The organism is Sorlinia euscelidii (genome assembly GCF_036452135.1).
Lineage (GTDB): Bacteria > Pseudomonadota > Alphaproteobacteria > Acetobacterales > Acetobacteraceae > Sorlinia > Sorlinia euscelidii.
Genome location: NZ_JAWJZZ010000002.1, coordinates 345,231 through 402,901, shown reverse-complemented (window position 1 = coordinate 402,901; position 57,671 = coordinate 345,231). Strand labels below are relative to the sequence as shown.

Genomic DNA, 57,671 nt, shown 5'->3' with positions numbered 1-57,671 from the left:
ACGGCATCCGGCGCCCGCATCATGCTTTTGACGTTGAGACGGCGCATCCAGCTGACATCAAGGGCGGAACGAATCGTCTCGCCACGCAGATGAAAGCGCCATGTCGCGAAGGAATAGCCAAAGAGGCGCCGCACTGTCAGCATGGCCATCACATTTGCAAGCAGGACACCGATGGCGAGCGCGAAATCCCCGGTCATTTCAAGCGCGAGACACACCATAGCCATCGGGCTGCCAATGATGGCAGTGGCCATGGCGGCCATCCCGACCGTGATCGCAAATTGGGGGGAAAGATGGGCCGCCCCCAACGAACGCAAAATGGCGTGAAAAATATCCCCTGTCAGAACGCCAATATAAAGTGACGCAAAAAACAATCCGCCACGAAAGCCCGCACCGATGGAAATGCAGGATGCGATGATTTTGACGAGCAGGAAGCTTGCCGCGACAAGCAGGGTGAATTGACCGTCATAAACCAACCCCATCGCCGCATGTCCGCCGGAAAGGACAGTCGGTGTGTAAAGGGCGAGGCACCCGACGACGATGCCCCCCATCATGGGCCGAAGCCACGACTTCGCGACGAACTTCTGAAAAATCAGCTCCGCCTGCGCGACGCCTTTCATGATCACGATCCCCAGGAGAGCGCAGATGATGGCCAAGGCGATGACAGGGGGGACATCCTGCCACTCAAATGTTTCGAAAGCCGGTAGAGTCAATAATTGCGTTTCATAACCGAGAAGATGCGTCATGCCGATCGCGGAAAGAGTTGCAACAACGATGGGCGCGACATTGGCGAGGGAATAACTGCCAAGAATCAATTCGAAGGCATAGAACGAGCCTGCCATCGGCGCGTTGAACGCCGCACCGATCGCCGCGCCAGCCCCGCATCCGACAAGGATGCGCAGATCTTCCTTTCGCACGCGAAAAGCTGTTCCGACCCGGGAGCCGAATGCGGCGGCGAGCTGCGTGAAACCGGCTTCAAGGCCCAAAGAGGCGCCGCACCCGTTGGAGAGGAACGTTTGAAAGGCGACGACGCAGCTATCCCGCACGGACATGCGCCCTCCATGGAGCGCATTGGCTTCAATGGGGTCGACAGGTTGCGCGCCCCGCCTTTGAAGTCGGCTCCGATTATAAAGCCCCAAAACCAGCCCACCGAGGGCGGGGATGATCAGGACACGCCACCACATGATATGCTCCACGCCTGATAGACGCCCACTTCCCGAAATATTGAAGAGAATTTTATGGGCAAGGCGCGTTGTCAGCGTCATCAGCCACACGCATAAACCCGCCAACGCCCCAACCGACACGGCGAGTGCAACCAGCCAGACCTCATGACGTCGCACGAGCGCGCGCAGGTGAAGCGGCGCAAGGAAGCGTTGGGAGGCAGGTTTCGTGCGATGATCATCAAGCGACATGGAAGTTTGTCCTCTGGCGCGCTTGGGCGTTGAACTGCCCCGCCTGACGCAGTACTACTTATCCTCAACGTCCTGGGAAAGGACGATGCCAGGTGGCTGGAAAACCGGAGTTCAGACCGACCGTGTTGTTAAACGTGATAGAACGCAAGCCAGAAGTCGAAAATTCACGCCCGCCCGTGGTTTTTCTGCACGGCCTTTATGGTCGCGCGCGTAATTTAGGGTTTTTCCAGCGGCGCATTGCTGAAAAAAGACGCACACTCGCCATTGATTTACGCAATCACGGTGACAGTCCGCATGGTCCGGGAGATTACCCGGCCATGGCGCAGGATGTCGCAGAGACAATCATTGCCCATCATGCGATGCCAGCCGCCATTATCGGACATTCAATGGGGGGAAAAGTGGCGATGCTCCTCGCCGTTGAGCACCCGGAACTCGTCTCCTCCCTCGTCATCGGTGATATGGCTCCGGCACGGACCGGGCATGGTCAGGGCAAGCTGGCGCTCGATCTGCTTCAGCTCAAATTCCCTAAACGCCTGGATCGGGCGAACGCGAACAATCTTTTGAGCACCGTCGTTGAGTCGCAACAGGTCCGTGATCTGCTTCTTCAGAATATCCGACTGGGCGATGACCCGGGTTGGACGATGGGGTTGCAGGAAATTGCCGAGTCCATTGTCAACATTGAAAACTGGCCTTACGTGCCGGAGGGGCACGTCTATGATGGGCCCGTACTTTTCATCCGGGGTGAGAATTCGCCTTACGTCTCGGAAAAGCATTTCGATATCATGAAAAAACTTTTCCCCAATCACCAGCTTGAAACGATGAGGAAGGTCGGTCACTGGCTGCACGCCGAGGACCCTGAAACCTTCAGTTCATTTTTAACGACTTTCCTCGACGCGTACTGAAATCAGCTCCGCGCCGTTAAAGGCAGGTAAAGCGCCGGTGACGTTTCAGAGGGCGCATCGACGGGTATTAAATACGGGCGGTGACGCCATATCGACCCTTGGCCGGACGCGGTAAAAAGCGCGCTGGCCCTGTTATGATTTTTATGACGCAGGTGCTCCGCTGAACCGCACGCCGGACTTTAAATCGACCGAAACCCGTTCGGAGCTCCAGAGGCGTCACAGCGACGCGGCGCGCCGCGTTGAGCCGCGCCTGTTTACACAACGCTCTGCACCTGTAGCTGAAGCGCCGCTGAAGGCGACGATCAGGAGCCGGTTTGCGCAATATGTGCCGCCGATCCCCGCCATCGCCCGCTTGCACCCGAGCCGCACAAAACTCACGCCACGCGCCGCGCCCGAAAATTCTTTCTCAGGGCCGTTCTTCAGCACGATCATCCTGCATTTATGTCTTGTCACCCTGCTGATCTGGCAATCGCGGCATCTTGATTTCCGCGGGCACGCGCAAGGCGATCTGCCGGATGAGGTGGAAGTGACGTTCGATACCCCCATGCAGGGCGCGATGCAGGGGCCTCAGAATAACAGTGATGCAGGCGCGCAGAATGCCGGTTTGCCGTCGCATGGCAAGCCCGCGCGAAGTTCTGAAGACCTTCAGGATGAGGTTGCGCGGGACGCGGCATCCGGCAGCGCGACACCGCAACCCATGTCTCCGCTCTCGCCGCCCGACGAGACGAGTGAACCCGCCCGCCCCGCCACGACAGATGCGGCCATCCCGACCGACGCGCCGCACCCGACGCCGCCTCTTCCGCCGCGTCATGCCCAGCGTCGCCGAAGCGCGCCGAAATCCAGAAATCCCTTCGAGAACATGGCGAGCCTGGATTATAATGACGCTTCACCCTCTCCCCGCCGCCGCACAGGACGCTATGGCGGCGCACACGGGCCCGTCGATATGTCCTACGGGCCTCTCGTCAAAAATGGGACGGTGAATTCGCCCAACCTTTCCGTCCGGAAAATCCGTGGCGTCAGTGAAGATTACGGGGAGGAGCTCTCACGTTGGATCCGAAGTCGGCTCTTCTACCCTGCCGACGCCGTGGCCAATGGGGAGGAGGGGGAGTCGTCCCTTCATGTCGTGCTGGACCGACAGGGTCGCGTGAAGTCCGTCCGCGTGACGGGGCAATCAGGTTCTTACGCGCTGGATGCCGCTGCCATGAGTATCTTCAGTATGCATGCGCAGCTCCCGCCGATCCCGCCGGACATGGTCGGTGACCATTTTGATATCGACATGACCATCAACTACATTCTGATACGCGGGTAACAAGAGACCCACCGACATCAATCCGTAGCCGGCACATCCTCATAGGCTGAGGGATCAGGGCAGGCGCAGACGAGGTTCCGGTCTCCCCAGGCATTATCGATGCGATTGACGGGCGGGAAATATTTGTCCGCGTCACCCCCCCCCATCGGGCAACATCCCTGCGCACGCGTATAGGCGCGCTGCCAATCGCGCGTGAGGTCACGCAACGTATGAGGGGCGTGGCGGAGCGGGCTTTCCGCCAACGCGATATCGCCCCTGGTAATCTCCGCAATTTCAGCGCGTATGGCGATCATGGCATTGCAAAAGCGATCCAGCTCCGCGAGGCTTTCCGACTCTGTCGGTTCAATCATGAATGTGCCCGGCACGGGGAAGCTGATGGTCGGCGCATGAAAACCGTAATCAATCAGGCGTTTCGCGATATCGTCGACAGTGACACCGGTTTCATCTTTGATCGGGCGCAGATCAATAATGCATTCATGCGCTGTGTAACCCTGTCGACCACGATAGAGGACGGGGAAATGAGGTTCAAGCCGATGCGCGATATAATTGGCGTTCAGTATGGCGAGTTCCGTCGCGCGCCTTAGCCCAGCATCGCCCATCATCATGAGATAGGCAGCTGATATCGGCAGAATGGACGCTGAGCCATACATGGCCGCCGACACGGCGTGCGCGCCGCCTTTTTCAGGCCGACCGGGCAGGTAAGGTGCAAGATGCGCTTTGACGCCGATCGGGCCCATGCCTGGCCCCCCGCCCCCATGCGGGATGCAGAATGTTTTATGCAGGTTGAGGTGGGAGACATCCGCGCCAAACAGACCCGGGTAAGCGAGCCCGAGCTGGGCATTCATATTGGCGCCATCCAGATAGATCTGCCCTCCTTCCGCGTGCACCAGGTGGCACAGGGCCACGATGTGATCTTCAAACACGCCATGGGTTGAGGGGTAGGTGATCATCATCGCCGCCACGGCGTTTTTGTGGATGGCGAGTTTCGCTTTGAGGTCATCAAGATCGACATTGCCCTGCGCATCGCAGGCCACAACGACGACTCGCATCCCCGCCAGATGGGCCGAAGCCGGGTTCGTACCATGCGCCGATGCGGGGATCAGGCAGATATCGCGCTGCGATTCCCCGCGCGCCCTATGATAGGCCCGGATGGCCAGCAGCCCTGCATATTCCCCCTGCGCCCCGGAATTCGGCTGGAGTGACACAGCGTCATAGCCCGTGACACGGCAGAGCGCCTGCTCAAGATATGCAAAAAGCGTGTGATATCCTTTTACCTGATGCGCGGGCGCGTAAGGATGGATGGCGGCAAAACCGGGCCAGGAGACCGGCATCATTTCGGTCGCCGCATTGAGCTTCATGGTGCAGGAGCCCAGCGGGATCATCGTCCGGTCAAGCGCAAGGTCACGATCCGCGAGGCGACGCAGATAGCGCATCATCTCCGTCTCTGATCGATATTGATGAAAGACAGGGTGCGTCAAAAGCGCCCCTTCCCGTTGCAGAACCGAAGGGAAACACGTTTGCGGCACGGTGATTTCGGCCGCCAGCGCCTCCACATCTGCATCTGGCGCGAAAGCCCGCCATAATATTTTGATATCTTCTGACGACGTGACTTCATCGCAGGATAAGCCGATTTTGCCGCCGCCCGCATCCCGCAGATTGATGCCGCCCACTTCCGCGCGCTTCAGGATTGCATCAGCATCGTCACCGACTGAGACGGTGATCGTGTCGAAAAAATCATCCGAAACAGGCGGGACACCCAGTTTGCGCAACCCCGCTGCCAGGATCGACGCCAGGCGATGCACACGTTGCGCGATGGCGCGCAGGCCTTCCGGGCCGTGATAGACCGCATACATCGCCGCGATCACGGCAAGCAGAACCTGCGCGGTGCAAATGTTCGAGGTCGCTTTTTCCCGCCTTATATGTTGCTCACGCGTTTGCAGGGCCAGACGATAAGCAGGGCGCCCCGCTGAATCGCGCGAAACACCGATCAGCCGCCCCGGCATATGCCGCTTGAAGCTTTCCCTGACCGCCATGAAAGCCGCGTGAGGGCCGCCAAAACCCATCGGCACGCCGTAACGCTGCATGGAACCGACAGCAATATCCGCCCCCATCTCCCCGGGGGGTTTCAGCAGAAGCAGCGCCAGCGGGTCCGTCGTCATGGTGATGATGACGTCGCGATCCCGCAGGCGCGCGATGAGGTCCCGATCATCCCGCACCGCGCCGGAGCTACCGGGATAGGAAAGCAGAATTCCGAAAATATCGTCGCGCGATGCGGCGTCCTCTGGCCTGCCGACAATGATTTGCCAGCCCAGCGGTGCGGCGTGCGTTTGCAGGACAGCGATAATTTGCGGGTGCGTGTCCGAATCGACGAAGAAAACATTGCCTTTCACGCGGGCGACACGATGCGACAATGTCATCGCCTCCGCGCAGGCCGTGGCCTCATCCAGTAAAGATGCGTTGGCAATATCCAGCCCGGTCAGATCTTTGACCAGGGTCTGAAAAGTGATGAGCGCCTCAAGGCGGCCCTGGCTGATTTCCGGCTGGTACGGGGTATAGGCCGTATACCAGGCCGGGTTTTCGAAGATATTGCGCTGGATTACCGCAGGCATGAGCGTGTCGTAATATCCCTGCCCGATCATGGAGCGCATGACAATATTCTGTTGGGCCATCTCCCGTAATTTTGTCAGAGCTTCCGCTTCTGTAAGCGCCTCACCAATGCGGCGCGCTGATTGGCGCGGCCCGTCGCGATCAAGGATTTCAGCCGGTATTGTGGCGTCAATCAGCGCGTCCAGACTGTCAAGGCCAAGCGTTTGCAACATAGCGTCGATATCGCGCGAGCGCGGCCCGATATGGCGGTCGATAAAGGGCGCGTCCGCAGACGCAGGCCAAAGGGGAACGCGTTGCGACACGGAAACGAAACTCCTTGCGGGCAGAATCACGAAGGCAGGCCGACATAATCGCCTGGTCGGCAGACTGGGTTAGAGGGAGGCTTTATAGGCCGTTGCATCCAACAGGCCGTCCAATTGGGTGCGATCCGTAATCCTGAGCGTGAAGATCCACCCCGCCCCCTCAGGATCTTCACTGACCAGATGCGGGGAGTCGGAAAGTTGCTCATTAAACCCGGCAATCTCACCCGCGACCGGCGCATAAATATCGGAAGCCGCCTTGACCGATTCCGCAACAGCCGCCGCCTCACCCTGTGCAAGTGATGTCCCGGCATCCTTGGCTTCAACGAAGACGAGCTCTCCCAATTCTTCCGCAGCGTGGCGGGTGATGCCCACCGTCGCAACATCACCATCCAGACGGACCCACTCATGGGACGGGGTGTAAAAAACCATCATATTCGGCATTCTCCGCTCATTATCGCTTGTAACCGGGGGGGACAAAATTCAGGCCGACAATGTGGACGTCCATCACCTTCCCGCGGAGGGCCGCGTAAATCGTTTGCCCGACCTCTTTGAAAGCCGGCGTCACATAGCCCATGGCAACCGGCCCGTTAAAAGATGGGCCATAAGCGCCGGAAGTCACTTTGCCGATCGGTGTTTTCGCTTCCGGGTCCGCGTAAAGCATCTCCCCGGCGCGGATCGGTGCGCGTCCCGTTGCAGCAAGGCCAACGCGACATTGCGCAGGCCCTCCTGCCAGCTCTTTCAGGATCACGTCGTCTCCGAGGAAGCCCCCTGCCCGCGTCCCACCGGCACGGCGGCATTTCGGGATCGCCCATTGGAGGGACGCTTCGATAGGGGTGGTGTTTTCATCAATGTCCTGCCCGTAAAGGCATAATCCGGCCTCAAGCCGCAAACTGTCACGCGCGCCCAGACCGATCGGCAGGACACGCGGATCGGACAGGATTTTCTCCGCGACGGCAGTGGCCTGCGCGGCGGGGAGGCTGAGCTCAAACCCATCCTCACCCGTATATCCCGACCGGGTGAGAATACAGGCAACGCCATCAATTTCCGTATCAATAACGTCCATGAACCGCATGTCATGGCTTGGCGGGCATAGCGCGCTCATGATCTCCGCGGCGAGAGGCCCCTGCAAAGCGAGAAGCGCGCGGTTTTTGAGAGGGGTGACGATGATGCGGTCCTCAAGATGCGCCCGAAGATGCGCGAGATCCTTCTCCTGACGGCTCGCATTGACGACCATGAAAACGGCCTCGCCACGTCGCGCCACCATGAGATCATCAAGGAGACCCCCATTTGGCAGGGTGAAGAACCCGTATCGCTGACGGCCATTTTCCAGACCCGCAATATCGATTGGAATGAGTTTTTCCAGAGCGGTCGCCACGGCAGCGAACCCGCCTTCACGCGCGGTGATTTCGATCTGCCCCATATGGGAGACGTCAAATAATCCGGCCGCACGGCGTGTGTGGAGATGCTCCGCCATCAACCCCGCTTTAAAATGAAGCGGCATGTCAAACCCGGCGAAAGGCACCATTTTTGCGCCGAGACGGAGATGGAGGGCGTGGAGAGCTGTGCGACACAATGTTTGGGACAAAGACGAACGCCTCCTGAGAGAGGTTGAAATCTTTGCCCCTTCTGTCGGTTCGCCTGAGATCGCTATCCCTTCGGCGGACGCCTTAAAGACGCCTCTTTCCAGAAGTAAAACGATTCCGGTCCTTTTGCCTGAGAGTTTCCGGGGCGGTTGCTCCTTCGGCGCTGGTCAAAACCAGCCTCTCCCGTAAATCGAGGCTTTACTCTTGGCAGAACTCCGGTTCTAAATCAACTATCGAAAACTTAAGGAAATGATTGTGTCAAAACCTTTCATCGTACTCGCTGAATTTTCCGTCGCGCCAGATTCATTTGACGCGTTCTTTGAACTCTGCCTGTTCGACAGCCGCCATTCTCTCGGTGATGAGGAAGGTTGCCTCGGTTTCGATGTTCTGACGGATAATGACGACAAATCCGCCATCGTCCTGCACGAAACCTATAAAGACCGTGCCGCGTTTGACGCGCATCTGCAAATGCCGCATTTCAAGAAATTCGCGGAAGCGCTGAAAGAGCTTGAAGTTGAAGAGAAATATGTCCGGTTTTTCACCCATCAGGCACCAGCGCACTGATATCGTTCCGTTCAGGCGCGCCGCGATGATCGGCGTTGCCCTGGCGGCGCCGCTTCTCGTCGCGTGCTCCCGCGAGGATTTTCTGCTTTCCAACGCGCACACGGGTATGCGCAATCCGGCATCGACCTGGTGCATCCAGAAAGGCGGCGGACTGCAGATGGTCCGGGACGAAAAAGGCGTGCACGCTTTGTGCCACCTTCCCGACGGGCGCATCATTGAAGAATGGGATCTCTTCCGCCAGGATCATCCGGCGCAAAATCAGGGTGAAAAGGCGACGATGCCATCGCAACCGGACAAAGTCGGAAAATAAGTCTGCGCGCGTCAGGGGGCGCCACCGCAGCGCCTCTTAAACTCTGTGACGACCGCCTGACGCGGTGCAGGCGGCCGTCAGGCAGGGCTTCAGTTTCGAGCTTTATCCACCAGTTTGCCCTTCGCGATCCAGGGCATCATGGCGCGCAGTTTCTCACCCGTTTTTTCAATCTGATGCGCGTCGTTACGTGCGCGAATGGCCTTGAAGCCGATCCCACCTGACTGATTTTCCTGAATGAAATTCCGTACGAACGTGCCATTCTGGATATCCGTCAGGACGCGTTTCATCTCAGCTTTCGTTTCCGGGGTCACGATACGGGGGCCGGTGACGTATTCACCATATTCCGCCGTGTTGGAAATCGAATAATTCATATTGGCGATACCGCCTTCATAAATCAGGTCAACGATGAGTTTCATCTCATGGAGGCACTCAAAATACGCCATCTCGGGCGCATAACCGCCTTCGACAAGCGTTTCAAATCCGGCCCGGATCAGCTCCACCAGCCCACCGCAGAGAACCGCCTGTTCACCGAAGAGATCCGTCTCGACCTCCTCCTTGAAGCTTGTCTCAATAATGCCGGCCCGGCCACCGCCATTGGCCGAAGCGTAAGAGAGCGCGATATCGAGCGCATTCCCGGATGCATCCTGCGCCACCGCAACAAGGGACGGCACGCCACCACCCCGCTGATATTCTGACCGCACCGTGTGGCCCGGGCCCTTCGGCGCAATCAGAAAAACATCCAGATCAGGACGTGCTTCGATGAGGCGGAAATGGATCGACAGACCATGCGCAAAAGCGAGGGCGGCCCCCTGTTTCAGGTTTTTCTCCAGATGCTCTTTGTAAAGATCGGCCTGCCCCTCATCGGGTGTCAGCACCATGACCACATCAGCCCAGGATGCGGCCTCGGAGGGGGACATTACTTTAAATCCGGCCTCCTGTGCTTTCGCGACAGCTTTCGAGTCTGGCCGCAAGGCGACGACAATGTCACGGACGCCGCTATCACGGAGGTTATGCGCGTGGGCATGTCCCTGACTCCCGTAACCGATAATGGCCAGTTTTTTACTTTTGATTAAGCCGAGATCGCAGTCACGGTCGTAATAAACACGCATCGGTGTTCTCCCTCACTTTGTAAATCAGTCTGCCTGAAATGATTTCTGTGCGCCGCGTGTCATGGCGACGATGCCGGTCCGCGCGACTTCTATCACGCCGAGCGGAAGCAACAGCTCGATAAAAGCCGTCACTTTATCGCTCGATCCTGTGACTTCATACACGCAGGATGTCGCGGAAACATCGACGATGCGGGCATGAAAAGCATCGGCGATGCGCATGGCCTCCGTCCGCGGGTCACCGCGATTGACCACTTTAATCAACGCCAGCTCCCGCTCGACATGCGGCCCCGGTTCACTCAGATCAAGCACGCCATGCACCGGAACGAGACGTTCCAGCTGTGCCTTGATCTGCGCGATGACCATCTCCGTGCCTGATGTCACGATGGTGATGCGTGACATATGATGGGCCGAGTCGATTTCCGAGACGGTGAGACTCTCAATATTATAGCCGCGGCCTGAAAACAGCCCGACAACCCGGGCCAGCGCCCCGCTCTCATTTTCGATGATCACGGCGATGATCGCCGTTTTTATGCGTTCTTCTTTCATCAAACCAACATCATGCCTTCATCGGTGATCCGCGCAGCGTCCGTCTGACGGTCCGGCCCGAGAAGCATCTCATTATGCGCCGCCCCTGACGGAATCATGGGGAAACAATTTTCATCAGGGCTCACACAGATTTCAGCAACGACGGAGCCCTTATGCGTCAGCATCGTCTCAATCGCTTCATCCAGCTCCCCGACGCAGGTCGCCCTGACGCCTTTACCATGAAACGCCTCGGCAAGACGGGTGAAATCCGGCAGGGCCTCGCTGTAGGAATGGGCATAGCGTGCGCCGTGCAATAATTCCTGCCATTGCCGCACCATGCCCATATAGCGGTTATTCAGGATGAAGATTTTGACCGGCAGATCATATTGCGCCATCGTCCCGAGCTCCTGAATATTCATCAGGATAGACGCCTCGCCCGCAATATCAATGACCAGCCCCTCCGGGTGGGCGATCTGCGCGCCGATCGCGGCGGGCAAGCCATAACCCATTGTTCCCAGTCCACCCGACGTCAGCCAGTGATTCGGCGCATCGAAATGAAAATGCTGTGCCGCCCACATCTGATGTTGTCCGACTTCCGTCGAGACATATACATCTTTTTTGACCGCCTGCGTGGCCTCGTAAAGGCGTTTGATCGCATGTTGGGGCCGAATGATGGCCGCCGGGTCCATATCCTGTTTAAAGGCAAAACTATCGACGGCGCGCCAGCCATCAATTATCTGCCACCATTCAGACAGTTCATTTGGCCCACCGTCCCACATCTCGTTCAATGCCTGAAGGGTCAGACCGACATCACCAATAAGGGCGTGGTCCGCGCGGATGATTTTATTGACCTGCGCGGGGTCAATATCTGCGTGGATCTTGCGTGACCCCGGAGAGAATGCGTCGACCCGCCCCGTCACGCGGTCATCAAATCGCGCGCCCAGCGCGATGAGAAGATCGCAACCATGCGTCGCCAGATTGGCCTCATAACTGCCATGCATCCCCAACATGCCGAGGAAATGGGGGTCCGTCGTCGGGACAGCGCCGAGGCCCATCAAGGTTGAGGTAACGGGGAAGCCGGTTTTACGCACCAATTCACTTAAAGCGGCGGAGGCACCCGGCCCTGCATTGATTACCCCGCCCCCTGTGTAAAAGAGAGGTCGACGCGCCTTCTTCATCATCGCGACCGCTTCCCGGATCGCGGAAGGGTCAGGCTGGGTCTGCGGCGCGTAAGGGCGTCTCCGGCTATCAAAGCGCGAGGGCGCCGCCTCAATCTTACCGACTGAAATATCCTTGGGGAGGTCGATCAGCACAGGGCCGGGCCGCCCCGTCGTCGCGACACGAAAGGCCTCCCGAACGATCGGTGCAAGGTCCTTACCGTGTTTGACGAGGTAATTATATTTCGTGGCGGGACGCGTGATGCCGGTTGTGTCCGCTTCCTGAAACGCATCATTGCCGATCAGTGCGGAAGGGACCTGCCCGCAAATACAGATGATCGGGATGGAGTCCATCAAGGCATCGACCAGACCGGTCACGGCGTTTGTCGCGCCCGGGCCGCTTGTCACCAGCACGACACCGGGCCTGCCTGTGGCGCGGGCATAGCCCTCCGCAGCATGGACGGCCGCCTGCTCATGCCGGACAAGAATGTGGCGTATATCGTCACGCTGGTGCAGCGCATCGTAAATCGGGAGGACCGCGCCGCCGGGATAGCCGAAAATAACATCAACACCGTGCTCAACCAGCAGGTCAAGAAGCTGTTGCGCGCCATTTTGTGCCGTTTTTGACGATGTCGCGACCGGATGATCTGAATCGGACATAACCGACCTCCCTTTTGAGAAAGGGGGATTACCGCAAAATTCAACAGCGCGTCAATCGCATCCGTATAAATATTTCTAAATCTTCTAACGTTCTTTCCGAAAATTGCGTAGATTGCTCAAATCTTTGCGATAAATTATACGTGAACGAATCGCTCGCAAGTTCGTGATGTCGAAACCACGTGGCCTGCCGCCTTGTGTATTGTCCCGTCGCCAGGGTCGCGCGTTCACGCGCCATGGCCAGGGTCATGTTTCCATCGAGGAATGCCACCAATTCCGGCACGCCATGTGCGCGCATGGCAGGGAGGGAAGGCGCTAAATTGCGGGCACGTAAAGCGGTGACCTCCTCAATCGCACCGTGATCCAGCATGACATCGAAACGGGCCGCGATGGCCGCGCGCAACGCGTCCCTCGGTGGGTCGAGTCGCAGGGCGATGAAGCGACATGACGCCGCGGGAAGGCGCGATTTCTGACGCCACCAGCTCAGGGTTTTGCCTGTGCCGCGCCACACCTCCCAGACGCGTGCCAACCTCTGACCATCTGCCGGCGCGATTCGCCTGATCGCATCGGGGTCAATCGACTGAAGCGCAGCGTAAAGCGCCTCGGGTCCTTCAACCGCGAGTTTTTCGCGGGCTTGCGCGCGGGCTTCCGGCCCCGGTTCAGGCACTTCCACCAATCCTTCAATAAGAGCTCGCAGATACATGCCCGTCCCACCGCAGAAGATCGGCAATTTGCCCAGTTCCAGGGCCGCCTCCATCTCATTGAGCGCGCGGCGACGCCACCAGGCGACACTTCCATTTTCCGCTGCGTCAAGGACCCCGTAGAGGCGATGCGGCACGGCTTGCATTTCCGCCTCTGACGGGCGCGCGGTCAATACGCGCAGATCCCTGTAAACCTGTATGGAATCCGCGTTGATGATGACCCCGTCAAAAAGCTGCGCGAGGGAAAATGCCAGAGCCGACTTGCCGGAGCACGTCGGTCCGGCCACAATAAGCGCGGTCGGCGTGTGTTGCATGCGTCGTTTGTGACACAGAAAAGAAGTTTCCGCGAGTTCATGACCCACCCTTACGCACTCGTCCTTATTTTTGACCGCAAAGCGGGGACCCTTCCCCCGGAAGCCATTGATATTGCCCGCGCCATGGTCAAAGGGGCGCGGCCCGTCATTTTGTCAGAGGGGGAAGCTGTTGAGATCCCCTGCGGCAAACCCGGCACGGGCGCCGCGACCCCGGCCACGATCCGCGCCGCGCTGGCCCCTCATCAGGTTGATGCGCTGCTTGTCAAACAGCGCGGCCGACGTAAAGCCGTCCTGATTGCTGATATGGACAGCACCATCGTCGCGGATGAAACGCTGGACCAGCTCGCTGCCCTAATCGGGTGCGGGGACGCGGTAAAACGCATCACGGACGCGACGATGAACGGCGCGCTCGATTTCGCAGCCGCTTTGACGGAGCGCGTCGCCCTGCTGCGCGGGCACCCCGCCGCCTTGCTTGAAGATGTCTGGAAGACGACGCAAATCAATGAGGGTGCTCAAACGCTCGTTAAAACCATGCGCGCCCATAATGCCCGCACCGCCCTCGTCTCGGGCGGTTTCACGTTCTTTACCTCCCGCGTCGCAGAGGCTTGCGGGTTTGATGAGCATTATGGAAATGTGCTGGGGATTGAGGATGGCACGCTCACCGGACGCCTCGCCGCGCCCATCCTCGGACCTGACAGTAAAAAGGCGCATCTGACTCGCCTCCTCGCTGAGCGCGGCGCACAGAATTCCGCGGCGCTGGCAACCGGTGATGGCGCCAATGACCTGCCGATGCTGCACCATGCCGGTTTCGGCATCGCCTTTCACGGTAAGCCGAAATTAAGGGCGGAAGTATCGCTTCAGGTCAATTTCACCACGTTGCGAAGCCTTCTTTTCGCGCAGGGCTACCGGGCCGAGGATTTCGTCGAATAGGTGAGAGGTGAGGCTGGCATTAACGTCAAGCGCGACGAAAGCGGATTTTGTAAGAATTCGCCCGGATGCCCCCACCCCTTTTTTTGTGACCCCCAAATTTGCCCCCAAATTCGTGCGCTTGCATGACAAGGGGCGAGAAGCCATGAGAGAAGTTTATGGCGGAAAACCGGGGGAAATCAAGGGTTGTGAGTAGGGATGAGAAACCGTGATAACGGATCATGGTGGAGAGGGTTGGATTCGAACCAACGTAGGCGTACGCCAGCGGATTTACAGTCCGCCCCCTTTAGCCACTCGGGCACCTCTCCGTTCGGTCGTTGCGGGATATGGCTTTCTACACGATCTGTCAACGCCCTTCCGTCAAAGCAGGCCGCTTTTGTCACATGACGGCGGGCGCGACTTCGCTTATAGAGTGAACCATGTCGAGACAGAATAAACGCGATCGCCACACGGAGCACGCAGCCGCCCCCCGCCAGAAGGGACAGGCCGGTTATTGGATGTACGGTTTACATGCCGTGTCATCCGCGCTCAAAAATCCGCAACGTCAGGCCCATGAACTGCTCGTGACACGAGAAACTGCGCAAGCGCTCTCTCAAGTCGAGATCATGCAGGCCGTGGCCCCGCAGATTGTCGATCGCAGCCGCATTGACCCTCTCTGTGGTCGCGATGCGGTGCATCAGGGCATCGCCTTGCGCGTCGCCCCTCTAGCGCCATCCGCGATTGAGGACCTGTCCGATCGGGAGGGGACGATCCTGATCCTCGACCAGGTGACCGACCCACGCAATATCGGGGCCATTCTGCGTTCTGCCGCTGCCTTCAATGCGGCGGGCATTATCCTTCAGGACCGCCACGCCCCGCAGGAAAGCGGGGTCATGGCAAAAGCCGCGTCCGGCGCGCTGGATGTGATTCCGGTGGTGCGTGAGGTCAATCTGTCCCGCGCGATCGCGCAACTGCAGAAAGCGGGTCATTGGGTGATCGGCCTGGATACCGGCGGCAGCATCCTGTCGCGGGAAGGTTTGGGGGAGAGACGCGCGGCGCTCGTCCTCGGGGCGGAGGGGGAAGGTTTACGTCGCCTGACCCGGGAACATTGTGATGAAATCGCGCGATTGCACATGCAAGGTGATATGGAAAGTCTCAATGTCTCTGTCGCCGCCTCTGTCGCGCTCTACGAGCTTGCACGGCCTTAGATTCAGTTCAAATTAGCGGGATGAGGAGATGCTTGCACGGCATCGCGCTGTGAGGGGCTCGCCACCTTTCAGCATGGAACCCGTAAAAAGAGTTCAGCAGGCCGACACCTGGGCCGCCGCGTCTTGATCAGGCTTCTCATTTCAAAGGGCAATCGGCCTTTACAATCATCGAGCAGGTCGTCACCGCATCAACAGCGTAAAGATTTTATGCTATTAAGGTTCTTTGCCAGCACGGCCAGACGATGAACGCAGGTATTGAGGCAATGTCGAAAATGAAATCTCTTTCTCTTGTCGTGCCGTTCTACAATGAGAGCCGGAATGTGGAACGCTTTTCAGACACGATCACACCAATTCTTGAAGATCTCGCTTTAGAAGAATGGGAAGTCATCTGCGTCGATGATGGGAGTCAGGATGACAGCCTGGCACGTTTGATTGCGCTTCATGGCAAAGACGGACGCTTCAAAATCGTGGAACTATCCCGCAATTTTGGTAAAGAGGCGGCCATGACCGCAGGTTTGCTGGAGGCGAAGGGCGATGCCGTCATCGTCATGGATGCGGATCTCCAGGACCCGCCGGACCTCATCCCTGAGATGCTTGCAAAATGGCGTGGCGGTGCGGATGTCGTTCTCGCGCGACGTGTGGACCGGTCATCTGACGGCCATGCGAAGCGTCTGACCGCTGCCTGGTTTTATCGCGTCCATAACGCTCTTTCCAAAGTGAAAATTCCTGAAAATGTAGGTGATTTTCGCCTTATGGACCGCGCCGTCATCAACGCGCTGGCGCAATTGCCGGAACGCCAGAGATTTATGAAGGGCCTGTTCGCGTGGGTTGGATTTCGCACCGAAACAATTGATTATACGCGCCCACCCCGCCTCGCGGGTAAAACATCCTTTTCCGGGCTCGCCCTCTGGAATCTCGCGCTTGAAAGCATAACGGGGTTTTCAACGATTCCACTGAGAATCTGGACATATATTGGTTTTTCCGGCGCCTGCATGGCGGCCTTATATGGATTTTTCATCCTCGTGCGGACCCTGATCACCGGGACCAATGCACCCGGCTACCCGTCCCTTTTCTGTGCCGTGATCTTTTTCGGGTCCGTGCAGATCATGAGTATCGGGATGTTGGGGGAGTATATCGGGCGCATCTATATGGAGGCAAAACAACGGCCTCTCTTCATAAAGAGGCGCGTCTACGCAAAGTGATCATCGGATGGGACAGGCGCGGCTGAAATCGATCAGAATGCGGTCGCCTGCCTGGTAAAGGCTGTAATAACGCCGGGCGATCTGATGTTCAAAACGGCATGAATGACGCATCGCCGCGGCCTCCGTCATCGAAAAGACAGGACTCTCCTCATCAAAGCCGAGATATGTCGCGTTGCTCTGCAAGCCGAATTCTTTGAGGATGACACCATTCCATCCCCAGATTTTGAACATCGGTAAAAGCGCGTCCAGATGGAGTGAGGCGCGATGATCAAAAATCACGCGCGCTTTTGGATCAACCGGGACGGGGTCTGAATCCCCCCAGGATGAGAAGACGCGCAGCGCGACGGGCCGCCCGTGACTGGCCGTGTATACATCCTCCACAATCTCCGCGGCGAGCCTGTTTTCAAAAAGCGCCTGGGCGTGTGCAGCATTGCCCCACTCGTAAGCCATCATCAATTGGGTAAGCAGCATCCATCCACTTAGCAAAATCGGCACGCGCCGCCAGCCTCTGAATGCCGCATCCCGACCGAGGAGGAAGCATATTGCCAGGCCCAGAAATGCGCCACCACTCATCAGCACGCGTGCATCGAAGACGGGTGAAGCGAGGACCAACATGACGCCCGGCATGGAGAGTATGGCCAGCCCCAATAAAAAACCCGCGAAGATACCGCCCCGTATGCCGCGGGATATGTAAGCCTGAAACCCGAGACCTGTGACACCGCCGACCAGGCCGATGAGAAGGATCCGCGCGTGATTACCTCGCGCATACTCATTGAGATATAATTTGAGGAATTGGACGATGTGGCGCGCGACGAGGTGGGGATTGGATGTCGTCGCAGCGTGCAGGTGCAGATAATCGAAATTAAATCCTTCCAGATGCAGAAGAAATGTCTCGGCCTTATAGGCGCAAAGCGCCGCGACAAGACAGAGAAGATTTTTGACGTAATAAAGCGACGCGACCTTGATGCCACCTTCCAACATCTGAAAAAGCGTGCCGAGGCAAAGCAGGACGAGGAACACATTCACCGCGGGCTGATATAAATTGACGGTCAGAAACAGGATCAGCGCCACGGTCAGATAGCGACGCAAGCCCGTCATCGGCACGGAGAGAGAAAGGGCTGCAATCGCCGTCGCGAGCGCCAAAGATTGGTAAAGCGAGTCGACACGGTAAGAAAGATTTTCAAGGAAATAGGGCGAGCAGACAATGAAACTGAGGGCGAGAAGGCCCGAAAGACGATTAAAGCGCCATGCCATGGAGAGCGATGTCAATGAGAGAGACAGGATCGCGACGGACAGGATCTGCGTGAGTGGGGCAATATCATGCTGATGGCACGACGTATTCAGGGCGATGAAAAGCAGTTCGGAGAGGTATCGCCCGTTCGCGGCCATGCCGATATAGGGGTTCAGAGCGCGCCCGTGATCGTCGATGAGGTAAAAATTCGCGTGAATGATCGGATAAACAAATAACCCGATGAGAAGCAGAAAAAGGCAGTAACGTAGCAGGAATTCTTCCTTATCGGAAACGCGCGCGAAAAACATAATGCCCTCGGCTGAAATATTGTCATTGAGAGTTTTTTAAGGTTTATGCATCAAAGCGACCGCGTGACAAGACCGTCTCAAGTCGACACCAACGTTTGGAAATATCTTCTTTTTTAAAGATTTTTTTTGTTGCTAATATTGCGGAATAAACAAGTCATTGAAAATTAAGGATATAAAAATGTATCCTCAGTCACAGTTACTTCAGCCCGGCGGATCAAAATCCGAACGGGGAGGAAATGCCGATGGGTGTTCCTAGCGGATAAAGCTTGAACTGCACCTCATCGCACCCGACATGACTGACAATATCAGACCTTATTTTGCAGAGAGAAGACCTGCATGGCCGCGCCAAAAAAAAATCGCATGGATATCCCGGTGATCGGTGTGAAACACCTGATCATCATGCAGAGCCTGCTTGTTGCCTTCATCGTTCTGGTCGCCTTAATCAATCGATGAAAGCGGCGCGAGCGGTTTTAGTGTAGGTCCGTCGCCGCATGATGAGGCACGCCAGGCCATAGCAGAGAGCGGACCCGACGCTGATCCAGAATGAAGGCGGTGCATCCGTCCACCAGGACAGGGCGAGCCCCGCCCATGCCAGTGCCAAAGCCAGCATGGCAGATGAGAAAACGCCCATAAGCGGCGAGAAGCCCAACCGCAATATTGTGGCTGCCGGGCCAACCAGCAGTGCGAAAACGAGCAATATGCCGGTCATCATGGCGCAGACAGATGTCACCAGGGCGACATTGAGCGTAAAAACGACCGCGATCCAGCGTTTCCGCGCGCCCTGAATCATGGCGAGGTCGGGGTCGAGGCTGGCATGCAGCAGAGGCCGCGCAATCAACATCATGAGTGCGATACTGGTCACCGAGATGGCGATCAGTGGCGTCAGTAAAGCGCGATCCACCGCGAACAGATTGCCGAATAAAAGTGACGTTGCGCTGCTGGCTGGCGATGTCTGCCAGCTTAAGAACAGAAGCCCGATCCCGAGGCTTGCCGCGAGGACGAGGCCCGTCAAACTATCCCGTGCGTGATCCGGCGGCGGGGTGGCCCGTGACGCGGAGGTAGCCTCCCACCCCATAAAAACGGCCGTGACGCAGGTGATGGCGAGCATCCCGGTAAGGGGCGACAGGCCGATCAGGACGGCTCCCGTCGCGCCGGTGAAACCGACATGGGAAAGGGCGTGACCGGCGAAGCTTTGGCCACGCAGCACCAGAAACCACCCGACCACGCCGCATGAGATCGCGATGAAAGCTGAAGCGAGAAAGGCGTGACGCATGAAGTCAAATTCAAGCATCGGCTTTTTCCAACCGGCATTGCGTCAGATGGAGGGCCAGATGGGGGGTGAGACGGAACGGGTCGAGGTGATGCGTGCTCATGAGGATAGTTAGACGAAGGTCCCGGCAGAGCCGTGCCAGAAGGGAGACAATCTGTTGTTGCCCCTCCGCATCGACACTTGTCATCGGCTCATCGAGGATCAGGATTTTGGGGTGCGCCAATAAGGCGATGGCTAAAAATATACGCTGCTTTTCCCCGCCTGAGAGGAAGCCCATGGGCCGATGCGCGAAGCCCGGCGCCCCTACGAGCTCAAGGGCGCGCATCACATCTTTATGGCAGGTGGAAGAGAAATTAAGGGGACCCAGACGGTCGCCTCGCCATGCCGATTTTACGTGGTCCAGCGCGGTTATTTGTGGCACGGGCACACGACGTCCCTGCGGGAGGTAACCGATCCCAGCCCGCCCCAATTGCGCGGCACGACCGAGAATTTTGACGGAGCCCGCCATGCAGGGGTGCAAACCAAGAATTGTGCGGAGAAATGTCGTCTTTCCGTGGCCATTCGGCCCCATCAGAACCGCTAATTGCCCTTCATGAAGGCAGAGATCAGCCTTTTCAAGGAGGACATGCTTCCCGAAACCGATGCGCAGGGCGGAAATCTCAATAACCGGCCGCGACGCAATGCCAGTGTCAATTGTCCGATGGGCCGACACAATATCTGTCATGGCAAGGCTTGATCCAGAGCCGATAACTGGTCATTCATCCAATCCTGCCACCTTTTCTTTTCAGGGGGATATTCTGCACTGTAGATGACTGGAATGCCGGCGTGCCGGGCTTTGACTTTGAGGGCATCGACCGATGGCGCGGAAACGGTCGCGTTGACGATAAAGACGCGAACATCATGGTTCTGAAAATCAGCCTCCAGACGGGCGACGTCCTGAGGCGACGGTTCTGTATGATGCATGATCGCCAAAGCAAATCGTCGATCCATGGTTTTCAGGCCGAGATCTTCCAGAAGAAGTGCAGACACGGGCTCACTCTCCGCGACCCGGCTTCCCTGTAATCGCTTGCGCAATATCGCAATTCTGTCACGCAGGGCAGAGAGATCCTTCAAGAAAAGATTTTGATTAGCGATGAGACGATCACGGTTTTGCGGCAGAACCTGCATGAGTGTCGAAGTCCATTGCCGCGCGAAGCGTGCGACCACATCAAGGCTGTTATAAAGATGCGGGTTGCGGCGTGCCACTTCCGGGGCGAGCGCACTGATGGCGATGATGGAAGACGGCTTTTTCCCGAGCGCGTGGATGGAACGGGCGGCCCAGTCATCATATCCGGCGCCATTCACAATCACGTAATCTGCTTCACTGAGACGCTTGATCTGGCTTGCGGAAATCTGTTGAAAATGCGGGTCGATCGCTTGGCGTGAGGTCAGATCCTGCGTTACTATGACACCAGCACCCAGTTGCGACGCGATATTGCACCAGACGGCTTCAACGCAGACAACGCGCAGTGGATGCGCCGTCGCATTGTGGACATTGAGGAGGAGGATCATAAGAGCGATGGCGACGCTGCGCAATTGAACCCTCACAAACGTTACATAGTTACATCTCATTCCATGCGAATATAGAGGCCCGCTTCTCAAAATGACAATCCAGGAAATAGCGCTGTCATGAAAACGTCCGGGAAAACCTCAGACGATCAACAGAAAATTGAAGCGATCCTCGCCGCGGCGGAAGAGGAGTGCAAAGCCAGCAATATTCGGATGACGGCCATCCGGCGTGAGGTTCTGCGCCTCATTTTGTCGCATGACCGCCCCGTCGGTGCCTATGACATCCTGGAAGAGCTCAGGCTGACACGCCGAAATGCCGCACCTCCCACCGTGTACCGCGCTTTGGATTTTCTGCTGTCGCGCGGGTTGATCCACCGGCTTGAACGCCTGGCCGCTTTCATTGCCTGCTCCCACACGCGGGCTCTACACGGCCTGGATGCGCCGCGGCACAAAGTGCAGTTTCTCATCTGCCTTCAATGTCATGATGTGCGGGAGATTTGTGGCGGGGACATTGAAGAGGCGATTGCCGAAACCGCCGCGGCATTGGGTTTTACGCGGCACCATTCCACTGTGGAAATTGAGGGCATCTGTGACCAATGCACGCATCATAACCTGCATAATGTCAGCACCGTCAATCTGGCGAAGCGCGCTTCGCCTCAGGTGGCTCTCAAATATTAATATAGCCCGGGAAATTGTCGTACGGCCGCGTCAAAATACTGTTGTTGCGCCGTGCTGAATCGTCCGCCGTCGCGCCCTCGGCCGGTGGACGCGCATCTGTTTGTCAGCCTATTTTTAGCTGCGTTTGAGAGCATAATTGCGATTGACGATTCAACAGTGGTCAGGCCGGAAGGCCTTGAAAAGATTTGACTTATCTTCTCAACGAAATTAACATTCGCTCAATCAACATTCCATTAAGCCTTGCGTAAATAATAATGAAACAAATCAGATTTCAAGGACATGATGTCTTACGTCATGGGCGACGTCGGACTGCGGTTTGTCAGGATTTCTTCCCATGAAAGTCGGATAGACGCGATTTTCCGGTCAACGAGACCTCTGCATCGTCGCCGCAATTGAGGATGAATAAGTGAAAAATCGGTTTTTGCGCGTCGGATGACGATCACCCATTGCTGATTATAAAGTTGGGGCGTCTTAAGCCCCTACCGAGCGCTCTGAGCACGCAGATCTTTAAGATGGACCTGGGGGAAAGCCACGTTCCACAACGCGTGGCCTATCGTTCTCCCGCTGAAACGGACTGAAATCGCGTGAATTATCCCGCGAACCTGTCCCCCAACAATATTTTGATGAGCGCTTTACGACGATTTCTCAGGGAGTCGCCGAAAAGCGCCGTTTTAACAAACGCATCGCGATTTGAAGAAAATAATAATAGGAAAAACTCGCCTTATGTTACCGATAGACATCAATTTCGCTGCCCAGAACACCTCAATCGGCCGGGAAGGCCTGGTGAAGGATGTCGCCGGCGTCAATGGCTCACCCATATCCGTCATGCCAGGTTTCCCTGATCTGGAGGATCAGTTTAACCAGATGGGCATCGCGGACGTTCGTCTGCACGACATTTACGGCGTCGGTGACCTTGATAATGGCACCATCGCCGGGCGCCGTGGCAATAATGATCAGATGATCTCTAACGTTCCGCCGGATCAGGCTGACCGGGCGAAGAAATTTATCGCTGATTTCGGCAATTTGCGGACAATTTTCCCCAATGCTGCGATCGGCATGGAAAAAGGTGATTATGACCTGGCCTTTAAGGACACGAATTACGCCATCACGGACGATTATATCCGTCGAATCATGAATAATAATGCGAGCGTTAACCCGCAGGGAATTCAACGCGACGTTATGTTTCGAGTCGGGCGGACCATCGACGGAGGCTACGAATTACCCGCAGATTTCGACATTTATGCGTCTCTCGTCGGTACTCTGGTTGCGCGTTATTCCGCCAATATCGGCCTCTCCAATATACCCCGCAAAATCACGCGCTGGGAAATCTGGAACGAGCCTGACCTCACCTTCTTCTGGAACAGCAACGATCCTACGCGATACTATGAATTTTATTCCAGGATCGCGCGCAAGATCAAGGAAGTTGATCCTTCCGCAAAAGTCGGAGGTGCCGGCGTCGCGAATGGGTTCAATCCGGGTGGCGCCTACCTTGACGGGCTCCTCGCTTATTGCAAATCAAACAATGTCCCGCTTGATTTCATCTCGTGGCATTATTACGGAAACGTGACGTCTGACCCCCAGAACATCATCGATATCGGCAATGCCATACAGACGTCGCTGAAAAATAATGGCTTTCAAGACGCTGAGAGCATCTGCTCGGAATGGAATTCGACGCCGTTTGCGTCAAAAAATGTGTTCACCAAAGTCCAATCTGCCCGTAATGCCGCTTACCTGACATCGTCATTGATCTACATGCAGAACTGCAAGGTTGACCGTGCCTATTATTACCGGGGCGACGCCCTGTCCTTCGGTTTGTTCAATGACGCGCCGAACCCGATTGATACACGATTTAAGAGCTTCTGCACTTACGCTGCCCAGGCCTTTGCACTGTTCAACCAGATAAAACAAACGCCGATTCTGCTGCGCACCACGGATACGAATTATACGGGCATTAGCCTCCTGGCGGGGCGGTGTGGCGACAAACTGAATATCCTGGTCGCGAACTTCCGGATCGATCCGTCGCTCAGCAGGGCTGACACAGCGCCGTCAAATGGCAAGCTCTATCAACAACATTATGTTGATTTCGGTCGTGACATCAGTGAGATAACGGATGATTGGTCGGTGCAGCATTATTTTGCTGGCATGCAGCCATCATCATTATCCAATAACAACATCGTGACGCAGCACGACACGGTGCGACAACTGCCGACAAACGGCACATTCCCCACGCGAAGGCGCAATTATGACGCCAGCAGCAGCGGCGTCACCCTCAATATTCAAAATATGCCATCGACCGTCGCTTCGTTTGAAGCGCGCCGCATTGTCGAAGGCGGTGGACTTGGCTCCATGCTGCCCCCGATCACGACGGCCCCGATTGCCCAGCAGCAGGGCTCGACCTATTCCATTATCGACCGGGAGGCGACGGAGGACACGGTCACGCTCTACACGCTGACGCTTGCCAACGGGACGAACGCGCCGCCACCTGTTCCGTCACCGACGCCGACTGGACCCTCCCGGGGATCTTTCTCCGTATCGAAAAAATTGACGAACGTGATGTTGATCTGGTTCGATCAGATCTTAGAAGGGACCAGCATACCCGATGACTATTACGTGACGGCTGGGAGCATCTATAACGTCACACTCTCTCTTTCTCCGAAAATCATTTATGCGCGTGACCGTACCAAGAGGCCGTTTTTTTCCTCTTCGATAGGCTGGAGTTTTGCCGGAAATTTCAGAATGATGAGAAGATCCATTATGGGACGCGGTCATCAAACGGCGACCTTCCGACTCCGCGCGATGAAAAGCGGATTTCTCAAAGATATTGGTAGCGGGTCCGGGACAACTTCAACCATGTCTCTCGGTGATACGGATGCTGCAACGGTCACGATGCAAATTGATTGGCAGCTTATATCGGCTTAAATTCTAAAGTCTCCTGCAAATTTTGGCGCATATACTGTCTTAATCCTGACATTTAACTTATCCCGCGGCGTTTTTAAATAAGCCGTCGCGGGATATAATTGTTTCAAGGTGAGGAAATGAGGCGCGTTCCGGAGGTCACAAGCGCCTCAGAGAAACAACAATAAAAATGCGGGAAGGCCTGAAACATGCTCTCCATCAATATCAATTATGACTCTCAGGATTCGTCTAAAGGCAATAATGGCCAGCTCAAGGATGTTGCAGGTGTCAATGGCTCACCCATTTCCGTCATGCCGGGCTTTCCGGATCTGGAAGACCAGTTCAACCAGATGGGCATCACACATGTTCGTTTGCACGATATTTACGGTGTGGGCGACCTTGATAATGGCGCCGTTGCCGGTCTGCAGGATAATAATGACCAATTGATATCAAATGTGCCAAACGCGCAGGCCGGTCAGGCGCGTAATTTCGTCGCGCGTTTCGGCAATGTGCGCACCATTTACCCCAATGCCGCCACAGGCATGAGCCAGGGCAATTACGACCTCGCCTTCAGGGACGCGAATTACGACATCACCGATGACTACATCCGTCGGATCATGAATAATAATGCCAGCGTCAACCCGCAGGGCATCAATCGCGAGGTCCTTTTTCGCATCGGGCGCACCATCGATAGCGGTTATGAAGTACCCGCCAATTTCGACATTTACGTGACCCTCGTCTCAACCCTCGTCCAACGATATTCCCAGCAGCTCAACATGTCAGGGATACCCCGCAAGATTGCCTATTGGGAAATCTGGAACGAGCCTGACCTCACTTTTTTCTGGAACAGTAACGACCCCAACCGATATTATGAATTTTACTCAAAAATCGCCTGGAAGATCAAAGAGCTTGATCCGAATGCCAAAGTCGGTGGGCCTGGCGTCGCAAATGGTTATAATCCGGGCGGCGCCTATCTGGACGGGTTGCTCTCTTTCTGCCGATCAAACAATGTGCCGCTCGACTTCATCTCCTGGCATTATTACGGAAACAACACCTCCGACCCGCAAAATATCATTGATATCGGCAACAGCATTCAGAATGCCCTGCAGCAGAACGGTTTCGGCAATGTTGAAAGCCTGTGCACAGAGTGGAACTCAACGCCGCAAGCCTCCGCCAATGTTTTCACAAAAGTTCAATCCGCCCGCAACGCGGCCTATATCGCCTCGACCCTGATCTATATGCAGTCCTGCAAAGTGGATCGCGCTTATTATTACCGTGGCGATGGCCTCTCCTTCGGGCTGTTCAATGATGAGCCGAACCCGGCAAACCCGAATTTCAAAAGCTTCTGCACGTACGCGGCACAAGCCTTCGCGATGTTCAACCAGCTCCATCAGACGCCGACTTTGCTGACAGCGACAAACACAAATAATACGGGCATCAGTGTGCTGGCCGGCAAGGCGGGTGATACGGTGAAAATCCTGGTTGCGAATTTTCGCGTGGACCGGTCTTTGAGCCAACCGAACACGTTGCCCGCCGGTGGCCGACTCTATCAGCAACATTACGTGGATTCCGGTCGAGATGTTTCTGTCATGACGGATGATTGGACGATGCAACATTATTTTGCCGGCAAAAATCCCTCCTCATTGAACAATAACAATATTGTGACCCAAAATCAGACGGTTCGCCAAATTCCCACAAATGCGACTCTGACCGCCAAAAACCGTGACTACAGCAATAGTAGCGGGGGCGTCTCCCTTCAGATCGTAAACCTGCCTATGGATGTACAATCAGTTGAAACGCGGCGCATGGCGGAGGGGGGAGATCTTGGCGCCATTTTGCCGCCGACAGCCTCCCCACAGCCCTCCTTCAATATGAATGGTACAACTTGCACCGTAACGGATAATGGCGCTACCGAATATAGCGTCACACTCTACACCCTCACCCTCGGCAACACGCCCACAAACCCGAATAATCCCACCAATCCGACAAACCCGACAAACCCCACGAACCCAACCAATCCGACGAACCCGACCAATCCCGCAACGCCTTCGGCAGGGCGAGCCGTTGAGTTCCGCACGACGAATATTTTTGGACAGAACCCGCATATTCTCATGCCCGCGAGCCAGGTGCCGAGCAATTTCTACGTCCCGATATACGCGGTTTATCAGATGGTCATGTCGGTTGCGAATATCGGGATCACACGTTTCGCCGGGAATGTCGGTGGCGCACCCTTCAATCTGTTTCCCAGGACAGCCTTGGGGCCAAACGTCACGCGCGCCGTCTTCACATTGCAATTCACGCGGTCAGGTTACTTGCGGGACATTCTGCAATCGCCATCATCAAGCGGTCTGCGCATCACGATGCACGGCCAGCGCGGCGCACCTTATAATGTCGATATCCTGCTGACATACCAATACACGGCGTCATCTCTGATCTGAAATCCGTGCGCTCCGGGGGCGCAATCGGAACAACCGTTTTGATCGATCCTTCTCAAAGCGCAAGCCAATACGAAAATCAAAATATTGGCTGGCCATCCGGTTTATGCCGGGCGGTCAGCCGGTTCACGCATGCGGGCCTTGCAAAGGGCCATCCCGACCCGTTCTTATGTCCGAAATTTGTATTTCACAGGAACCGCAAATCAAAATTTTGTAATGAACTCACCTTTTACAGAAAATACCACAATATTGTGAAGAGATTTGATTCATAACCAAAAATATATTAATATTAAACATGTGAAAAGAATAAGATATATTTTTGTGTTTTATCCTAATAATAATAACAAAAGTGGTTCAATATGCTTTCGATCAATATTAATTATGATTCTCAGGATACGTCTAAAGGTAGTAATGGGCAGCTCAAGGATGTAGCAGGCCTTAATGGCTCACCCATTTCCGTTATGCCAGGTTTCCCGGATCTGGAAGACCAGTTCAACCAGATGGGCATCACGCATATCCGTCTGCACGACGCTTATGGCGTTGGTGACCTTGATAACGGCCTTATTGCCGGGATCGGGGGCAATAATGACCAGATGATTCCAAACGTCCCCAGAAACGAGGTGACGAGAGCACGCAACTTTATTGCGAATTTCAGTAATGTCCGCACCATTTACCCTAATGCCGCCACTGGAATGAGCCAGGGCAATTACGACCTGGCTTTCAGCAATTCCAATTATGAAATCACGGATGATTATATCCGGCGAATCATGAATAATAATGCCAGTGTCAACCCACAAGGCATCAACCGGGAAGTCCTTTTCCGCATCGGGCGGACGATTGATGGCGGGCCGGATCTGCCTGCTAATTTTGACATTTACGTGACACTTGTTGCCACGCTCGTGCAACGTTATTCCGCGCAGCTCAACATGTCCGGCATCCCGCGTAAAATTGCCTACTGGGAAATCTGGAATGAGCCTGACCTTCCCTTTTTCTGGAATAGTAGCGACCCGAACCGTTATTACGATTTCTACTCAAAAATCGCCTGGAAGATTAAGGAAATCGATCCGAGCGCCAGGGTCGGGGGGGCTGGGGTCGCTGCAGGTTATAACCCGGGCAGCGCCTATCTGGATGGGCTCCTGTCCTTTTGTCGGTCGAATAACGTGCCGCTTGATTTTCTCTCCTGGCATTATTACGCAAATACGACGTCCGACCCGCAAAACGTCATCGATATCGGCAATAATATCCAGAACACATTGCAGCGATACGGCTTCGGCAATGCAGAGAGTCTCTGCACGGAATGGAACTCAACGCCGCAAGCCTCCGTCAATGTTTTCTCGAAAGTGCAATCCGCGCAGAACGCCGCTTATATCGCCTCATCCCTGATCTACATGCAGTCCACCAAAGTTGATCGCGCTTATTATTACCGAGGCGACGCCCTCACCTTTGGCTTATTCAATGATGAGGCCAATCCAGTCGATCCTAATTTCAAGAGCTTCTGCACCTATTCTGCGCAGGCTTTTGCGATGTTCAACCAGCTCAAACAGACGCCGAACCTCCTCATGACGTCAGACACATTCACCACAGGCATCAGCATTCTTGCGGGGAAATCAGGCAACACCGTCAAAATACTCGTCGCCAATTATCGCATTGACCGCTCCCTCAGCCAGCCCAACACACCGCCCCCCAGTGGCAGGCTGTATCGGCAGCATTATGTTGATTCCGGCCGGGATGTCGCGCAAATGACCGATGACTGGTCCGTGCAACATTATTTCGGCGGTAAAAATCCAGCGACACTTCAGAATAATGACGTTGTCAATCGGCAATCTCTCGCGCCGCAAATTCCCAATAATGCTGAACTCACCCCACGCTCCCGAAATTACGGTGAAAGCTCAGGTGGCGTCACGCTCAATGTGACCAACCTGTCCCAGAACGTTGAGTCCCTGGAGACGCGTCGGCTTACGGAAGGTGCCGATCTCAGCGGTATCCTGGCGCCCATCATACAAAATGTTTCTTTCAGGATGAATGGCGCAACCTGTGTTATTACCGATCCCGGCGCTGTGGAGTCCTCAGTGACTCTTTACACACTGACTCTCGGTAATACGCCCCCAAATAACAACAATCCCAATAACCCTAATAATCCAGTCAATCCGATCAATCCGGGTAATCCTGTCAATCCAGGTAATCCGGTGCTTCCCGGAGGTGGTGTTGTAGGAGGAGGCTTTAGGTTCTTTGGCACTGGCACAATTGCAACAGCGCCCGTCATTTTGATACCTGGGCAGATAGTGCCAGCAAACGTCACGGTTACAACCGGTTCCAGATGGGTTCTCGATGTCACATTCCTGGATTCGTGGATCTCCAATTTTGGCGGTGCTTCGCCGGGATCACCCTTTACTGCAGATGTGCTATCGTGGGCTGGACGAGGATCAACGCGCATCGTCATATTACTGACATTCAATCGATCAGGACCTCTACGAAATTTGCTGGCCCAAACCCGTGCGGGGGTCAATATTTCGGTCGTACCGTCCGGGAGTTTTACATTCACGGTCGCAATGCTCTTATCGCCTCTATCCTGATAAAAGAAGAAGGGTCGTCACGGTCATGAGATAATATCTCAGTTACTCTCTGATGATCAGGCTTATTCAAGGACGCGGGCGCGTGTGACGATCGCCTCTGAGGAAACAGAAGTGATTTTCTCAGAGGCGTGGACGCATGTGATAGTTATGACGAGCGTCCATGCTTCATATCGACAGATTGGCTTGGGGGATAAAATATCTGACCCCGCCTCAAAGACATGAATTGCCATACACGTCAGACTGTCCGGCAAATTAGATGAAGGCGCCAAGCCAGCTCGTTGTGAAGGAAGAAGGATGCCCGCTTCCCATATTGCAGTGCAGGGCCGGACATGCGATGCCCCCTCTACGAGGCAGAATGACGCGCACCGGAACCGGTTCAAGCATGATGCCGTAAGTGATACTGAAAGTCAGAAACGGATATGCGCCACCTGATTGCCGAAGTTGAACGTGGAGGACGCGTTGAGTCGCGCCATTATGGAAGCGTCGCCATCGTTGACGCCTCCGGGCGGGACGTGCTCACTTTAGGCGATACAAGCCTTGCCGTATTTCCGCGTTCCACCGTCAAACCGCTCCTCGCTTTGCCCTTGGTGGAAAGCGGGGCCGCATCCCGCCTGAAGTTGACGGATGCCGAGCTGGCCGTCATCTGTGCCTCCCATAATGGGGAGGAAGCCCATACTCAGACTGTTGCGGGCATCCTGCAGCGCGTGGGTCAGTCGGTGGCCTGCCTGGAATGCGGCGCACATTGGCCGCTTGGGGATAAAGCGTGCCACGATCTGGCCGCCCAAGGGGGCCATCCTTCCGCGCTGCATAATAACTGCTCGGGCAAGCATGCCGGCCTGATCTGCCTCGCTCTGGACCAGCAGCTTGACCCTGAAAATTACGTGTCACCGGATCATCCCGTCCAACAACAGGTCACGGCGGTTCTGGCCACGATGACGGATGCGGTCTATGACGCGCAACATCGGGGAATGGATGGCTGCTCCATGCCGACTTACGCGATCCCGCTGCGTCAGCTCGCACTTGGTTTTGCGCGTTTCGGCGCGAGTGATATGCTGGAGGCGGATCGGGGCAAGGCCGCGGCAAGGCTGCGCGCCGCCATAGCGGCCGCGCCCTTCATGCTGGCGGGGACGGGGCGGTTTGACACGAGGTTGATCACCCATTTCGGCAGACGCGTTTTCTGTAAAATGGGCGCTGAAGGTGTCATGGTCGCCGCCCTGCCGGATGTCGGGCTCGGCATCGCCATTAAGGTGGAAGATGGCGCCAACCGAGCCGCCGAGGTCGCCCTTGCCGCCCTCCTGCAAAAAATACCCACTCTGACCGGCTCGGATGAGGACCAAACCTTCCTGGCATCGCTCAGCTGCGCCCCCTTAAAAACTGGAACGGGCGGGAAGTCGGCTGCGTCCGCGCATCTGAAACCCTCAGCCGGGTACCGCTTCTTTCAGGCTGAACCAAACCCGGGTCTCGTCAAGGCCTAAACCAAGCATGAACAATATCGCCGTGATCGTTTGTTCACATCACGAATGAAGCTGTAAAGCGCGGATCCTCCCCCTTCCCGCAGCCTTTGCTTGAGGGGATGGCGGCAAAGCATGTATAATCCGGTTTGATCCCACGGCAATTTGCCACTTTGCTCAAAATAGCGACCGCACTCCTCGCCACAACTTTCATTTGTTTTGTGGGGGTCACGCCCGTGTTAAGCCCCGATTGCACGGGTAACCCGCCCTATAGCCGAAAAATCCCGATGGTAACGCAGATCTGACCTGACCCCTCTCAACAGTCAAACCGCCCATCATGCGTCGAGTCCGAACGCGCCGACGCTCAACATCTTTAGACGACTGTATAAATAACACGATTTAAGCGTGGAATTGCCGCATCCTCTTGCGATTTCGGTAAGCGCATACAGCACAAGGAAATTTACAGAATGCGCGATTTTTGTTAATGGAAAATTCACTATCCATTATGACCGTAGAACGTCCATCCACATCAATATTCGTAATCAGGAATAAAATATGAGTGTATGTCTCGTCACAATAGCAAGAAATGAAAACCTCTATTTAAACGAGTGGCTCTCCTATCACCGTACAATTGGTGCTGATAAAGTCTATCTCTATTGCAATGATGATGATCCTGCATCCATGTACAGGACTGTTTTACCATGGATCGAGTCGGGTTTTATTGAGTTCAGGCATCAGCCTTTAGTTGGGCAGCAGTGGGAAGCTTACATGCACTGGGCCTATATACATCGCCACGACCACGGATGGGTCAGTTTCCTTGATGTTGACGAGTTTATCACTCTCCCTCGTCATGCGACATTGCAAGAGTACTTATGGTCATTCTCGCATGATGTCGATGTTATCTACCTGAATTGGTTCAATTTCGGGCATAACGATATTGAAAAACAATCCGCCGGTCGCGTCCTGCAATTATTTACAAAACGCCGTGCCCTGATGTGTGAACAAACGAAAATTCTGGTGCGCTCGACAGCTCTGGATCTGACCTTCCTTATGAATCACCCATGTCCCATCCAGCATGGCATTGGTTACCATTCCTACATAGATAATCCATTTAACCCACGAGGCGTCAACCGCGTATTCTCCGATGGCACGCCATTTCAGTATATCAACGCCGATGAAATCACCGCTGAAATTTCCGATCGGATGCGCGCAGCCGCAAGTATCTCCCATTACTACTTGCGCCATACCCATTATTATCAGGAACGTGTAGACCGCGGTCTTGCACTTCTGGCCCGCACCGGAAGCAATAGTTTCCTCCTCCACTGGAAGCAGAAACTGGATAGTGGTGAGTATCTCACGGAGATGAAAGAGGCGAATGCCGTGGAGGATCATTTTCTCCGTGACTGGTCAATCACCCGATATGGGCAATCGCATAACGATATTTTCCTTTGACGTCATGAGGCGTCCAATCGTCCGACAAGTTTCAGGTGTGAGGAAACGGTAAGGGGCTGCCAAAACCTGTTTCGTCCCGCGTCATTCATCAGCGTAGCGCCCGCACAACCCCACGGAAGCGGGCCTGCAACATGATGAGCATCACGCCTGCGCATCCTAAGCAAGAGAGGACTATTCAGACAGGGCTAGAAGCTGAAATTATCACGCGGGCACTTTCGGAGTTTATTATGCCAGAAAAATATGAAGCCGCGCAGATGACATAATAGCCCAATCAATCATCCATCAACACGGTTAGCCATCACATCATGTCAATGCCCCGTTGACGTCTGCAAACCGAGTCGCGGGAAGCGTCAGAGGGTGGGTGCAAGATTTTAATATCGGCACGTCATAAGAGCATCCTGTTTGGAGCATTCCTGAAAAACATATGCCATATCAATAGCTTATAAAAAATAACCGCTGTCATCGCGGCAGATTTTCGAGCTTCCCCAACGCCCCGGATGGCAATATCGCCCTCCGGCATCATCGGCTAAAAAGCTTGCGTTCACCTTTTGTTCGTTCTTATTATGTTCTCACGGAGGCATTTCATGCGCGAACAATCCAACCTTATCGTCCTACGTGAGCAGATCCGCCGGATCGAGCGCCATTATGCCCCGGCGGCAAAGACGCAATTCTGCGCGACAGGTCTGCCCGGCCCGGATGCCCATCTGGGTGGTGGGCTGTTGCGCGGCGCCCTTCATGAGTTTTTTGATACAAGCGGCTATGCTGCCCAGTCGACGCGTTTCATCGCCTCAATTCTGGGACGTCATCCGGGGCCTGTCCTGTGGATCGGCACGCAGCTTTCCTCCCTTTATGCCATGGGCCTTTCCCAGCACGGACTCAATCCGGAGCGTGTCATCTGCATTGAGGCTGAGGAGGCCGTCCTGCCCAGTATCTGTGAAGATGCCCTTCGTGAGCCGCATTTTGCCGCGACGGTCATTGAATCACCGCGCCTTTTCCACCTGACTGCCTCACGCCGGTTTCAGCTTGCTGTTGAGCAGGGCGGGGGGCTGGGCATTTTACTCTATCATTGTGCCCTGCCAGATGCGGCGAAGCAGCCCCCCACGACCAGCACAACAAGGTGGCTGATCACGCCTGAAGCACCCCGCACTGAAAATACACCTCACCCTGCTGCCGGACCCGGCGGCACCGTCACGGCGTCCCAAATGCCATGGCGTCTCGACCTTCAGCGTCACCGCGGAGGCCGACCGCATCAATGGTCCCTTTCACCTTTCGAGCTCCCTGACCCGATTATTCATGACACGGCGCATCCTTCACGTGTGGTTTCCACACTGGCGCACTGACTTCTGGCGGCGTCAACAAGAAGGGGGCAAACCCACAACACCATCGGGTATCGCGCTTTACACTTACGATCATCATCGCAATATCGTCATTGCGGTGGATCAGCACGCGCAGCAGCGTGGCGTCACGCCTGGCATGACCATTGCCCAGGCGCGCCATCTTGCGCCCGGCCTGACCATCGCCCCGGCAACGCCCGCACAGGATGCCGCCGCGCTGGAAGATCTGGCACGTTGGTTCAGCTGGGTCGCACCATGGTGCGCACCCGCCCCGCCAGATGGGATCTGGATCGACATCACTGGCAGCGCCCATCTGCATGGCGGGGAAGCATCTTTGCTTCAGACCATCCAGACCCGTATGGAAGTCAGCGGCCATCATGCCGTGCGCCTCGCCATCAGCGACACGACGGGGGCTTCTTACGCCCTCACGCATTTCGGGGCGGAAACCCGCCATATTGTCCCACCCGCCGGACAGGTCGCGGTGCTGGACCCCCTGCCCATTGCAGCCCTTCAGCTTGAACCCGCAACCCTGGCAGACCTCAACCAGATGGGCGTCACGCGCATCCATGCCCTGCGCAAAATGCCGCTCGCCCCGCTGGTGCGGCGCTTCGGGCCGCAACTCGCCCATCATCTGAATACCGCGCTGGGCCTGCGGGACAAACCGCTGCAACCCCTGACACCCACCCCCTCCCTTATTGTCCGGCGCAATTTGAGAGAGCCGATCATGACGGCAGAGGCCATCGCCATCGCCATGGAAGTCTTATTGATGGAGATCTGCCCTCTTCTGCAGAAACGAGGCCAGGGGGTGCGACGTCTTTCCCTCATTTGTGAGCGGGTGGACCGTGCCGCGCAATCCGTGTCGATTGTCACAGCCGAACCTGTCAATGACCCGGCTTATCTGCTGGCCCTGCTTAAAAACCGCATTGCCCATATTGAACCGGGCTTCGGCATTGAGGCCATGCGCGTCCATGTCACTGAAGCGGCGCCTGTTTTACAAATGCAGCATGGCCTGCTGGCCGCAACGTCAGATCATCAGGCCGCCCGATATCAGCTGTTTCTGGACCATCTGCATAATAAGCCGGGGGTGCGGGCGGTCTTCCGGCTTGTGCCAGCCCCTTCCGCCATCCCCGAGCGCGCGCAGGCACGGCAGGACTGTTTGAGTGTAACGTCACGCCCCGGCGAGGATTTTCCCGTTTTTGCGCCCCGCCCCGCGCGGCTGCTGCACCCGGCGGAACCCATACGCCTCGTAACGGCCGATATGGCCATCATCGACAACGTTACCCAGCCGCAGGATGCGCCGCCGCGCAGCTTCCGCTGGCACGGGCGCACTCATCATATCCGCCGCGCTGAAGGCCCGGAGCGCCTGCATGGGGAATGGTGGCACGCAAACACGGAATATGGCGCAACACGCGATTACTGGCATGTGGAGGATGAGCAGGGGCGCGGCTTCTGGCTTTATCGCCGTGGTGACGGTGTGCATCACTGGGCGGGGGATCAGAGCTGGTTTGTACATGGTCTTTTCTGAGATTTTTATTTCCCAACATCTGATTGCCGGGATATTTCATTTGACAACGGACAGCCTCACCCCCGCCTCGCCTGAAGATATCGCCTCAGCCCTGATGCATGCTTTGCGTTTCGATGCACGCCGCCGCATCCATGACGCGGATGAGCTGATGGCCCGTCTCGTCGCCGTGCGCCTGGTTGCACATCTGCAACGCTGCGGCTTCGTCATCTACACAAAGACGCCGGCCCCACCGCAGGGACGTATCCCCATGCGGGCAGAACAACCGGCAATAAGCGCCGCCCCCGCCATCCCGAATGGGGTGGTGTGCGGTGATGATGCGCTGGATGATTCCACATGACGGAAAACTGCCTCCCGGTGCCGCTTCAGGTTGCGACCCATTATTCCTTCCTGCGTGGCGCCAGTTATCCTTCCGAGCTTTTCACCACAGCCGCGGCAATGGGCTATAAAGCCATGGGAATCGCTGACCATCAGACGGTCGCCGGGCTGGTGCAGGCCCATTGCGCCGCCAGGGAGGCGGGGATCCGCCTGATCCCGGGCTGTCGCCTGCAACTGATGGATGGCACGACCCTGCTGGCCTACCCAAAGGACCGCACAGCATGGGCGCGGCTGTGCTTCTGGCTGACACTCGGGCATAAACGCGGCACGCGTGAGACATTTGCGCTTGACTGGCATGACCTCGCCCATCCCGCCCTGCCAGCCAACCCCGCCGCCCCGCCGGCGCATCCTGTCGCGGCAGGCGCAGCGGGGTCACACGGGCATAACGACAACCCTGCCGATGCAGCACAACACCAGACCAACACAGACCAGACTTATCCAGATGACAATGGAGGGTTCTGCTTTATCCTGGTCCCGACGCCACGGCCCTATCGCGCACCACGCGACAGGGTGGAAGACGCCGCCATCTGCGTTTCACAACTGCATCAGATGAAGGCCGCCTTAGGGCAGGAAGGCACGCCACATCATTTATTTCTGGCGCTGACGCGGCATTTCCATGGGGGTGACGGGCACAGACTGGCCATGCTGGCCGATATGGCACGGCGCACCCATATCCCGCTGATCGCCGCCGATGACGTTATGTACCATATTGCCGAGCGGCATATTCTGTACGACACACTCACCGCCATCCGGGAAAAAAGACCGCTGGAGCAACTGGGCGCCCGGCGCGACCCCTTGCGTGACCGCCATCTGCGCAGCCCGGCCGAGATGCGCCAGCTTTATGCGCATGATCCGGATGCGCTGCGACGCACGCAGGATATCGCCTCTTTATGTCGCTTTTCACTTGATGACCTCAAATATCAATATCCGCAGGAAAGCGACATGCCGGGGGAAACGCCGCAACAGACGCTGGAACGTCTGGTCACGGCCGCCACACCGCAATGCTATCCTTATGGCACGCCTGAAAAAGTCCGCCAGCAGATTGCGCATGAGTTGGCCCTGATCGCGAAGCTGGATTACGCACCGTATTTTCTGACCGTCAACACAATCGTGCAATTTGCCCGCTCTCGCGGGATTGTCTGTCAGGGGCGGGGCTCAGCCGCGAATTCCGCCATATGTTACGTGCTGGGTATCACCTCAATCGACCCGGTCCAGAGCGGCCTTTTGTTTGAGCGCTTCGTATCGGCTGAAAGGCGGGAGCCCCCCGATATTGATGTCGATTTTGAAAGTGACCGCCGGGAAGAAGTAATTCAGTGGATCTATCACCGTTACGGACGGGGCCATGCCGCCTTATGCGCCACCGTCCACCGCTACCGGGCCAAAGGCGCGCTGCGCGATGTCGGCAAGGCGATGGGGCTTTCGGCGGATCTGCTGTCGCTTTTATCGACGCATCTGGCCTCCGCCCTGGGTGACGATGCGCTCTTCCGGTCGCGCAGCGCCGAAATGGGGCTGGACCTCAGTGACCGGCGAATGGCGCTGACCGTCCATCTCGCCCGCCAGATCCTGGGTTTCCCCCGGCAGTTAGGGACGCATCCCGGTGGGTTTGTCCTGACGCACGACCGGCTCGATGGCCTGGTCCCGATCCAGCCTGCCGCGATGAATGACCGCCAGATTATCGTGTGGGACAAGGATGATATCGACCAGCTTCGTTTCATGAAAGTGGATATTCTGGGCCTCGGCATGTTGGGCTGTATCCGGCGCTGTTTTGAGATGCTGGGGGCACATCGTTATCTGCATCTCGACATGGCCAGTATCCCGGCTGAAGACAAACCCACTTACGCCATGATCCGTAAAGCGGACACGCTGGGCACCTTCCAGGTTGAAAGCCGTGCCCAGATGGCGATGCTGCCCCGCCTGAAACCCACCACGTTTTACGACCTCGTCGTGCAGGTCGCCATCGTGCGGCCGGGGCCGATCCAGGGCGATATGGTGCATCCTTATCTGCGTCGCCGTGAAGGGCTGGAGGCCGCTACATGCGCCTCACCCACCCTGGAAAACATATTGGGCAAAACGCTGGGCGTCCCGCTTTTTCAGGAACAGGCCATGCAGATCGCCATTCAATGTGCCGGTTTCACACCGGATGAGGCGGATGCCTTGCGCCGCGCCATGGCGACATTCAAATTTACGGGCGGGGTTTCCCATTTCCGGGATAAGCTGGTGCGCGGCATGATTGCGCGCGGTTATGACCCCTCTTTTGCGGAACGCGTTTTTTCCCAGCTTGAAGGTTTCGGCTCGTACGGTTTTCCGGAAAGTCACGCCGCGTCATTTGCGCGCATTGCGTATGTCTCCTGCTATCTGAAATATCATCATCCCGACATGTTCTGCGCGGCGCTGCTCAACAGCCAGCCCATGGGGTTTTACGCCCCGGCACAGATTGTGCGCGACGCGCGGGAACATGGTGTGGAGGTCAGGCCCGTCGACATCAACCACTCCCAATGGGATTGCACCCTGGAGGGGCGGCCTGGCGGCCGACGCCATGCTGTCCGGCTGGGGATGCGACTGGTCAAGGCACTGGCGCATGACGACGCCGCACGCCTGATTGCACGGCGCGTCCCGCTTTATGAAAATATCGCCGATGTCTGGCACCGGGCCGATGTGCCTCTGGCCGCGCTGGAGCACCTCGCCCAGGCCGATGCTTTTCGGCATTTCGGGCGCGATCGGCGTCAGGCATTGTGGGATATCAAGGGACTGCGCGACCGGCCCCTGCCGCTTTTCGCAGCGTCATCCCGCACACGCAACCGCCCTGAAATCGCCTGTATTGAACCACCCGTCACGCTGCCCCCCATCCCGCCACAGCGCGATGTGCATGCGGATTACCATACGACATCTCTCAGCCTGAAAGCCCACCCCTTTGCCTTTATCCGCCCGGCCCTGGCAGAACGCCGCATTCTGCCCTGCGGCGCCCTTACGGAAAAGCGGGATGGCCAGCGTGTTTCAATCGCGGGCTGGTGCTGATGCGCCAGCGCCCCGGCACGGCAAAGGGGGTGATGTTCATCACCATTGAGGATGAAACCGGTTTCGCCAATCTGATCCTCTGGAAAAACCGTATTGAAGCCCAGCGTGCCATTGTCATCGCTGCGGGCGCGCTGGTCTGCCATGGGATTTTGCAACGTGAAGGCGAGGTGACGCATATTGTCGTTGAACGTCTGGAAGATGCCGGCCCCCTGTTACGTCCCGAACTGGAGGAGGGCGAGATACAGACCACCCCGCTCAAACCCCGCGTGCGCAATTTTCAGTGACGCCTTTTTAAAGAGATGCCTTGCCGGAGCCGCTTCAAGGCCAGGCACGGCGCTGCGGCAGCATCGCAAGCGTCCAGGACATCTCCCGACTTACGCTTGCTCACCCTCTCCCTTGATCCAGACCTCAATCTTCCCGGACACTTTGATGGTCATCGGGCGGCCACGGCGGTCCAGCGTGCGGCCGACAGCGAGGCGGGCCCAACCTTCGCTGATGCAATATTCCTCCACATTGGTCCGCTCCTCACCGTTAAGGCGGACGCCAATGCCTTTGCTGAGGATGGCTTCATCATAGAACTTGCTGTCCGGGCTTGAACAAAGCCGGTCAGGCAGGGCATCACTCATTCTTCTCTCCTTTTCTGCCGGGCGATACCGGCAATGGGCGCGCGGTGCGGACTGGATCAGGATGTCTCCCGTCAGGTGCGCGCCGCCTTTTCTTCCATCAGAGGATGCCAGCCCGTCAAGCCATCGACATTCTGACGCAACTGCGCTGCGCCTTCCGCGACGACTTTAAAAGCCGCCTGCGCCAAAGCCTTGCGGGTTTTAAAATCCTCCGGCGCGAGCGGCTTATGCATCAGGACTGAGACGCGCTTGCCACGATGTTTGACAAATTGCCAGACATGCGGCCCCAATTCCATATCCCCGTACCAAGCAAAAACACCGCGCCGCCGACGATGAACAGGCAATCCATCCAGCGTGTCATAGGCGATGGAAACAGGCTGGATAAGGGGCGCCATCCCTTTCGGGTAAGTCGGGCCACCGAGGGCGCGCGCAGATGCGGGCAAATGGGGCGGCTTCGCGATGGCGAAAAACGTGGAGGTAAAGTTCAGGACGCGGCAACCATCTGACGACGTCCCTTCCGGAAAAAGAATGAGGTTATCACCGTCGATCATCCGCGACACCATCGTGTCACGCTCCTGCGCGGTGGAACTTCGATGACGACTGACGTAGATTGACCGCCCGATTTTGGAAACCAGCCCCATAATCGGCCATGTTCGGATATCGCCCTTGGCGACGAAAACGGAATAAAATCGCGCCCCAAGCACGGGGATATCAAGCCAGGAGCAGTGATTGGCAACGTAGATGACGGGCCGCTCGCCACGTGCGCGCCCACGTCGGCCGCCCAACGTCCCGGCTGCCTGGCCGATCTGATTGATTTTGATGGAGAGGATCAGGCACATGCCGCGCCATATGATACGTGTCCAACGGATTTTGGATGTCCCCGGCACCAGCAGAAGGAGGGCTTCAAACCCGACGGAGAGCGGCACCCAGATTGTCACGAGGGCGAGGCGCATTGCCCCGAGAAGGCGATCAAACCAGTCCAGCGTGTCATCAATCGTGACATGATCTTCAAGCGGCGGCAAAGGGGTGCCGCCTCTGTTGAGCGATGTCGGTGACACTGACAGCCTCCTGCACGAGCAATCTCATATCGGACTGCCGCACATTGCCGGTCAGCCGCACTTTCCTTAATGCGCGTATAACGCAAACACAACCGGCCAGGCACACGGCCTTGATGATGGCCCTCAGTAACCGTGCATGGCCAGAGTGAGATAAAGTTGGATCAATGCGGGCTGGAATAGATATTGCAGGACCAGCAGCACGACGATGGGACTGAAGTCAAACGCGCCAAATTGCGGCAGCAGGGAACGGATCGGGGCGAGAACCGGCTCCGTGATCTGGTTGAGGACCATATAAAGGTTAACGAGGAAGCGATTATCAGGCCGCAGGATACCGAAGCCGAAAAGCATACTCATCACGCAGGCGCCAATGAGAATATAGATAAAAGCTGGAATGATAAATTTTATGACGATCAGCACAAGACCAGACAACATTCTCAAACTCCTTAATGGACAATTGGTCCAATGCGACCGCGCAAAGATCGGGTAGATCGTTCCTTTAAGCAATCGATAAAAGCATATTTTGCTTCAGAGCCACCCATGTCTGACGGAAAAATTGCCCTGTAAATCAAGATTTTAAAGGCAGCTTGCCTGTGTCTGCAGTCAGAGGCGCTGTCACCTCCGCCCGAGTCGTTTCGAACTTGTAAAGATTTGAGACACTTCCCGAGCCTTCGCAACGATTTCATTACCCGGGGATTTTGACCGGCGCGACATTTTGCGCCGGTGACGCGAGTCGCGACGTTGGCGCTGTATGATCGGTGAGATCACCAGGTCACGCAACTCATCTGTTGACAAGACGGTAAAGCCGCGTATGTATCAGGCCTTCGTGGGGCTGTAGCTCAGTTGGTAGAGCGCCTCGTTCGCAATGAGGAGGTCAGGGGTTCGATTCCCCTCAGCTCCACCACGATATCCTCTGAAAACCCGTAAAATAAACGCCGGGCGTGTCGCTATCGTGAAGGTAAGCGTCCACCCATGCGGGCTGAAAATCACTACCAAAATATTAAAGTTAAATTTACTTTAAAAGAATGTTGACTTTTACGTCAACTTACACCAAAAATTCTCTGTCTTTCAGACTCTAACTGTCGGCGTATTTTACTTTTCGAAAACTTGTTTCACGTTGATGACATCCCACATTTGCACCGGGTTCGACGTTACTCGTCGCGTAGCGCTCCAGCGATGACGGCGTTTAACACGTCCGGCGTCCAAAGGGTGCTTCAGAACTATTGTGCCGAGGCATTTAACCGCCATGCGGGTCATGGATATTAGCTTTTTCAAAATTCTGTTTTTACTGAACTATTTGACGATCCGATAAAACCTTTATCTTTTCAGTGATGGTGGGCTGAATGTCTAATCTCTTACCGATCGTTATCGATCAGTTGACGAAGCATTTTAAAAGTGAACCGAATCTGATCACGGCGGAAACCCGCCTTGTTGAGGATTTGCAGGCTGACAGCTTCGATTTCGTCGAAGTGGTTTTTGAGCTTGAAACGCGTCTGGACATCGTCATCCCTGACGACTTTTATACCAGTAAGCTCAAGACCGTTGAGGACATCGTGCTCGCCCTTGAGGAAGTCATTGCGCAGAAGCAGGCTGCTCTCAGCAATTCGACCGAGGTCGAAGGGGCCGCCACGTGACGAGACGTCTCCAGGAAATTCACCGCGTTGCCGTGACGGGCGTCGGCATGTTGTCGCCGCTTGGCCATAATGCCGGTGAAAGCTGGACATCACTACTTGAGGGGCGCGCCCATCTGACTGAGGTTGAAGCCGGCATGGGTGCCGTTTCACGCCTTCAATTTGCAGGCCTTGTGCCCGGTTTTCAATCGCCGGAGATGGTCAGGAGGGTCGACGAAGCGCTCTCGTACCGGGACCAGCGTCGTCTGGATCGTTTTATCCTCCTCGGCGCGCTTGCGGCGGAGGAGGCCATCTCCCAGGCAGGATTGCAGGATCTGGAGATGGCCACGCGGGATCGGGTCGGTGTCATTATTGGCTCCGGCATTGGTGGGCTGGGACATATGATGGCGGCGGCGGCTGATCAGCAGAATGCGCGCCGCCCTTTTTACCTCCCGGGCGTTCTGATCAATTCCTGCGCGGGTGTGATTGCTGCGCGGCATAAGTTCACAGGCGCCATTAACGCCGTCAGCGCTTCCTGCGCGACGGGCGCCTATGCGCTTGGCGATGCATTGCGGCGGATTCGATACGGTTTTAATGACGTTGTCATTTGCGGCGGGACGGAGGCCGCGGTTCTGCCAGCAGGATACAAAGCCTTCATGGATCTCGGTGCCCTCGCCGCCACGCGCGGGCAGGAAGCCTTGACCGCCTGTCGGCCGTGGGACAAGGATCGCTCGGGCTTTATCCTCGCGGAAGGCGCCGGCATTCTTGTGTTTGAGAATTATGATCACGCCGTGGCGCGCGGCGCGACCATTCTCGCCGAGGTTTCCGGCTATGGCCAGTCGGCCGGGGGCGAAGATCTCGTCGCGCCGCAGCCCGGAGGGCGGGGCGCGATCCAGGCGATTCGACGTTGCCTGGATGATGCTGGATGGACGGCGGACAGCATCGATTACATCAACGCCCATGCAACAGGCACGCCTCTCGGCGATGATATCGAGCTGGAGGCGATCGAAGCTGTGTTTTCCGAGGCCGGGTCCCCCGTCATCTCATCCATCAAAGGCCTGACAGGTCATACTTTAGGTGCAGCTGGCGCGATTGAGGCCATTATCTCCGTCAAGACGCTGCAGGAAGGCATCGCACCGGGCACGCATAATTTTAGGGAACCAAGTCGCACGAGCGTGATTAAACGCTTGAAGGCGCCTATGCGCGGTGCCTTCCGCCGGGTCCTTTCCAACAGCTTCGGTTTTGGTGGGGTCAATGCGTGTCTTGCCTTTGAAAAAGCCTAGGTGACAAGCCGGGAGTAAATTTGTTGCAATACAAGATCGTCTCGAGAAACTCGGAGGTCGCTGCGCATATTGTGACAATCTGGGACGAATATGCGGATCTCAGTAAAGGTGAGCTTCTGGCGGAAGCTGTTCACCAACTCATTGCGCGCAAGGTCAATCTTGCATCGACCGACTTACGCCACCTGGAGAGCCCGCAATCGCATTTCTCCGGGCTGAGCTTTGCCAATTGCGACTTGCGCGGCGCCAATCTGCAGAAATCCGACCTGTCGGACGCTGATTTTTCCGGTGCTGATCTGCGCGGTGCCGACCTCTCGGAAACTGATTTATCCCGCGCCTCATTTTGCGGTGCCATGTTGGATGATGCCAATCTGTCACGCGTTGCTGCCATTTCAACGCGTTTCTCCGGCGCGCAACTGAACCGGACTGACCTGCGCAGCAGCGCCCTTGAAGGTGCGGACTTCAGCGGTGCGGTTATAGACGGCATTCTACTCGATAAAGCCAATATCGCTTCAGCCACCTGGCACGGTGTCGATGTGAGCAAAGCAGATATCAGAGGGGCCCGTTGGCGCGATGTGACGCTCGAGAAATGGCCGATCCATATTTTCGGGATTGATTACCGCATCGTCCTGCTGCCCGGCTATGTCGTCATCGGGTCGGCCATGATGCCCATTCGCGCTTTGCGGGAGCTGACCTCGCGCCGCGCCATTGAGCATGGTGGTCTGCGCGCACTCCGCTTCCATGCAAAGTTCGGGCACATCATGGAGGCCCTCTTCGCGTGCAAGGCCCTGGACGACTATCTCCTCCCTGAAAATGCCCCGGTGAAAGAGGCGCTGCACGTCGATTGACGGTGACGGAATGTCGCACCGCGCAGACGCATTATTTTACAAAATATGACTCACATTTTATGAAAATTTGTTTTAAACTTTCGTGAACGTCCCCGCTGACCTTGGCGATGTTGCCAGAGAGTCGGCTGGAGGTTTTTAAAAATTTAATGTTGCTCAAGTAATGCTGTCTTGCAACGTCAATTAAGAGGTTCGAGATGTTTGAGGTTGAAATATCCAACATGGCGGGCGACAGTGTGGCGCGCCGTATAGCTGTTCCTGACTCAATCAACCCCTCGGACCGAACAGCCTGCCTGGCCGCCGCTTTCAAGCAGCTTCTGACGGAGGATGCCCCTCTCAGCGGGCTCAATTTCGACGCCCTTCACCTCACGGACTGCGATCTTTCCGGGCGGGATTTCTCCGGCAGCTCCTTTAATCACGCGATCCTCCACGCCTGCCGGTTTGACCACGCGCGCCTCAATGGTGTCCACGCGATGGGCGCACAATTCGCGCATTCTTCATTTCAGGGCGCGCAACTTTACGGTGCCATCCTGAAACTGGCGGATTTCAGTATGACTGATTTGACGCAGGCGAATTTCTGCGGGGCCTCCCTCGTTGAAGCTGATCTCAGAGGCGCATCTCTCTCAGATACGCGTTTCGATGGTGCCGCTTTATCTGGCGCGACGTTCGACGATGTTGATTTCGCGGCGGGATCTTTCGCCGGTTGTGCCCTGCGGGAGGCGAAGGTTGGGCATTTCCTCTGGGGAAATGAAGATGTTTTCCATCCCCCTGTGACGTTCAGCGGCTCCGTCTTTCCAGTGCGACTCTTCGAGGATTTTCTGATGATGGCGGGCACAATGTTCCCGCGTGATCAGATCGAAGGGGGTGACAGCGACGACGCAACGCCGGCGGAACTGACTTATCTAAGAGAATATCGCGACCTTTTAACGTTTTTCATGGATGCGCAGGTCAAAGACCGTTCCACCCATGGTCCCGCTGATCCCAGCCTGACTGGGGTACATTAAGTATCGCCCTACGACGACAACCCGTCACTTCTTGACAAATATTTGAGATTTTAACGTCGGGCTGGCCTGCGTCACTTGTTTTCATAAGTAAATTTTGAATTTAGTAGCCATTAGGGGGAATAAAAATGAATTATGAATGGATTGACGGCGTCAAATGCGGCATCATCGATGGTAGCACTTCTGAAGTTAATAATAAGACTTTGGAGGAAAATCAGGGTGCGGTGTTCAGGTCAGGCGGCAAAGGCAACGGCAACACCCTCAATGGCGGTCGGCTTTATCTGGAAGGCGGATACGTCTCCAATTCAACGGTCAATTACGGTTATGTCAAGACGAGCGGCGGCACGCTTGACGGTATTCAGATGGTTGGCGGAGAAGCGAACATCAATGCCGGGACAACGCTACAGGGGAACATCACCGTCAATGGTTCGGCTAAAGCCACTGTCGGCGCAAACGGCTATGTCTACGTCTCGGGTTATGTCCGGATCTACGCGAAAGCGGGGTCGGTCACGATCAATCAGATCGGCGCCGCGTCACTTTATTTATATGTGGGCGCCAGCGTCTACGTAACAAAAGCGGCGCTCAAATCCCTGACCGTCACTTCATACTCCACCAATTATTCTTTCGATATAACCGATCTTGATCCGACAACGATTATCGGTGTGTCACGCTCCACCGGTAAACTCGTGATTCACACGACGAATGGTGACGTCACGATCAATGGTAATCTCCAGGGATATCAGTTCAAACCTGACGGGAAGGGTGGAACGATTGTTTCATCATGCTTTGCGGAAGGCACGTTGATACAGACGCCTGAAGGCGAAAAGCCTGTTGAGACACTTAAATTAGGTGATCTGGTCTCGACCCATCGCGGTCCTCAGCCCATTCGCTGGCTCGGCAAGAAGCATATTGATTTGCGCGGCGCGACCGATCGGGACAATTTCCTTGTCCGTATTAAGGCGAATGCGTTTGAAGCCGGAAAGCCCAAGCGCGATCTCTGGGTCACACCGGAACATGCCGTCCTCGTGGGAGAGAGATTGATCCCCGTTCGGATGCTCGTCAATGGTGCATCAATTGCCTATGACCTCAAGCGCCGCCAATATACATATTACCATTTCGCGTTTGAAAAACATGCGGTTGTCTTCTCGGAAGCGCTTCCATCCGAGAGCTATATGATCGGCCGGAATGAACGGGATTTCGGCACGTTTGAAACTTCGGGCGACACTCTGGACGCGACACCCGCCTTTCCATTTGTGACGGAGATCTCGGAGGCGCGGAAGATCTGGCAGGCGCTTGCTGATCGTTCCGATGCGATTGGCATCCCGGTTGCGATGTCCTCATCTGCCACGCCCGTGCGTCGGGTTGTGCGTATCAAGACGGACCTCGGGACGCAGGCCACCTTGAAAGACGTCAATGAGCGCCATGCTGTCTTCTCCATCCCCGCAGGCACGAAATATGTGGTCGTGGAAAGCGACGCATGGCGGCCTGACCAGATCCACGGACCTTACTGGGATGACCGGCGTCACCTCGGCGTGCGCGTGGGTGCCGTCAGGGTCTCTGACCAACAACGCAGTGTCATAATCGATGATCACCTCAATGAGACCTGTCTGGGCGGGTGGAATAATATTGAGGATGGCTGCTCACGCTGGACAAATGGCAAGGGCATCATCCCCTTGGCCCGCGCACCAAAATCCTCCGGCAAAAAAGAGCTCGAACTCGCCATCGCCTTCCCAGACCGCGAAGAAATCGCTTTCTGAAACAATCAAAAACAGGCCGCGTCACTAAAGCCCGCGGCCTGTCTCTTCACCTTACTATACATTGAATTTGACAGTCAATGATCGTAAAGAGCATTAGCTGAACGATATCGCGCGCCGTGTGAAGCGTGATGCCTTTCTTAAAACGTCATTAAACCTTGTCATGATCAAAACAGGGTGATTTTATAGATTGACCTTTCATCATGATGCAGGTCGATTACCATTGCGAGATCGCGTCATCTGCGGAAGAATCGCCATGTGCTTGAATATACTTCATAAATCTTCAGGCGAAATCATCGCCTCGGTCGCACGTCCTTCCGAGGTTGGTATGGAGGATCCGGGTAGGTGTCGCGGTACGGCTGTTCAGCAATGCGCCCAACTTGGCCAACATCTCATTGATGCGGATCTCAAGGGCGTCTCCTGCCGCCATGCTGATCTGAGGGGGCAATGCTTCATCGGCTGCATTCTGGATGACGCCGATTTCAGCGGCGCCTCTTTGCAAGGCGCCGACTTCTCGGGGGCCTCCCTCCTGCGTGCACGGTTTGACGACGCGTCACTCTCCGGCGCGCGGTTTCTTAACACTGATCTCAAGCAGGCAACGTTCAAACGCGCCAACCTTTTGACGTCGTCGCTGATTGGCGCCACGCTAAGCGACGCCGATTTCCGCGATGCACATCTTATGGCAGCGCGCTTTGACGGCGCAGATTGCACACGCCCCGATTTCCGTCAGGCGGATCTCAGTCATAGCTCCTGGGGCGCGACGCGGTGCATCAGTGCGCTCTTCCAGGGCGCCACCTGGAACGGCATAGAGCTGGAGGGCCATCCGGTCCAACTCGATGGATTTGGCTGTAATGTCGTCCTGCTGGGCGATAAAGTTCATGTTGATGGGCACATCGTGCCTGTCAAGGACGCGCTTAATATCTCAACGCAAGAGGCCATCTCCATGGGGAGCCTCTCCTGGCTTCGCTTCGTCACGCATTTCCGGCGGATTTACCCTTTACTTCCCGATGCCCTCATTGACACGCCAAGCGTTTGAATAAACAGGTTGATTTCAGGTAAAAATAAGTCCTGGCGGCTCGGATACGGCGCTCACTGAAATCATTCACGTCTCTCAATAGCTGAAAATCACAACATGGCGCTTGCGCGGCGGTATGTTAAGAGGCCATGCTCGCGTGCCCTACATAAGCTGATGTGCCGCGGCCATATGGAAAATGGGCAAATCTATAATACGATGATGACCGTAGTACTCAGGTACTCATTTTTATAGAGCGCACAAAATCTGAATCGAATCCTAATTTTCCATTTGTTCAACAGCATTCTTCCATGTTATCGATTATCTAACGAATCGCTAAACCAATATGTCTTGTTTAAGACTGTAGAAGAATGAATCATGATGTTTTTCCTTTCATTTACTGATCTTAATCGCGGTTCTTAACCAAGGAATTATGTAACAGAACCCTGAAAAACCCGTCATGAGCAGTCTCCGAAAGTTTTTTCACTATCGGTTTGCTGTGTGGATCCGTGTGCCCGTCTTGATGTCGTGACGGCAGTAAATGAGGTGCGTAGTGTGTTGTTTTACTTCCTCCGCAAAACTCCAGATCAACCCCGCCACTTCGTCATTGCTGATGATGAACGATCATCCGCCTGCAAGGCCCTCGCAACGTCATCACCACATGACACCACATTGGTCAGCCAAAACCTTCGACGCGTTTTTCTGCATGATGCGGATCTCTGTAGCCGCAACCTGACAAATGCCGATTTACGCGGCGCATCGCTCTGCAGCTGTCGGCTCGATCATGCAGTCTTGCGCGGTGCAAATCTGTCAGGGGCCGATCTCGCAGGTGCATCTCTCATCAATGCAAGTCTAACCGGCGCCGACCTTTCGTACGCGTCCTTTATCGGCGCGGACCTCTCCGATGCGGACCTGACGGGCACCATCGCGCGCGGGGCTGATTTCCGCAATGCGACACTCACGAATACGCGATTTATCGGTGCCGTCTGCACCATGGCGCGTTTCGGCGGGCAGGATCTGGCACGCACGGATTTCTCCGGCGCCGTCCTGACGGAATTGCGTTTTTCCCCTGCTTTTTGGGAGGGGCAGGTGATTTACAACATGCCGATCAGTTTTTCAGACGGGGAGTGGCGCATCTCTTTTGTCAACGGGCGGGTCGTGAGAGAGGCGCGGCGAGGGCCCGCGTCTCTCAACCGGGACGCCCCTCATGCGGAAGGCTCAAGGCCGCCAGCGAATGAGCCCGACCCCATGAAAGCCGACCCTGTGGCAATAACAATCAATATTGAAGAGAGGACTTGAATTCATGGCAACGACTTGGATTGTGTCGCCCGGTGATAACGGTACGGGATGGAATAAATGGATCAATGGCGGCGACAAATTAATTTTTCAACCGAGAACTGTTGGTGGAAATATCACCGTCAATGGCGGTAGTGTGCAGCTAAACGCCGATGTGACCATTCGCGGACTCACAATGAATGATGGTGAAATTTATTCCTCGGGCCCGGGGCCGACGATTGACGGTTTGACGATCAATGGCGGTCGGTTTCAGATGACGGCCCGCACCACGCTGCTCAATAACATCACCCTCAATTGGGGTGATTCAGTCGCATGGGCGGGCGGACCCATTTATTATAATGCCTCGACGGTTCTGACGATCAACGCGGGTAAAATGAGGTTGCCAACCCCAGAGGCCCTCGATAATTCCGGTCCTCTGCGCGTTAATCTTGGCCCCAACGGGCATTTTGAAACTTACGCTAAAGACCTTGGTCACTATTACTTCAACGTTACCGGCGACTCATTCAACATCGATATCATCGATTTGAAATTCTGGAGTCGGCAAGTCAGCAGCATTACGCCGACATCATTCGGGATTTCCATCAATCTGACCGATGGGCGCTCGCTCACCCTCAACGGCAATTTCCCCGGCGTTGAATGGAAAGAGGGACCTGAAGGCAGTATCGAAATCTTCGCCTGCTTCGCTGAGGGCACACTCATCCAGACGCCCGACGGAAGTCGCCATGTTGAGGCGCTTGCTGTCGGGGATGCCGTCATCACGCAGGACGGCCCGCGTCAAATCACCTGGATTGGTCGCAAGACGCTTAACCTCCATGGTACCGTCCCGGATGAGAGCCTCCTCGTGCACATAAGGCCTCACGCTTTCGGGGACCAGCAACCCGCCCGTGACCTCTGGGTTACGTCTGAGCACTGCGTCTGGGTGGCGGGTGCCATGATCCCGGTTCGGTGTCTGATAAATGACACCTCAATCTCTTATGATCGGGACCGCCTGCATTACACTTATTATCACTTCACCCTTTCCGAATATGCCGTCATCTACGCCGAGAACCTGCCGACGGAGAGCTACCGCCCCAACGCGTCGCGCCAGCGTTTCGACTCGGTTGAGCCGGATGCTTCTTCTGTCGCGTTCAATGCGCAACTCCCCCTCCTGCATTCAGCTGAAACTCTCAAAAATGTCTGGTCAATGCTCGATGAGAGGGCTGCGTCACTTGGCTATGGCGGTCATGCCAGGCAGGATGCTTCCTCTTCCATCCGGGAAGTGAGATTGAGGACGGACACAGGTGAGGCAGTGACTTTCATCTCAGCCCATGGCACGAAGGCGAAATTCTCCGTCCCGCCGCGTGCAAAATTCCTCGTGATTGAAAGCGAGGCGCGACGACCTGATCAGGAGATCGGACCCTTCATTGATGATCGGCGTCGCCTTGGCGTGCGCGTGGGGACTGTCGCTGTCCATGAACGCGGTCGGCGCAATCTGATCAATCGCCACCTTACAGCGACGAACATTCAGGGGTGGAATAATGTTGAGGACGGACAGTCTCGCTGGACCAACGGTTCGGGGATTATCCCACTCCGTGCTTACGGGCGGCCTGAATATGGCGTGGAAGTCGAGGTATGCTTCCCGGATGTGCATGTCCTCAAATTCGCGGTGGAGGCCCCGGCCGCCTGAGTCTGTCTCGGGCTTTTAACGTTGCCCGGCATAGTGGCTGCCCGCGTGAGCGCCGTTATCATGCCGGGCAACGTGCCTTCAAACCCGAGGGCAATAAATTCGGGTTTAAAACATCTCGGGAAGATGTGGTTTGGGGAGGTTCGAGCCCATCACCTCAGATTCAGCCCGCCCTAAATAAGGTCGGGCTGGTATCGTCTGAGCCATAGGGAGAACGGTGTTGGGTCTATTTGGACCCGCGTAAAACCTGTTTCTTCTTGATTTGCGCAATGGCTTTGGCCGGGTTGAGGCCTTTCGGGCAAGTCTGCGTGCAATTCATGATGGACCGACAGGCGTAAAGCTTCATCGGGTCGTCGAGATTTTCCAACCTCTCCACCTCATGCGTGTCACGCGAATCAACAATCCACCTTTGCGCTGCAAGCAGAGTTGCCGGGCCGAGATATTGGTCCCCATTCCACCAATAAGACGGACAGGAAGTCGTGCAGCAGAAGCACAAAATACATTCCCATAATCCATCCAGTTTTTCGCGGTCCGCAATGGATTGACGTCGCTCTTCATCCTGCGGCGGAGGGGTTTCATTTTTCAGCCAAGGCTCAATGACTTCCAGCTGCTTATAGGCGCCGTTCAAGTTAGGAACCAGATCCTTGACAACCGGCATATGCGGTAGCGGGTTAATGGTCACCGCGCCTTTGATGCTCTTAATCGGCTTGAGGCAGGCGAGCGTGTTTTCGCCATCGATATTCATCGCGCATGACCCGCAAATACCCTCCCGGCAGGACCGGCGGAAGGTCAGGGTCGGGTCGACCTCATTTTTAATGAAAAGCAGCGCATCGAGAACCATGGGACCAATTTTATCAAGGTCCAGCTCGTAGCGATCCATCCGCGGCGTTTCGCCGGCATCCGGTGACCATCGATAAACCTGGAAGAACCGGCGATTCTTTGCGCCCGCCGCCGCAGGAAATGTCTTCCCCTGGGTGACTCTGCTTTCCTCGGGAAGCCGTAATTCAGCCATTGCGACCTCTCCTTAGTAAACGCGCTTTTTGGGGGGAAAAACCTCAACATCATCCGTGAGGGTTTTAAGGTGCACCGGCCGATAAGTCAGCCGCACACCGCCCTCCGCATCGAGGTAGGAAACTGTGTGCTTCATCCAGTCCTTGTCATCACGCTCCGGGTAATCGTCATGGGCATGGGCCCCGCGCGACTCATGGCGGGCAAGGGCGCTTTCAATTGTAACTGTCGCATTGGCGAGGAGGTTCTGATATTCCAGCGCTTCCATCAGGTCACTGTTCCAGATCAGGGAGCGATCCCGTAAAGCAATCTGCTGACTATCCTTCCAGAGGGCGCGTATTTTATCGCAGCCTTCCGACAAGGATTTGTCGTTTCTGAATACGGACGCATGCGCCTGCATGGTGCGTTGCAGGCGCTCCCGCAATTGTGCCACTGTATAAGTCCCATCAGCGTGGCGCAATTTGTCGAAAGAGCCGATGATTTTTTCGACTTCCGCGTCCGGCGCCATCGGTACAGGAAGTTCGGGATCAATCCGTTCCGCCGCCCGCCGCGCCGCCGCGCGGCCGAACACGATGAGATCAAGCAGCGAATTGGTTCCGAGCCGGTTTGCGCCATGCACGGAGACACATGCCGCTTCACCCACCGCCATCAGCCCGGGGACAATGTGATCGGGGTCGTCCTCCGTCGGGCTGACGACCTCACCATGTATCGTGGTTGGCACGCCCCCCATATTATAATGCACGGTCGGCAGGACGGGTGCGGGCTCCCGCGTGACATCGACGCCGGCAAAAACCCGCGCCGTCTCCGAAATGCCCGGCAGGCGCTGATGCAGAAGATCAGCACCCAGATGCTCAAGATGAAGCATGATATGATCTTTATTCGGACCACATCCCCGCCCTTCATTGATCTCAATCGTCATGGCGCGTGAGACGACATCACGCGATGCGAGATCTTTCGTCGTGGGCGCATAGCGCTCCATGAAGCGTTCACCATCCGCATTGGTCAGGTAACCGCCTTCACCGCGGCACCCTTCTGTCAGCAGGCATCCAGCAGGGTAAATCCCGGTAGGGTGGAATTGCACAAATTCCATGTCCTGCGTCGGTAGTCCCGCGCGCATTGCCAGGCCGCCCCCATCACCGGTGCAGGAATGCGCCGACGTGCAGCTTAGAAATGCGCGGCCATAACCACCTGTAGCGAGCACAACCATTTTCGCGCTGAAGACGTGGATCGTGCCATCATCGAGGCACCACGCCACAATACCGCGACACTGACCCGCCTCATCCATGATGAGGTCAAGCACGAAGAATTCGACGTAGAAGGAGACTTTATGCTTAAGGCATTGCTGGTAAAGCGTGTGCAGAATGGCGTGCCCCGTACGATCTGCCGCCGCGCAGGCACGTGGCACGGGTGCCTGCCCGAATTCCCGCGTGTGACCGCCGAACGGGCGCTGATAGATGCGACCATCCTCCGTGCGGGAAAAAGGCACGCCCAGATGTTCCAGCTCTTTGACCGCGCTTTCCGCCTCGCGGCACATGAATTCGATGGCGTCCTGGTCCCCAAGCCAGTCTGAGCCTTTGACGGTGTCATACATATGCCACCGCCAGTTATCCTCCTCCATATTACCGAGAGCCGCACCGATCCCGCCCTGCGCGGCCACCGTGTGGCTGCGCGTCGGAAACACCTTGGTGACGCACGCTGTCCGAAGACCCGCCGCCCCCATACCGAGCGTGGCGCGCAACCCCGCACCCCCCGCACCCACGACGACAACATCATATTCGTGGCGGATCACGCGATAAGAATCGGAGATCGTCATTTATCCGCTCCTACCCTGCTTTGACGTCGCAGCCGTAAAAGGGACAGCACGACGCTCACTACAAACCCCACGCAGAAAATGCGCGTCAGGAGCTTAGCCGCTTTTTGCCGCGCCCCCCTGAGGTAATCTCCGATAATGACCTCCAGCCCCAATTGCATGTGGCGCGCCGCGAGCCCCGCCATCAGCGCCACGGCAATGGCGTGACGCGGCCTGCCAAATCGCGCGACGAGGACATGACGTGATTTGCCGATCGCGTTGAAGGCGAACAGACTGGCCCAGAGTGTCAACGGCATCAGTATGACCGCACTCGCCCGCTCCTGAAGCCAATGCGGGCGTCCTTTTTCGTGAGGGTGTTCTTCAGCTTGGGTTTTCATGACTCAGCGCCTTTGCGACGACGTGCGCGCATTGTCAGACTTCCAAGGACGATGGTTGTGATCATCAATGTCATGACTAAACTGCGCGGGCCGTCTCTATTGATCTGCGTTTTTTCCAGTCGGTGCGCATCGTCCCAGATGAGGTGACGCAGGCCCACCACAAAATGGTAGATAGAGGCGGCGCACCACCCGGCCAATGTCAGCCGCGCGACCGGGTGGCAGAGCAATGCATTGGATTTCCGGTAAGTAGCCCCACCCCGAGCAAGTCCACGCAGCCAGAAGGCAAACATCCCCAGCCCCACAGTTGAGACGACCCCGGCCATACGGTTACCGATCGACATCAACATGGACAGGCGGAATTTATAGATTGTCAGATGAGGGGATTTCGGTCGCCGTACCCGGTTACCGTCAGAGTTGACACCTTCATAAAGGGAGTCGCGGCGATCAGCCACCATGGTTACACTCTCAACCTGCCGTCATGGGAGGGCCAACATACATCGGTGACGCCGCAGCGTCACCCGTCACACGGCATTTGTGATGCGAAAATCGTTAAAGAATGCCTAAATTATCGCGCCCCACTCTTTACCTTGGCAGGGTGGGTTGATACCGGACAAACCGTCAGGCGATAAACGGAACGTCATGAGCATTTCATAATGAAGGATTTAGTCATGCATAATGGCGCGACGCCCACGCCTTGCGGACTTAAAGCACTTTATCGCGAGGCGCTTGCCTCAGGCCGGTTAGAGCCTGACGCAGCCCAGGAAGAATGCGTCGATGTGCTGGACGCATTCGGGCGCGATGCCACGCAACAGACATCACATTCAACCCTGGGATTGCGCGTTACGATCAGGCGACGCGCCATACGATCCGCGCCGGGGCGTGGCCTCTACCTTCTGGGGGAGGTGGGACGCGGCAAAACCATGTTGATGGATCTGTTTTTTGACAGTCTTGATTTCCGGCAGAAGCGACGAGTGCATTTCCACGAATTCATGCAGGAAATTCTGAAGGCCCTCAACAGCCCCCAGTTGCGCCAGAAACGTTATGATGATCCCCTGGCGGAACTCGCATGGCGGATCGCCCTGCATAATCGCGTCCTTTGCTTCGACGAGTTTCAGCTCAACGACATGTCGGATGCTGTTGTCAACCTCCGCATCATTGACCTGCTTCTGACGGCGGGCGTCCATATTGTGATGACATCCAACACCCATCCGGATGCGCTGTTGCAGCATAATCGCCAGGCGCAAACGACGATCCGCCCGCTCATCACGCGAATCATGGCGCATGTACGCGTCATCACGCTGGCGGCGCAGCGTGATTACCGACGCGCACGTGACATGGCTGAAAATGCCTGGCGTGTGCCTCCGGACGCGGAAAGTCGCGAGATCTTCTCGCGGATCTTTAGAGAAGTCTCTCCGTCCGAGCCGTCAAGGGCGCAGCTTCAAATCGGGTCACGCCAATTCCCCATCGCCTGTAGCGGGGACGGGGTGGCGCGATGTCAGTTTACGGAACTCTGCTCCGTCATGTCCGGCACGGCGGAGTTTATAGCGCTGGCCGCGCGTTATCCCGTGGTAATGATTGAATCCATCCCGCAACTCTCTCCTGACCGCTATGATGAGGCGTTACGTTTCATCCGTTTGATCGACGTGCTTTATGAGAATGGGACGCGTCTCTATGCGTCCTCTGACGTATGGCCAAAAGATCTTTACCCGGCGGGGGAAAATGTGACCGCATTTCAACGCACTATATCACGCCTTGAAGAGATGCGCTCCCGCTCATGGCATGATCGGCCGGGTATATCTATGTCTCAAGGGTAAGGTGAGCGGTCAATGGTGGGCGCACTAGGGCTCGAACCTAGGACCCGCTGATTAAGAGTCAGCTGCTCTACCAACTGAGCTATGCGCCCATTGACCTCATGTCGTGGGCAAGGGTTTTATCAGCACGTTGCCCCATCGACAAGCCGGATTCGTCTTTTTTTTACGGTTTCAAAAGACGCATCAGATTTTCAAACTGGTCCAGACTGCGATAATCCAGACGCAGATACCCGCCTTTACCATCATAGGCGATTTTGACCTTAAGCCCGAGATGGCGCGCCAGGTCGCTCTCAAGACGGATAATCTCATCATCCCGCGATGTTTGCCGCCGCGGCTTGGCATTGGTTGACGTGACCTGTTTCGCCAGCGCCTCCGTCTGGCGCACATTGAGGTGCCGGGCAATAACGATGGCCGCGCCGGAAATCGGGTCCGGATGCGCCAGAAGTGCGCGCGCATGGCCCGCCGTCAGCTTGCCGGATTTGACCAGCTGACGCACCCCGTGAGGCAGATTAAGGATGCGCAGCGTATTGGCGATGTGGGAGCGCGACTTCCCGATGGCGTCGGATAATTCCTCCTGAGTCAGGGCGAAATCCGTCTGGAGTCGCTGAAGCCCTTCCGCTTCTTCAATCGCGTTAAGGTCAGCGCGTTGCAAGTTTTCAACCAGCGCGGCCGCCATAGCGTCCGCATCGTCAAAGTGACGAATATGCACCGGCACTTCATGCAGGCCCGCACGCTGGGCCGCACGCCAACGACGCTCACCGGCGATAATCTGAAAGGTATTTTCCTGATTCGGCATCGGACGCACGAGGATCGGCTGGAGGATGCCGCGCGTCCTGATGGACTCCGTCAACTCGACGAGGTCCGTCTCATCAATCGCCTGGCGCGGCTGGAAGCGCGCGGGTTCAAGTTGGTCCACCCCCAGCACCGACATATTCTGCGCGCGTTCCGTCACTTCTTCAGACGGCTGAGCGGGGCCTTCCTGATCATCGCCCAGAAGCGCGGCCAGGCCGCGGCCGAGTCGGAGTGGGGGAGATTTCTTCATGCCGGTTGATCTACCTTTACTTTCAAGCAACGTCGTGAGAGCTCGTCCGCCAATGCCCTGTAGGCAAGGGCACCGCTGCTCCGTGCATCATAATCAAAGACGGAGCTTCCGTGGCTTTGCGCTTCAGAGATGCGGATATTGCGGGGAATAAGCGCCTCGAGAACTTTATCACCGAAGAAACTGCGCGCGTCGGCCGCCACAAGTTCGGAGAGATTATTGCGTCGGTCATACATTGTCAGCACAATGCCTGAAATCGTTAAGGAAGGGTTTAACGCTTTACGAACGCGGTCAATCGTCCGCGTCATTTGCGTAATGCCTTCTAGCGCGAAAAACTCGCATTGAAGCGGAATAAGGACTCCCTGCGCGGCAACGAGCGCATTTAGCGTCAGCAGGCCCAGGCTTGGCGGACAATCCACGACGATCACGTCATAAGTTGTGCCGACCACCTCGACGACATCCTTCAGGCGGCTCTCACGTCGGTCTTCCATGGTCAGCTCAATTTCCGCACCTGCCAGGTCATTATCCGCCGCGATGATGTCGAGATTCGGGACCATGGTCGGGCGTGGCAGGGCGGCGGCATCCTCGCTCTGAATCAAGGCTGCGTAGGTGCCATGGCTGCGCCGATCATA

The 57,671-nt window shown here is 56.2% G+C and carries 49 protein-coding genes, 3 tRNA genes and 1 riboswitch (2 of these 53 cut by a window edge); of the genes, 28 read left to right on the top strand and 24 right to left on the bottom strand.

The window, feature by feature from the left end:
- Positions 1-1,409, bottom strand: partial view of a chloride channel protein gene (locus CGLAMM_RS05390; protein WP_394819008.1) — the 5' portion only. The gene continues 400 nt to the left of window position 1, outside the view; only the first 1,409 of its 1,809 coding nucleotides appear in the window; its start codon is at positions 1,407-1,409; the stop codon falls past the left edge of the window.
- Between the two features lie 122 nt (positions 1,410-1,531).
- Here CGLAMM_RS05390 and CGLAMM_RS05385 point away from each other — a divergent pair, with 122 nt between their 5' ends.
- Positions 1,532-2,311, top strand: coding sequence for an alpha/beta fold hydrolase (locus CGLAMM_RS05385; RefSeq protein WP_394819093.1), 780 nt, complete (start codon positions 1,532-1,534; stop codon positions 2,309-2,311).
- 325 nt (positions 2,312-2,636) lie between these two features.
- Positions 2,637-3,620, top strand: a complete 984-nt coding sequence (locus CGLAMM_RS05380) for an energy transducer TonB (RefSeq protein ID WP_394819007.1) — start codon at positions 2,637-2,639, stop codon at positions 3,618-3,620.
- 17 nt (positions 3,621-3,637) lie between these two features.
- On the opposite strand, the gene gcvP is transcribed toward CGLAMM_RS05380, so the two are convergent.
- From gcvP to gcvT, 3 genes are all read right to left on the bottom strand, one after another.
- A complete protein-coding gene (gcvP, locus tag CGLAMM_RS05375; RefSeq protein WP_418115457.1) occupies positions 3,638-6,529 on the bottom strand; it encodes an aminomethyl-transferring glycine dehydrogenase in 2,892 nt (963 codons plus the stop codon).
- A 69-nt stretch (positions 6,530-6,598) separates the two neighbouring features.
- Entirely contained in the window at positions 6,599-6,961 is a 363-nt protein-coding gene (gcvH, locus tag CGLAMM_RS05370; RefSeq protein ID WP_394819092.1) for a glycine cleavage system protein GcvH, read from the bottom strand.
- A gap of 19 nt (positions 6,962-6,980) precedes the next feature.
- Positions 6,981-8,114 (bottom strand): glycine cleavage system aminomethyltransferase GcvT, encoded by a 1,134-nt coding sequence (gene gcvT, locus CGLAMM_RS05365; protein WP_418115456.1) that lies wholly within the window; start codon positions 8,112-8,114, stop codon positions 6,981-6,983.
- Positions 8,115-8,220: 106 nt separating this feature from the next.
- Positions 8,221-8,308, bottom strand: a riboswitch (glycine riboswitch).
- A gap of 59 nt (positions 8,309-8,367) precedes the next feature.
- Between gcvT and CGLAMM_RS05360 the strand changes: the two genes are divergently transcribed.
- Positions 8,368-8,676: a putative quinol monooxygenase gene (locus CGLAMM_RS05360; protein ID WP_394819006.1), complete on the top strand. Its 309-nt coding sequence runs from the start codon at positions 8,368-8,370 to the stop codon at positions 8,674-8,676.
- 25 nt (positions 8,677-8,701) lie between these two features.
- Positions 8,702-8,986 carry a putative hemolysin gene (locus CGLAMM_RS05355; RefSeq protein WP_394819005.1) on the top strand — a complete coding sequence of 95 codons (285 nt, stop codon included), beginning with the start codon at positions 8,702-8,704 and terminating at the stop codon, positions 8,984-8,986.
- 89 nt (positions 8,987-9,075) lie between these two features.
- On the opposite strand, the gene ilvC is transcribed toward CGLAMM_RS05355, so the two are convergent.
- The 4 genes from ilvC to miaA are packed head-to-tail and all read right to left on the bottom strand — an operon-like array spanning position 9,076 to position 13,449.
- Positions 9,076-10,095 carry a ketol-acid reductoisomerase gene (ilvC, locus tag CGLAMM_RS05350; RefSeq protein WP_394819004.1) on the bottom strand — a complete coding sequence of 340 codons (1,020 nt, stop codon included), beginning with the start codon at positions 10,093-10,095 and terminating at the stop codon, positions 9,076-9,078.
- Positions 10,096-10,119: 24 nt separating this feature from the next.
- The gene (gene ilvN, locus CGLAMM_RS05345; protein WP_394819003.1) at positions 10,120-10,641 is read right to left on the bottom strand and encodes an acetolactate synthase small subunit; all 522 of its coding nucleotides are present in this window, start codon (positions 10,639-10,641) and stop codon (positions 10,120-10,122) included.
- The gene (gene ilvB / locus CGLAMM_RS05340; protein ID WP_394819002.1) at positions 10,641-12,437 is read right to left on the bottom strand and encodes a biosynthetic-type acetolactate synthase large subunit; all 1,797 of its coding nucleotides are present in this window, start codon (positions 12,435-12,437) and stop codon (positions 10,641-10,643) included. Before ilvB ends, ilvN begins: the two co-directional genes overlap by 1 nt.
- 40 nt (positions 12,438-12,477) lie before the next feature.
- Positions 12,478-13,449, bottom strand: coding sequence for a tRNA (adenosine(37)-N6)-dimethylallyltransferase MiaA (gene miaA / locus CGLAMM_RS05335; protein WP_394819001.1), 972 nt, complete (start codon positions 13,447-13,449; stop codon positions 12,478-12,480).
- 39 nt (positions 13,450-13,488) lie between these two features.
- Between miaA and serB the strand changes: the two genes are divergently transcribed.
- Entirely contained in the window at positions 13,489-14,379 is an 891-nt protein-coding gene (gene serB, locus CGLAMM_RS05330; RefSeq protein ID WP_418115472.1) for a phosphoserine phosphatase SerB, read from the top strand.
- 219 nt (positions 14,380-14,598) lie between these two features.
- On the opposite strand, the gene CGLAMM_RS05325 is transcribed toward serB, so the two are convergent.
- Positions 14,599-14,684 (bottom strand) — tRNA-Tyr (locus tag CGLAMM_RS05325).
- Positions 14,685-14,795: 111 nt separating this feature from the next.
- On the opposite strand from CGLAMM_RS05325, the gene rlmB reads away from it, so the two are divergent.
- Together rlmB and CGLAMM_RS05315 are read left to right on the top strand one after the other, a co-directional pair.
- Entirely contained in the window at positions 14,796-15,563 is a 768-nt protein-coding gene (gene rlmB, locus CGLAMM_RS05320; protein WP_418115455.1) for a 23S rRNA (guanosine(2251)-2'-O)-methyltransferase RlmB, read from the top strand.
- A 272-nt stretch (positions 15,564-15,835) separates the two neighbouring features.
- Complete coding sequence (locus CGLAMM_RS05315; RefSeq protein ID WP_394818999.1) at positions 15,836-16,765, top strand: glycosyltransferase family 2 protein; 930 nt, start codon at positions 15,836-15,838, stop codon at positions 16,763-16,765.
- Here CGLAMM_RS05315 and CGLAMM_RS05310 read toward each other — a convergent pair whose 3' ends face one another.
- From CGLAMM_RS05310 to CGLAMM_RS05295, 4 genes are all read right to left on the bottom strand, one after another.
- Complete coding sequence (locus CGLAMM_RS05310; RefSeq protein WP_394818998.1) at positions 16,766-18,304, bottom strand: glucosyltransferase domain-containing protein; 1,539 nt, start codon at positions 18,302-18,304, stop codon at positions 16,766-16,768.
- A 442-nt stretch (positions 18,305-18,746) separates the two neighbouring features.
- Positions 18,747-19,595, bottom strand: a complete 849-nt coding sequence (locus CGLAMM_RS05305) for a metal ABC transporter permease (protein WP_394818997.1) — start codon at positions 19,593-19,595, stop codon at positions 18,747-18,749.
- Entirely contained in the window at positions 19,588-20,298 is a 711-nt protein-coding gene (locus tag CGLAMM_RS05300; RefSeq protein ID WP_394818996.1) for a metal ABC transporter ATP-binding protein, read from the bottom strand. The genes CGLAMM_RS05305 and CGLAMM_RS05300 overlap by 8 nt, the downstream gene beginning before the upstream one ends.
- On the bottom strand, positions 20,295-21,161 hold the full coding sequence (locus CGLAMM_RS05295; protein ID WP_418115454.1) for a metal ABC transporter solute-binding protein, Zn/Mn family: 867 nt from the start codon (positions 21,159-21,161) through the stop codon (positions 20,295-20,297). The genes CGLAMM_RS05300 and CGLAMM_RS05295 overlap by 4 nt, the downstream gene beginning before the upstream one ends.
- Before the next feature lie 81 nt (positions 21,162-21,242).
- On the opposite strand from CGLAMM_RS05295, the gene CGLAMM_RS05290 reads away from it, so the two are divergent.
- The 4 genes from CGLAMM_RS05290 (at position 21,243) to CGLAMM_RS05275 (ending at position 29,703) form a co-directional block, all read left to right on the top strand.
- Positions 21,243-21,800 (top strand): transcriptional repressor, encoded by a 558-nt coding sequence (locus tag CGLAMM_RS05290; RefSeq protein WP_394818994.1) that lies wholly within the window; start codon positions 21,243-21,245, stop codon positions 21,798-21,800.
- A gap of 723 nt (positions 21,801-22,523) precedes the next feature.
- On the top strand, positions 22,524-24,719 hold the full coding sequence (locus CGLAMM_RS05285) for a GH39 family glycosyl hydrolase (protein ID WP_394818993.1): 2,196 nt from the start codon (positions 22,524-22,526) through the stop codon (positions 24,717-24,719).
- Positions 24,720-24,904: 185 nt separating this feature from the next.
- A complete protein-coding gene (locus tag CGLAMM_RS05280; RefSeq protein WP_394818992.1) occupies positions 24,905-27,133 on the top strand; it encodes a GH39 family glycosyl hydrolase in 2,229 nt (742 codons plus the stop codon).
- A 356-nt stretch (positions 27,134-27,489) separates the two neighbouring features.
- Entirely contained in the window at positions 27,490-29,703 is a 2,214-nt protein-coding gene (locus CGLAMM_RS05275; protein ID WP_394818991.1) for a GH39 family glycosyl hydrolase, read from the top strand.
- A gap of 252 nt (positions 29,704-29,955) precedes the next feature.
- Here the strand turns inward: CGLAMM_RS05275 and CGLAMM_RS05270 are convergent, their stop codons facing one another.
- Positions 29,956-30,087, bottom strand: a complete 132-nt coding sequence (locus CGLAMM_RS05270; RefSeq protein WP_394818990.1) for a hypothetical protein — start codon at positions 30,085-30,087, stop codon at positions 29,956-29,958.
- A gap of 35 nt (positions 30,088-30,122) precedes the next feature.
- Here CGLAMM_RS05270 and CGLAMM_RS05265 point away from each other — a divergent pair, with 35 nt between their 5' ends.
- The 7 genes from CGLAMM_RS05265 to CGLAMM_RS05235 all read left to right on the top strand — a co-directional run bounded on the left by CGLAMM_RS05265 (position 30,123) and on the right by CGLAMM_RS05235 (position 39,139).
- The gene (locus CGLAMM_RS05265) at positions 30,123-31,178 is read left to right on the top strand and encodes an asparaginase (RefSeq protein WP_418115453.1); all 1,056 of its coding nucleotides are present in this window, start codon (positions 30,123-30,125) and stop codon (positions 31,176-31,178) included.
- A 531-nt stretch (positions 31,179-31,709) separates the two neighbouring features.
- On the top strand, positions 31,710-32,606 hold the full coding sequence (locus tag CGLAMM_RS05260; protein ID WP_394818988.1) for a glycosyltransferase family 2 protein: 897 nt from the start codon (positions 31,710-31,712) through the stop codon (positions 32,604-32,606).
- Between the two features lie 584 nt (positions 32,607-33,190).
- Positions 33,191-33,946 carry an ImuA family protein gene (locus CGLAMM_RS05255; protein WP_394818987.1) on the top strand — a complete coding sequence of 252 codons (756 nt, stop codon included), beginning with the start codon at positions 33,191-33,193 and terminating at the stop codon, positions 33,944-33,946.
- A complete protein-coding gene (locus CGLAMM_RS05250; RefSeq protein WP_394818986.1) occupies positions 33,900-35,465 on the top strand; it encodes a DUF6504 family protein in 1,566 nt (521 codons plus the stop codon). The genes CGLAMM_RS05255 and CGLAMM_RS05250 overlap by 47 nt, the downstream gene beginning before the upstream one ends.
- Positions 35,452-35,802 carry a hypothetical protein gene (locus CGLAMM_RS05245; RefSeq protein ID WP_394818985.1) on the top strand — a complete coding sequence of 117 codons (351 nt, stop codon included), beginning with the start codon at positions 35,452-35,454 and terminating at the stop codon, positions 35,800-35,802. The genes CGLAMM_RS05250 and CGLAMM_RS05245 overlap by 14 nt, the downstream gene beginning before the upstream one ends.
- Positions 35,799-38,855: an error-prone DNA polymerase gene (locus CGLAMM_RS05240; protein ID WP_418115452.1), complete on the top strand. Its 3,057-nt coding sequence runs from the start codon at positions 35,799-35,801 to the stop codon at positions 38,853-38,855. Before CGLAMM_RS05245 ends, CGLAMM_RS05240 begins: the two co-directional genes overlap by 4 nt.
- Positions 38,855-39,139 (top strand): hypothetical protein, encoded by a 285-nt coding sequence (locus tag CGLAMM_RS05235; RefSeq protein ID WP_418115451.1) that lies wholly within the window; start codon positions 38,855-38,857, stop codon positions 39,137-39,139. Before CGLAMM_RS05240 ends, CGLAMM_RS05235 begins: the two co-directional genes overlap by 1 nt.
- Before the next feature lie 90 nt (positions 39,140-39,229).
- Here CGLAMM_RS05235 and CGLAMM_RS05230 read toward each other — a convergent pair whose 3' ends face one another.
- The 3 genes from CGLAMM_RS05230 to CGLAMM_RS05220 form a co-directional block, all read right to left on the bottom strand.
- The gene (locus CGLAMM_RS05230; RefSeq protein WP_394818984.1) at positions 39,230-39,481 is read right to left on the bottom strand and encodes a DUF3297 family protein; all 252 of its coding nucleotides are present in this window, start codon (positions 39,479-39,481) and stop codon (positions 39,230-39,232) included.
- A 71-nt stretch (positions 39,482-39,552) separates the two neighbouring features.
- Complete coding sequence (locus tag CGLAMM_RS05225; protein WP_394819090.1) at positions 39,553-40,473, bottom strand: lysophospholipid acyltransferase family protein; 921 nt, start codon at positions 40,471-40,473, stop codon at positions 39,553-39,555.
- A gap of 186 nt (positions 40,474-40,659) precedes the next feature.
- On the bottom strand, positions 40,660-40,968 hold the full coding sequence (locus CGLAMM_RS05220; RefSeq protein WP_394818983.1) for a YggT family protein: 309 nt from the start codon (positions 40,966-40,968) through the stop codon (positions 40,660-40,662).
- A 393-nt stretch (positions 40,969-41,361) separates the two neighbouring features.
- Between CGLAMM_RS05220 and CGLAMM_RS05215 the strand changes: the two genes are divergently transcribed.
- From CGLAMM_RS05215 to CGLAMM_RS05175, 9 genes are all read left to right on the top strand, one after another.
- Positions 41,362-41,437: transfer RNA gene (locus CGLAMM_RS05215), tRNA-Ala, on the top strand.
- 439 nt (positions 41,438-41,876) lie between these two features.
- The gene (locus CGLAMM_RS05210) at positions 41,877-42,167 is read left to right on the top strand and encodes a phosphopantetheine-binding protein (RefSeq protein WP_394818982.1); all 291 of its coding nucleotides are present in this window, start codon (positions 41,877-41,879) and stop codon (positions 42,165-42,167) included.
- Positions 42,164-43,426, top strand: coding sequence for a beta-ketoacyl-[acyl-carrier-protein] synthase family protein (locus CGLAMM_RS05205; protein WP_394818981.1), 1,263 nt, complete (start codon positions 42,164-42,166; stop codon positions 43,424-43,426). Before CGLAMM_RS05210 ends, CGLAMM_RS05205 begins: the two co-directional genes overlap by 4 nt.
- Positions 43,427-43,449: 23 nt before the next feature.
- Positions 43,450-44,271: a pentapeptide repeat-containing protein gene (locus CGLAMM_RS05200; protein ID WP_418115450.1), complete on the top strand. Its 822-nt coding sequence runs from the start codon at positions 43,450-43,452 to the stop codon at positions 44,269-44,271.
- A gap of 194 nt (positions 44,272-44,465) precedes the next feature.
- The gene (locus tag CGLAMM_RS05195) at positions 44,466-45,272 is read left to right on the top strand and encodes a pentapeptide repeat-containing protein (RefSeq protein ID WP_394818979.1); all 807 of its coding nucleotides are present in this window, start codon (positions 44,466-44,468) and stop codon (positions 45,270-45,272) included.
- 125 nt (positions 45,273-45,397) lie between these two features.
- Positions 45,398-47,026 carry a Hint domain-containing protein gene (locus CGLAMM_RS05190; RefSeq protein ID WP_394818978.1) on the top strand — a complete coding sequence of 543 codons (1,629 nt, stop codon included), beginning with the start codon at positions 45,398-45,400 and terminating at the stop codon, positions 47,024-47,026.
- Positions 47,027-47,279: 253 nt separating this feature from the next.
- On the top strand, positions 47,280-48,059 hold the full coding sequence (locus CGLAMM_RS05185) for a pentapeptide repeat-containing protein (RefSeq protein WP_394818977.1): 780 nt from the start codon (positions 47,280-47,282) through the stop codon (positions 48,057-48,059).
- Between the two features lie 522 nt (positions 48,060-48,581).
- Entirely contained in the window at positions 48,582-49,334 is a 753-nt protein-coding gene (locus tag CGLAMM_RS05180; protein WP_418115449.1) for a pentapeptide repeat-containing protein, read from the top strand.
- A 4-nt stretch (positions 49,335-49,338) separates the two neighbouring features.
- Entirely contained in the window at positions 49,339-50,997 is a 1,659-nt protein-coding gene (locus CGLAMM_RS05175; protein WP_394818975.1) for a Hint domain-containing protein, read from the top strand.
- A gap of 223 nt (positions 50,998-51,220) precedes the next feature.
- On the opposite strand, the gene CGLAMM_RS05170 is transcribed toward CGLAMM_RS05175, so the two are convergent.
- The 4 genes from CGLAMM_RS05170 to sdhC are packed head-to-tail and all read right to left on the bottom strand — an operon-like array spanning position 51,221 to position 54,644.
- A complete protein-coding gene (locus tag CGLAMM_RS05170; protein ID WP_394818974.1) occupies positions 51,221-52,006 on the bottom strand; it encodes a succinate dehydrogenase iron-sulfur subunit in 786 nt (261 codons plus the stop codon).
- A 12-nt stretch (positions 52,007-52,018) separates the two neighbouring features.
- Positions 52,019-53,815 (bottom strand): succinate dehydrogenase flavoprotein subunit, encoded by a 1,797-nt coding sequence (sdhA, locus tag CGLAMM_RS05165; protein WP_394818973.1) that lies wholly within the window; start codon positions 53,813-53,815, stop codon positions 52,019-52,021.
- Positions 53,812-54,189 carry a succinate dehydrogenase, hydrophobic membrane anchor protein gene (gene sdhD / locus CGLAMM_RS05160; RefSeq protein ID WP_394818972.1) on the bottom strand — a complete coding sequence of 126 codons (378 nt, stop codon included), beginning with the start codon at positions 54,187-54,189 and terminating at the stop codon, positions 53,812-53,814. The genes sdhA and sdhD overlap by 4 nt, the downstream gene beginning before the upstream one ends.
- The gene (gene sdhC / locus CGLAMM_RS05155) at positions 54,186-54,644 is read right to left on the bottom strand and encodes a succinate dehydrogenase, cytochrome b556 subunit (RefSeq protein WP_394818971.1); all 459 of its coding nucleotides are present in this window, start codon (positions 54,642-54,644) and stop codon (positions 54,186-54,188) included. The genes sdhD and sdhC overlap by 4 nt, the downstream gene beginning before the upstream one ends.
- A 198-nt stretch (positions 54,645-54,842) precedes the next feature.
- Here sdhC and zapE point away from each other — a divergent pair, with 198 nt between their 5' ends.
- Positions 54,843-56,003, top strand: coding sequence for a cell division protein ZapE (gene zapE / locus CGLAMM_RS05150; RefSeq protein ID WP_394818970.1), 1,161 nt, complete (start codon positions 54,843-54,845; stop codon positions 56,001-56,003).
- Positions 56,004-56,016: 13 nt separating this feature from the next.
- Here zapE and CGLAMM_RS05145 read toward each other — a convergent pair.
- The 3 genes from CGLAMM_RS05145 to CGLAMM_RS05135 form a co-directional block, all read right to left on the bottom strand.
- A tRNA-Lys gene (locus tag CGLAMM_RS05145) sits at positions 56,017-56,092 on the bottom strand.
- A gap of 71 nt (positions 56,093-56,163) precedes the next feature.
- Complete coding sequence (locus tag CGLAMM_RS05140) at positions 56,164-57,042, bottom strand: ParB/RepB/Spo0J family partition protein (RefSeq protein ID WP_319806626.1); 879 nt, start codon at positions 57,040-57,042, stop codon at positions 56,164-56,166.
- Positions 57,039-57,671 carry the 3' portion of a ParA family protein gene (locus CGLAMM_RS05135; RefSeq protein WP_394818969.1) on the bottom strand. Its footprint extends 162 nt past the window's final position, so the window shows 633 of its 795 coding nt (coding positions 163-795); its start codon lies beyond the right edge, outside the window — the gene reads right to left on this strand; it ends in the stop codon at positions 57,039-57,041. The genes CGLAMM_RS05140 and CGLAMM_RS05135 overlap by 4 nt, the downstream gene beginning before the upstream one ends.

Excerpts from the sequence above, each read along its gene's own strand:
- CGLAMM_RS05235 (WP_418115451.1), top strand. The coding sequence starts at position 38,855 with ATGCGCCAGCGCCCCGGCACGGCAAAGGGGGTGATGTTCATCACCATT.
- CGLAMM_RS05195 (WP_394818979.1), top strand. The coding sequence starts at position 44,466 with ATGTTTGAGGTTGAAATATCCAACATGGCGGGCGACAGTGTGGCGCGC.
- serB (WP_418115472.1), top strand. The coding sequence starts at position 13,489 with ATGACCCACCCTTACGCACTCGTCCTTATTTTTGACCGCAAAGCGGGG.
- CGLAMM_RS05310 (WP_394818998.1), bottom strand. The coding sequence starts at position 18,304 with ATGTTTTTCGCGCGCGTTTCCGATAAGGAAGAATTCCTGCTACGTTAC.
- miaA (WP_394819001.1), bottom strand. The coding sequence starts at position 13,449 with ATGCAACACACGCCGACCGCGCTTATTGTGGCCGGACCGACGTGCTCC.
- CGLAMM_RS05250 (WP_394818986.1), top strand. The coding sequence starts at position 33,900 with ATGACACGGCGCATCCTTCACGTGTGGTTTCCACACTGGCGCACTGAC.
- CGLAMM_RS05355 (WP_394819005.1), top strand. The coding sequence starts at position 8,702 with ATGATCGGCGTTGCCCTGGCGGCGCCGCTTCTCGTCGCGTGCTCCCGC.
- CGLAMM_RS05190 (WP_394818978.1), top strand. The coding sequence starts at position 45,398 with ATGAATTATGAATGGATTGACGGCGTCAAATGCGGCATCATCGATGGT.
- CGLAMM_RS05220 (WP_394818983.1), bottom strand. The coding sequence starts at position 40,968 with ATGTTGTCTGGTCTTGTGCTGATCGTCATAAAATTTATCATTCCAGCT.
- CGLAMM_RS05285 (WP_394818993.1), top strand. The coding sequence starts at position 22,524 with ATGTTACCGATAGACATCAATTTCGCTGCCCAGAACACCTCAATCGGC.
- CGLAMM_RS05315 (WP_394818999.1), top strand. The coding sequence starts at position 15,836 with ATGAAATCTCTTTCTCTTGTCGTGCCGTTCTACAATGAGAGCCGGAAT.
- CGLAMM_RS05170 (WP_394818974.1), bottom strand. The coding sequence starts at position 52,006 with ATGGCTGAATTACGGCTTCCCGAGGAAAGCAGAGTCACCCAGGGGAAG.
- rlmB (WP_418115455.1), top strand. The coding sequence starts at position 14,796 with ATGTCGAGACAGAATAAACGCGATCGCCACACGGAGCACGCAGCCGCC.
- CGLAMM_RS05245 (WP_394818985.1), top strand. The coding sequence starts at position 35,452 with ATGGTCTTTTCTGAGATTTTTATTTCCCAACATCTGATTGCCGGGATA.
- sdhA (WP_394818973.1), bottom strand. The coding sequence starts at position 53,815 with ATGACGATCTCCGATTCTTATCGCGTGATCCGCCACGAATATGATGTT.
- sdhC (WP_394818971.1), bottom strand. The coding sequence starts at position 54,644 with ATGGTGGCTGATCGCCGCGACTCCCTTTATGAAGGTGTCAACTCTGAC.
- CGLAMM_RS05275 (WP_394818991.1), top strand. The coding sequence starts at position 27,490 with ATGCTTTCGATCAATATTAATTATGATTCTCAGGATACGTCTAAAGGT.
- CGLAMM_RS05290 (WP_394818994.1), top strand. The coding sequence starts at position 21,243 with ATGAAAACGTCCGGGAAAACCTCAGACGATCAACAGAAAATTGAAGCG.
- CGLAMM_RS05185 (WP_394818977.1), top strand. The coding sequence starts at position 47,280 with ATGTGCTTGAATATACTTCATAAATCTTCAGGCGAAATCATCGCCTCG.
- ilvB (WP_394819002.1), bottom strand. The coding sequence starts at position 12,437 with ATGTCCGATTCAGATCATCCGGTCGCGACATCGTCAAAAACGGCACAA.
- ilvC (WP_394819004.1), bottom strand. The coding sequence starts at position 10,095 with ATGCGTGTTTATTACGACCGTGACTGCGATCTCGGCTTAATCAAAAGT.
- CGLAMM_RS05175 (WP_394818975.1), top strand. The coding sequence starts at position 49,339 with ATGGCAACGACTTGGATTGTGTCGCCCGGTGATAACGGTACGGGATGG.
- sdhD (WP_394818972.1), bottom strand. The coding sequence starts at position 54,189 with ATGAAAACCCAAGCTGAAGAACACCCTCACGAAAAAGGACGCCCGCAT.
- CGLAMM_RS05240 (WP_418115452.1), top strand. The coding sequence starts at position 35,799 with ATGACGGAAAACTGCCTCCCGGTGCCGCTTCAGGTTGCGACCCATTAT.
- CGLAMM_RS05300 (WP_394818996.1), bottom strand. The coding sequence starts at position 20,298 with ATGACAGATATTGTGTCGGCCCATCGGACAATTGACACTGGCATTGCG.
- CGLAMM_RS05305 (WP_394818997.1), bottom strand. The coding sequence starts at position 19,595 with ATGCTTGAATTTGACTTCATGCGTCACGCCTTTCTCGCTTCAGCTTTC.
- CGLAMM_RS05280 (WP_394818992.1), top strand. The coding sequence starts at position 24,905 with ATGCTCTCCATCAATATCAATTATGACTCTCAGGATTCGTCTAAAGGC.
- CGLAMM_RS05270 (WP_394818990.1), bottom strand. The coding sequence starts at position 30,087 with ATGCTTGAACCGGTTCCGGTGCGCGTCATTCTGCCTCGTAGAGGGGGC.
- CGLAMM_RS05140 (WP_319806626.1), bottom strand. The coding sequence starts at position 57,042 with ATGAAGAAATCTCCCCCACTCCGACTCGGCCGCGGCCTGGCCGCGCTT.
- CGLAMM_RS05230 (WP_394818984.1), bottom strand. The coding sequence starts at position 39,481 with ATGAGTGATGCCCTGCCTGACCGGCTTTGTTCAAGCCCGGACAGCAAG.
- CGLAMM_RS05265 (WP_418115453.1), top strand. The coding sequence starts at position 30,123 with ATGCGCCACCTGATTGCCGAAGTTGAACGTGGAGGACGCGTTGAGTCG.
- gcvH (WP_394819092.1), bottom strand. The coding sequence starts at position 6,961 with ATGATGGTTTTTTACACCCCGTCCCATGAGTGGGTCCGTCTGGATGGT.
- CGLAMM_RS05255 (WP_394818987.1), top strand. The coding sequence starts at position 33,191 with ATGCGCGAACAATCCAACCTTATCGTCCTACGTGAGCAGATCCGCCGG.
- zapE (WP_394818970.1), top strand. The coding sequence starts at position 54,843 with ATGAAGGATTTAGTCATGCATAATGGCGCGACGCCCACGCCTTGCGGA.
- CGLAMM_RS05210 (WP_394818982.1), top strand. The coding sequence starts at position 41,877 with ATGTCTAATCTCTTACCGATCGTTATCGATCAGTTGACGAAGCATTTT.
- ilvN (WP_394819003.1), bottom strand. The coding sequence starts at position 10,641 with ATGAAAGAAGAACGCATAAAAACGGCGATCATCGCCGTGATCATCGAA.
- CGLAMM_RS05260 (WP_394818988.1), top strand. The coding sequence starts at position 31,710 with ATGAGTGTATGTCTCGTCACAATAGCAAGAAATGAAAACCTCTATTTA.